The 56,752-nt window shown below is 43.3% G+C and carries 64 protein-coding genes and 1 pseudogene (1 of these 65 cut by a window edge); 50 read left to right on the top strand and 15 right to left on the bottom strand.

Features of this window, described 5'->3' with window-relative positions:
• From ACN0T8_RS09245 to ACN0T8_RS09095, 31 genes and pseudogenes are all read left to right on the top strand, one after another.
• On the top strand, positions 1-206 hold the 3' portion of the coding sequence (locus ACN0T8_RS09245) for a DUF2681 domain-containing protein (RefSeq protein WP_417880336.1). It extends 55 nt beyond the left edge of the window; 206 of the gene's 261 nt are visible here — the last part of the coding sequence; the start codon falls outside the window, past its left edge; its stop codon occupies positions 204-206.
• Positions 196-342: a hypothetical protein gene (locus tag ACN0T8_RS09240; RefSeq protein WP_417880335.1), complete on the top strand. Its 147-nt coding sequence runs from the start codon at positions 196-198 to the stop codon at positions 340-342. The genes ACN0T8_RS09245 and ACN0T8_RS09240 overlap by 11 nt, the downstream gene beginning before the upstream one ends.
• A complete protein-coding gene (locus ACN0T8_RS09235) occupies positions 339-566 on the top strand; it encodes a TraR/DksA C4-type zinc finger protein (RefSeq protein WP_417880334.1) in 228 nt (75 codons plus the stop codon). Before ACN0T8_RS09240 ends, ACN0T8_RS09235 begins: the two co-directional genes overlap by 4 nt.
• Positions 563-877: a DUF2730 family protein gene (locus ACN0T8_RS09230; RefSeq protein WP_417880333.1), complete on the top strand. Its 315-nt coding sequence runs from the start codon at positions 563-565 to the stop codon at positions 875-877. Before ACN0T8_RS09235 ends, ACN0T8_RS09230 begins: the two co-directional genes overlap by 4 nt.
• A gap of 2 nt (positions 878-879) precedes the next feature.
• Entirely contained in the window at positions 880-1,170 is a 291-nt protein-coding gene (locus ACN0T8_RS09225; protein ID WP_416920377.1) for an ArsR family transcriptional regulator, read from the top strand.
• Between the two features lie 8 nt (positions 1,171-1,178).
• Positions 1,179-1,349: a hypothetical protein gene (locus ACN0T8_RS09220; protein WP_417880332.1), complete on the top strand. Its 171-nt coding sequence runs from the start codon at positions 1,179-1,181 to the stop codon at positions 1,347-1,349.
• A 12-nt stretch (positions 1,350-1,361) separates the two neighbouring features.
• The gene (locus ACN0T8_RS09215) at positions 1,362-1,955 is read left to right on the top strand and encodes a DUF3486 family protein (protein ID WP_417880331.1); all 594 of its coding nucleotides are present in this window, start codon (positions 1,362-1,364) and stop codon (positions 1,953-1,955) included.
• Positions 1,956-1,957: 2 nt separating this feature from the next.
• Positions 1,958-3,565 (top strand): terminase large subunit domain-containing protein, encoded by a 1,608-nt coding sequence (locus ACN0T8_RS09210; RefSeq protein WP_417880330.1) that lies wholly within the window; start codon positions 1,958-1,960, stop codon positions 3,563-3,565.
• Positions 3,562-5,145, top strand: coding sequence for a DUF935 domain-containing protein (locus ACN0T8_RS09205; RefSeq protein ID WP_417880329.1), 1,584 nt, complete (start codon positions 3,562-3,564; stop codon positions 5,143-5,145). The genes ACN0T8_RS09210 and ACN0T8_RS09205 overlap by 4 nt, the downstream gene beginning before the upstream one ends.
• On the top strand, positions 5,138-5,929 hold the full coding sequence (locus ACN0T8_RS09200; protein WP_417880442.1) for a phage minor head protein: 792 nt from the start codon (positions 5,138-5,140) through the stop codon (positions 5,927-5,929). The genes ACN0T8_RS09205 and ACN0T8_RS09200 overlap by 8 nt, the downstream gene beginning before the upstream one ends.
• A 138-nt stretch (positions 5,930-6,067) precedes the next feature.
• Positions 6,068-6,724 carry a hypothetical protein gene (locus ACN0T8_RS09195; protein WP_417880328.1) on the top strand — a complete coding sequence of 219 codons (657 nt, stop codon included), beginning with the start codon at positions 6,068-6,070 and terminating at the stop codon, positions 6,722-6,724.
• A gap of 154 nt (positions 6,725-6,878) precedes the next feature.
• On the top strand, positions 6,879-7,847 hold the full coding sequence (locus ACN0T8_RS09190) for a phage protease (RefSeq protein WP_417880327.1): 969 nt from the start codon (positions 6,879-6,881) through the stop codon (positions 7,845-7,847).
• Positions 7,847-8,746 carry a Mu-like prophage major head subunit gpT family protein gene (locus ACN0T8_RS09185; RefSeq protein WP_417880326.1) on the top strand — a complete coding sequence of 300 codons (900 nt, stop codon included), beginning with the start codon at positions 7,847-7,849 and terminating at the stop codon, positions 8,744-8,746. Before ACN0T8_RS09190 ends, ACN0T8_RS09185 begins: the two co-directional genes overlap by 1 nt.
• Before the next feature lie 107 nt (positions 8,747-8,853).
• On the top strand, positions 8,854-9,483 hold the full coding sequence (locus ACN0T8_RS09180; protein ID WP_417880325.1) for a hypothetical protein: 630 nt from the start codon (positions 8,854-8,856) through the stop codon (positions 9,481-9,483).
• Between the two features lie 30 nt (positions 9,484-9,513).
• A complete protein-coding gene (locus tag ACN0T8_RS09175; protein ID WP_417880324.1) occupies positions 9,514-9,954 on the top strand; it encodes a gp436 family protein in 441 nt (146 codons plus the stop codon).
• The gene (locus ACN0T8_RS09170; RefSeq protein ID WP_417880323.1) at positions 9,954-10,496 is read left to right on the top strand and encodes a phage virion morphogenesis protein; all 543 of its coding nucleotides are present in this window, start codon (positions 9,954-9,956) and stop codon (positions 10,494-10,496) included. Before ACN0T8_RS09175 ends, ACN0T8_RS09170 begins: the two co-directional genes overlap by 1 nt.
• 13 nt (positions 10,497-10,509) lie before the next feature.
• Complete coding sequence (locus ACN0T8_RS09165) at positions 10,510-11,109, top strand: hypothetical protein (RefSeq protein ID WP_417880322.1); 600 nt, start codon at positions 10,510-10,512, stop codon at positions 11,107-11,109.
• A gap of 35 nt (positions 11,110-11,144) precedes the next feature.
• Positions 11,145-11,354: a DUF2635 domain-containing protein gene (locus ACN0T8_RS09160; RefSeq protein ID WP_417880321.1), complete on the top strand. Its 210-nt coding sequence runs from the start codon at positions 11,145-11,147 to the stop codon at positions 11,352-11,354.
• A gap of 2 nt (positions 11,355-11,356) precedes the next feature.
• Complete coding sequence (locus tag ACN0T8_RS09155) at positions 11,357-12,835, top strand: phage tail sheath subtilisin-like domain-containing protein (protein WP_417880320.1); 1,479 nt, start codon at positions 11,357-11,359, stop codon at positions 12,833-12,835.
• Between the two features lie 27 nt (positions 12,836-12,862).
• Complete coding sequence (locus ACN0T8_RS09150) at positions 12,863-13,213, top strand: phage tail tube protein (protein WP_417880319.1); 351 nt, start codon at positions 12,863-12,865, stop codon at positions 13,211-13,213.
• Positions 13,213-13,572 (top strand): phage tail assembly protein, encoded by a 360-nt coding sequence (locus tag ACN0T8_RS09145; RefSeq protein ID WP_417880318.1) that lies wholly within the window; start codon positions 13,213-13,215, stop codon positions 13,570-13,572. Before ACN0T8_RS09150 ends, ACN0T8_RS09145 begins: the two co-directional genes overlap by 1 nt.
• 215 nt (positions 13,573-13,787) lie before the next feature.
• A pseudogene (locus ACN0T8_RS09140) lies at positions 13,788-14,717 on the top strand (tape measure protein); the annotation flags it as partial.
• A 783-nt stretch (positions 14,718-15,500) separates the two neighbouring features.
• Positions 15,501-16,832: a DNA circularization protein gene (locus ACN0T8_RS09135; RefSeq protein WP_417880317.1), complete on the top strand. Its 1,332-nt coding sequence runs from the start codon at positions 15,501-15,503 to the stop codon at positions 16,830-16,832.
• Positions 16,825-17,895, top strand: a complete 1,071-nt coding sequence (locus ACN0T8_RS09130; protein ID WP_417880316.1) for a phage baseplate assembly protein — start codon at positions 16,825-16,827, stop codon at positions 17,893-17,895. The genes ACN0T8_RS09135 and ACN0T8_RS09130 overlap by 8 nt, the downstream gene beginning before the upstream one ends.
• The gene (locus ACN0T8_RS09125; protein WP_417880315.1) at positions 17,889-18,491 is read left to right on the top strand and encodes a phage baseplate assembly protein V; all 603 of its coding nucleotides are present in this window, start codon (positions 17,889-17,891) and stop codon (positions 18,489-18,491) included. Before ACN0T8_RS09130 ends, ACN0T8_RS09125 begins: the two co-directional genes overlap by 7 nt.
• A gap of 11 nt (positions 18,492-18,502) precedes the next feature.
• Positions 18,503-18,958 carry a phage GP46 family protein gene (locus tag ACN0T8_RS09120; RefSeq protein ID WP_417880314.1) on the top strand — a complete coding sequence of 152 codons (456 nt, stop codon included), beginning with the start codon at positions 18,503-18,505 and terminating at the stop codon, positions 18,956-18,958.
• A complete protein-coding gene (locus ACN0T8_RS09115; RefSeq protein WP_417880313.1) occupies positions 18,948-20,015 on the top strand; it encodes a baseplate J/gp47 family protein in 1,068 nt (355 codons plus the stop codon). Before ACN0T8_RS09120 ends, ACN0T8_RS09115 begins: the two co-directional genes overlap by 11 nt.
• Positions 20,000-20,596, top strand: coding sequence for a YmfQ family protein (locus ACN0T8_RS09110; protein ID WP_417880312.1), 597 nt, complete (start codon positions 20,000-20,002; stop codon positions 20,594-20,596). Before ACN0T8_RS09115 ends, ACN0T8_RS09110 begins: the two co-directional genes overlap by 16 nt.
• On the top strand, positions 20,596-21,393 hold the full coding sequence (locus ACN0T8_RS09105; RefSeq protein WP_417880311.1) for a hypothetical protein: 798 nt from the start codon (positions 20,596-20,598) through the stop codon (positions 21,391-21,393). The genes ACN0T8_RS09110 and ACN0T8_RS09105 overlap by 1 nt, the downstream gene beginning before the upstream one ends.
• Positions 21,390-22,073, top strand: coding sequence for a hypothetical protein (locus ACN0T8_RS09100; RefSeq protein ID WP_417880310.1), 684 nt, complete (start codon positions 21,390-21,392; stop codon positions 22,071-22,073). Before ACN0T8_RS09105 ends, ACN0T8_RS09100 begins: the two co-directional genes overlap by 4 nt.
• 201 nt (positions 22,074-22,274) lie before the next feature.
• Complete coding sequence (locus ACN0T8_RS09095) at positions 22,275-22,793, top strand: DUF1338 domain-containing protein (protein WP_417880309.1); 519 nt, start codon at positions 22,275-22,277, stop codon at positions 22,791-22,793.
• An 87-nt stretch (positions 22,794-22,880) separates the two neighbouring features.
• Here the strand turns inward: ACN0T8_RS09095 and spoT are convergent, their stop codons facing one another.
• From spoT to ACN0T8_RS09055, 8 genes are all read right to left on the bottom strand, one after another.
• Entirely contained in the window at positions 22,881-25,022 is a 2,142-nt protein-coding gene (gene spoT, locus ACN0T8_RS09090) for a bifunctional GTP diphosphokinase/guanosine-3',5'-bis pyrophosphate 3'-pyrophosphohydrolase (protein ID WP_417880308.1), read from the bottom strand.
• 25 nt (positions 25,023-25,047) lie between these two features.
• Positions 25,048-25,320: a DNA-directed RNA polymerase subunit omega gene (gene rpoZ / locus ACN0T8_RS09085; protein ID WP_027696467.1), complete on the bottom strand. Its 273-nt coding sequence runs from the start codon at positions 25,318-25,320 to the stop codon at positions 25,048-25,050.
• 121 nt (positions 25,321-25,441) lie between these two features.
• Positions 25,442-26,065, bottom strand: a complete 624-nt coding sequence (gene gmk / locus ACN0T8_RS09080) for a guanylate kinase (RefSeq protein ID WP_417880441.1) — start codon at positions 26,063-26,065, stop codon at positions 25,442-25,444.
• Between the two features lie 203 nt (positions 26,066-26,268).
• Entirely contained in the window at positions 26,269-27,624 is a 1,356-nt protein-coding gene (locus ACN0T8_RS09075) for a Na+/H+ antiporter NhaC family protein (RefSeq protein ID WP_417880307.1), read from the bottom strand.
• A 252-nt stretch (positions 27,625-27,876) separates the two neighbouring features.
• Positions 27,877-28,614, bottom strand: coding sequence for a DsbA family protein (locus ACN0T8_RS09070; RefSeq protein ID WP_417880306.1), 738 nt, complete (start codon positions 28,612-28,614; stop codon positions 27,877-27,879).
• A 49-nt stretch (positions 28,615-28,663) separates the two neighbouring features.
• A complete protein-coding gene (locus tag ACN0T8_RS09065; RefSeq protein WP_417880305.1) occupies positions 28,664-29,158 on the bottom strand; it encodes a protein disulfide oxidoreductase in 495 nt (164 codons plus the stop codon).
• Entirely contained in the window at positions 29,155-31,275 is a 2,121-nt protein-coding gene (locus ACN0T8_RS09060; protein ID WP_417880304.1) for a protein-disulfide reductase DsbD family protein, read from the bottom strand. The genes ACN0T8_RS09065 and ACN0T8_RS09060 overlap by 4 nt, the downstream gene beginning before the upstream one ends.
• Before the next feature lie 77 nt (positions 31,276-31,352).
• Positions 31,353-31,757 carry a hypothetical protein gene (locus ACN0T8_RS09055; protein WP_417880303.1) on the bottom strand — a complete coding sequence of 135 codons (405 nt, stop codon included), beginning with the start codon at positions 31,755-31,757 and terminating at the stop codon, positions 31,353-31,355.
• A 381-nt stretch (positions 31,758-32,138) separates the two neighbouring features.
• Here ACN0T8_RS09055 and ACN0T8_RS09050 point away from each other — a divergent pair, with 381 nt between their 5' ends.
• From ACN0T8_RS09050 to ACN0T8_RS09040, 3 genes are read left to right on the top strand one after another with little or no spacing between them, the layout of a single operon-like run.
• Positions 32,139-33,398 (top strand): DNA cytosine methyltransferase, encoded by a 1,260-nt coding sequence (locus tag ACN0T8_RS09050; protein WP_417880302.1) that lies wholly within the window; start codon positions 32,139-32,141, stop codon positions 33,396-33,398.
• Entirely contained in the window at positions 33,399-35,834 is a 2,436-nt protein-coding gene (locus tag ACN0T8_RS09045) for an ATP-binding protein (RefSeq protein WP_417880301.1), read from the top strand.
• Positions 35,831-36,727: a hypothetical protein gene (locus ACN0T8_RS09040; RefSeq protein ID WP_417880300.1), complete on the top strand. Its 897-nt coding sequence runs from the start codon at positions 35,831-35,833 to the stop codon at positions 36,725-36,727. The genes ACN0T8_RS09045 and ACN0T8_RS09040 overlap by 4 nt, the downstream gene beginning before the upstream one ends.
• Positions 36,728-36,836: 109 nt before the next feature.
• On the opposite strand, the gene ACN0T8_RS09035 is transcribed toward ACN0T8_RS09040, so the two are convergent.
• The gene (locus ACN0T8_RS09035) at positions 36,837-37,703 is read right to left on the bottom strand and encodes a YicC/YloC family endoribonuclease (RefSeq protein WP_417880299.1); all 867 of its coding nucleotides are present in this window, start codon (positions 37,701-37,703) and stop codon (positions 36,837-36,839) included.
• Between the two features lie 176 nt (positions 37,704-37,879).
• On the opposite strand from ACN0T8_RS09035, the gene rph reads away from it, so the two are divergent.
• The 3 genes from rph (at position 37,880) to ACN0T8_RS09020 (ending at position 40,835) form a co-directional block, all read left to right on the top strand.
• Positions 37,880-38,608 carry a ribonuclease PH gene (gene rph / locus ACN0T8_RS09030; protein ID WP_027696474.1) on the top strand — a complete coding sequence of 243 codons (729 nt, stop codon included), beginning with the start codon at positions 37,880-37,882 and terminating at the stop codon, positions 38,606-38,608.
• Positions 38,609-38,767: 159 nt separating this feature from the next.
• Positions 38,768-39,409 carry an orotate phosphoribosyltransferase gene (pyrE, locus tag ACN0T8_RS09025; protein WP_417880298.1) on the top strand — a complete coding sequence of 214 codons (642 nt, stop codon included), beginning with the start codon at positions 38,768-38,770 and terminating at the stop codon, positions 39,407-39,409.
• A gap of 220 nt (positions 39,410-39,629) precedes the next feature.
• Complete coding sequence (locus tag ACN0T8_RS09020; protein WP_417880297.1) at positions 39,630-40,835, top strand: aromatic amino acid transport family protein; 1,206 nt, start codon at positions 39,630-39,632, stop codon at positions 40,833-40,835.
• Positions 40,836-41,073: 238 nt separating this feature from the next.
• On the opposite strand, the gene crp is transcribed toward ACN0T8_RS09020, so the two are convergent.
• The 5 genes from crp to ACN0T8_RS08995 form a co-directional block, all read right to left on the bottom strand.
• A complete protein-coding gene (crp, locus tag ACN0T8_RS09015; RefSeq protein WP_017025416.1) occupies positions 41,074-41,706 on the bottom strand; it encodes a cAMP-activated global transcriptional regulator CRP in 633 nt (210 codons plus the stop codon).
• Positions 41,707-41,947: 241 nt separating this feature from the next.
• On the bottom strand, positions 41,948-42,817 hold the full coding sequence (locus ACN0T8_RS09010) for a phosphoribulokinase (RefSeq protein WP_417880296.1): 870 nt from the start codon (positions 42,815-42,817) through the stop codon (positions 41,948-41,950).
• 82 nt (positions 42,818-42,899) lie between these two features.
• Entirely contained in the window at positions 42,900-43,115 is a 216-nt protein-coding gene (locus ACN0T8_RS09005) for a YheU family protein (RefSeq protein ID WP_417880295.1), read from the bottom strand.
• Between the two features lie 11 nt (positions 43,116-43,126).
• The gene (locus ACN0T8_RS09000; RefSeq protein ID WP_417880294.1) at positions 43,127-43,588 is read right to left on the bottom strand and encodes a TIGR02444 family protein; all 462 of its coding nucleotides are present in this window, start codon (positions 43,586-43,588) and stop codon (positions 43,127-43,129) included.
• 273 nt (positions 43,589-43,861) lie between these two features.
• Positions 43,862-45,772: an ABC transporter ATP-binding protein gene (locus ACN0T8_RS08995; RefSeq protein WP_417880293.1), complete on the bottom strand. Its 1,911-nt coding sequence runs from the start codon at positions 45,770-45,772 to the stop codon at positions 43,862-43,864.
• Between the two features lie 457 nt (positions 45,773-46,229).
• Here ACN0T8_RS08995 and kefG point away from each other — a divergent pair, with 457 nt between their 5' ends.
• The 4 genes from kefG to slyD all read left to right on the top strand — a co-directional run bounded on the left by kefG (position 46,230) and on the right by slyD (position 49,604).
• Positions 46,230-46,823, top strand: a complete 594-nt coding sequence (gene kefG / locus ACN0T8_RS08990; RefSeq protein WP_417880292.1) for a glutathione-regulated potassium-efflux system ancillary protein KefG — start codon at positions 46,230-46,232, stop codon at positions 46,821-46,823.
• 14 nt (positions 46,824-46,837) lie between these two features.
• Positions 46,838-48,628 carry a glutathione-regulated potassium-efflux system protein KefB gene (gene kefB, locus ACN0T8_RS08985; RefSeq protein WP_417880291.1) on the top strand — a complete coding sequence of 597 codons (1,791 nt, stop codon included), beginning with the start codon at positions 46,838-46,840 and terminating at the stop codon, positions 48,626-48,628.
• A gap of 22 nt (positions 48,629-48,650) precedes the next feature.
• Positions 48,651-48,893 (top strand): YheV family putative zinc ribbon protein, encoded by a 243-nt coding sequence (locus tag ACN0T8_RS08980; RefSeq protein WP_417880440.1) that lies wholly within the window; start codon positions 48,651-48,653, stop codon positions 48,891-48,893.
• A 144-nt stretch (positions 48,894-49,037) separates the two neighbouring features.
• Entirely contained in the window at positions 49,038-49,604 is a 567-nt protein-coding gene (slyD, locus tag ACN0T8_RS08975; RefSeq protein WP_417880290.1) for a peptidylprolyl isomerase, read from the top strand.
• Between the two features lie 88 nt (positions 49,605-49,692).
• On the opposite strand, the gene ACN0T8_RS08970 is transcribed toward slyD, so the two are convergent.
• On the bottom strand, positions 49,693-49,923 hold the full coding sequence (locus ACN0T8_RS08970; protein WP_417880289.1) for a SlyX family protein: 231 nt from the start codon (positions 49,921-49,923) through the stop codon (positions 49,693-49,695).
• A gap of 348 nt (positions 49,924-50,271) precedes the next feature.
• Between ACN0T8_RS08970 and fkpA the strand changes: the two genes are divergently transcribed.
• The 9 genes from fkpA to ACN0T8_RS08925 form a co-directional block, all read left to right on the top strand.
• Positions 50,272-51,069, top strand: coding sequence for an FKBP-type peptidyl-prolyl cis-trans isomerase (fkpA, locus tag ACN0T8_RS08965; RefSeq protein WP_417880288.1), 798 nt, complete (start codon positions 50,272-50,274; stop codon positions 51,067-51,069).
• A gap of 246 nt (positions 51,070-51,315) precedes the next feature.
• Positions 51,316-51,996: a helix-turn-helix transcriptional regulator gene (locus ACN0T8_RS08960; protein ID WP_267135441.1), complete on the top strand. Its 681-nt coding sequence runs from the start codon at positions 51,316-51,318 to the stop codon at positions 51,994-51,996.
• Between the two features lie 29 nt (positions 51,997-52,025).
• Positions 52,026-52,412 carry a sulfurtransferase complex subunit TusD gene (gene tusD, locus ACN0T8_RS08955; protein WP_417880439.1) on the top strand — a complete coding sequence of 129 codons (387 nt, stop codon included), beginning with the start codon at positions 52,026-52,028 and terminating at the stop codon, positions 52,410-52,412.
• Entirely contained in the window at positions 52,412-52,765 is a 354-nt protein-coding gene (gene tusC, locus ACN0T8_RS08950; protein WP_417880287.1) for a sulfurtransferase complex subunit TusC, read from the top strand. Before tusD ends, tusC begins: the two co-directional genes overlap by 1 nt.
• Positions 52,766-52,779: 14 nt before the next feature.
• Positions 52,780-53,061: a sulfurtransferase complex subunit TusB gene (tusB, locus tag ACN0T8_RS08945; RefSeq protein WP_417880286.1), complete on the top strand. Its 282-nt coding sequence runs from the start codon at positions 52,780-52,782 to the stop codon at positions 53,059-53,061.
• A gap of 187 nt (positions 53,062-53,248) precedes the next feature.
• Positions 53,249-53,623: a 30S ribosomal protein S12 gene (gene rpsL, locus ACN0T8_RS08940; protein WP_004399892.1), complete on the top strand. Its 375-nt coding sequence runs from the start codon at positions 53,249-53,251 to the stop codon at positions 53,621-53,623.
• A 113-nt stretch (positions 53,624-53,736) separates the two neighbouring features.
• Entirely contained in the window at positions 53,737-54,207 is a 471-nt protein-coding gene (gene rpsG / locus ACN0T8_RS08935) for a 30S ribosomal protein S7 (protein WP_045957025.1), read from the top strand.
• Between the two features lie 166 nt (positions 54,208-54,373).
• Complete coding sequence (gene fusA, locus ACN0T8_RS08930; RefSeq protein ID WP_417880285.1) at positions 54,374-56,470, top strand: elongation factor G; 2,097 nt, start codon at positions 54,374-54,376, stop codon at positions 56,468-56,470.
• 150 nt (positions 56,471-56,620) lie between these two features.
• Positions 56,621-56,752 (top strand): GTP-binding protein (locus ACN0T8_RS08925; protein ID WP_252306283.1); only part of this gene is annotated, 132 nt, incomplete at its 3' end.

The following is a 56,752-nucleotide window of genomic DNA, read 5'->3' as shown; positions in this document are numbered from 1 at the left end:
TCCTGTTCTGGCTAATGAACTACTACAAAGCCAAATCGAAACGCATTGCGGGGCAGCTAGAGCAAGCGAACGTGATGAACGCACAACTGCAAACGGAGATAAAGCATGTGCAAATTAAGCAAAAAATTGAAGCTGATAATGCTCAGCTTAGCCCTAGTGAGCTTGATGAGCGGATGCGCCAAAAGGGTTATTTCCGTGACGAATAGCGGGTGCACCAGTTTCAAGATGATCTACCCAAGCGTGAAAGATACCGAAGGTACAAAGCGCCAAGTGAATGATTACAACGATATTTACAAAGCCGTTTGTGGTGATAGCACCAATCAAAAAGAGAGTGATGAATGACGGACATAATCGACCAAGCCGCCAAGTTAGAACAAAAGCACCGTGATGCTGCTATCGCCAGAGCGCGCCAAGTCGCTGAACGAACGCCGCAAACCTTTGATGGTGACACTATTGTGTGTGCCTGTTGTGGTATGCCGATTCCATTAAAACGATTGGCCCTTAACCCTCATGCGACTTTGTGTGTGGAATGTAAAAGTCAGCTAGAAGCACAGGAGAACCGATGAACGAGTTTCAAGCAGTGTTAGATATGTTGAATACCATTTGGCGTGTGATGGCTCCATTTGTGAGCGTGTTTATTGCGCTTGCTTTGCTCAGTTTACGCAAAGTGTTTGTGTCTCAAGTGCAGTTCGATGAACTGAAACTTAATCATCAAGAATTAAAAAACCACGTTAACAACTTACCGACCCAAAACGAAGTCAATCGCTTACGCCTTGAAATGGAAGTCACTCGTGGAGAAATCAAAGAACTACGGGCGGCATTAAAGCCGGTTGATCACCTAACCAAGCTGCTGCTTGAAAAAGAAATGAAGGAATAGTCATGAGCATGCATGAAGTTTTACAACAAGACCGCCGTCTTGTGATGTTGCGGGTGCTGAATGAGTCACCAGCGTACACAGCTAATGAATCGATTCTTGATTCCTCGCTCGATGCGTACGGTCATCGTATCAGTCGTGATCTTGTGTTGTCTGAAATGTACTGGCTGCAAGAACAAGGCTTAATCACTTGCAAGGATATGTCTGGCACATTAGTCGCCACAATTACCCAGCGTGGTGTTGATGTTGCCGAAGGCCAAGCACAGCACCCAGGTGTGAAGCGTCCGCGCCCATAGGAGTTTATATGTTTGAAATTCTTCTGATGATCTACTTCTTAGTCGCCTTGCGATGGACGGTTTATCGCTACTTTGAAGTACAAGAGCCGATTATTCGCCCTTGGTTAAAGTCGGTGTGGATGTACTTATGTCGCGGTTGGTATCGGTTGTTAGATCGCCTTGATCGTTTATTTCAGTAATGAGGCCCACTTATGACCCAAGCTAACAAAGCACATAAAAAGAACCGTCTCAGCAAAATAGACAAACTGCCGGAAGACATCAAGTCGCAACTCAACATGTTGCTGCGCGAAGGCCAAATGACGCAGGAAGAAATTCGCAGCCAGATTAATGAGCTGATTGAAAAGGAAGGCTTGCTGGCAGAAGAACGTGGCGATGACGAATACATCAAACGCAACGCCTTGAGTCGCTACAGCCAACAGTTTCACAAAGGCATGGAAAATTACAAACGCGCCCAAGAGATGACTAAGCAATGGGTGCAGCAGTTTGGTGAAATGCCCCAGACGGATATTTCTCGATCGTTAATTGAGATAGGCAAATCGCAAATCTTCGACTTTCAAATGGCCGCACTCGAAGCTGATAAAACTATCGACCCGAAAACCATGGGCCAAATGGCGTTGGCAATTAAGCGATTGCAAGAGGCCCAAACAGGCAGCGTGAAACTGGAAGCGGAAATTCGTAAGCAAGCCTTGGAAGATGCCGCCGAGAAAACAGAAGCCGTTGCCAAGAAAGCGGGCCTCACCTCTGACACGGTGAAAATGCTCAAATCTGAAATCTTGGGAATTTAATTATGGCTGAAACCGTTACCAAGCCAACCGTGAACAAACTGACTGAAGACATCCTTATCGAGTTTGATAAGGATGAGCTTTTACTTGGTTATCAGAAACGTTGGATCGCCGATGACTCCGTGCTCAAGATTGCCGAGAAGTCACGCCGAACAGGTCTGACTTTTGCCGAAGCGGCAGACTCTGCTATTAGCGCGGGTACGGCCAAAGGCGAAGGTGGCAACAATGTGTTTTATGTTGGCTCCAACAAAGAGATGGCGCGAGAGTTCATTGATGCCGTTGCGCTATGGGCCAAGATATTTGATAAAGCCGCTGGTGAAGTGCAAGAAGATGTCTTGAACGATGAAGACAAAGACATCTTAACCTTTGTGATCTACTTTGAATCCGGCTTTAAAGTTCAGGCGTTATCGAGTAACCCCTCTAACCTGCGTGGTATGCAAGGTACTGTTATCATTGATGAAGCAGCCTTCCATGAACGTTTAGCGGAAGTATTAAAAGCGGCGCTTGCTTTGACTATGTGGGGTTCGAAGGTTCGACTTATCTCTACCCACAACGGTGTCGAAAACCTATTCAACCAACTCATTCAAGACAGCCGCGCTGGCAAAAAGCGTTATTCCATCCATACCATCACGCTTGATGATGCGTGTCTTGAAGGTTTATATCAGCGTATTTGTCAGGTCACTAAACAAGAATGGTCGCCTGAAAAAGAAGAACAATGGAAAGCCAACTTACTCAAAGACACTGCCACTGAAGAAGACGCACTGGAAGAATATTACTGTGTGCCGAAATCTGGCGGCGGTGCTTATATCGCGCGTTCGCTGAGAGAGCGAGCGGCAAGGCTTGATGCACCAGTGTTGCGCTTTACTGGCTCCGATGCGTTTAACCAAGCTGGCGAAGGCGCACGCATGCGTGAAATGCAAGAATGGTTAGTCGAACATGTTGGCCCAGTATTAAAAACCTTGCCTAAGAACTTACGGCACGCACTTGGTGAAGACTTTGCCCGTAGTGGTGACTTAACCGTGTTTGCTCCTGTCATTATCAATGATGACACCAAGCGTAAAGTGCCGTTCCTGGTCGAGCTGAAAAACGTGCCATTCAAACAGCAAGAGCAAGCGCTGTATTACATTTGTGATCGCCTGCCTCGTCGTGATGGCATCTTCCTCGATGCGCGTGGTAACGGCCAGTACCTAGCCGAGCAAGCGCACTACAAATATGGTGAAGAAGTGGTTGAAGTCATGCTGTCTACCGCTTATTACCGTGAAAACATGCCGAAGTTTAAAGCTGCTTTTGAAGACGATGAACTGGAGCTGCCAAAGCATGAAGATGTGATCACCGACCTTGGGCAAATTCAAATGATTCGCGGTGTGCCTGGCATTGATGATTCACGCACTAAAGGCAGCGATGGCAACAAGCGTCACGGCGATAGCGCGATTGCTATTTTCTTGGGCTTCCTAGCGTCTAAAGCCGATTTAACTCGCTATGAATTGCACACCATTTCCCCTAAAGGCGATGAGACTCACCGCCGATTCTTTGGCAGTGCTGAAGAAAACAACCGACACGATGACGCATTCGGTGAACGCACCGACCTGCGTGGTAAAGGAATTCGATTATGATTTTAGATGCAAATGGCAAACCGTTTAAAGTTGAGCAAGAAGTGCTGTCTGAAGACATTGCTCGTGCTTATACCACCAGTGTGCGAAACCCTCGCCCGAGCAGTGTCGCCAGTACCTTAACCCCGCAACGTCTAGGAACGTTAATGCGCGCAGTGGTCGATGGCACTGACCTTGAAGCCTTCATGACGCTAGCCGAAGAAATGGAAGAGCGCGACTTGCATTATGCCGCCCAGCTGCGCACCCGTAAGCTGGCAGTGGCGGCATTGCCTCCGACCGTGGAAGCGGCCAGTGAAGACAAAAGCGATGTAGAGTTAGCAGAAAAAGTCCGTGACTTGCTCAATGACGATCAAGTCCCTGAATTATTCTTTGACCTTCTTGATGGCTTAGGAAAAGGCTTATCGGTCGTGCAAATCTTATGGAACACCAATGCGACACCATGGAAACCTAAAGACTACAAATGGGTTGATCCTCGTTATTTGCGTGCCGACCAAGACACACTTGAAAGCATTTTGCTCATTAGTAATGACTACCCAAGTGGCGCACCGTTAGAGCCGTATAAGTTTATTGTGCACACGCCTCGATCTAAATCCGGCAGTGTATGGCGCAATGGATTGGCACGCTTGGTGGCCGTGATGTACATGCTGAAATCGTTCACGGTTCGCGATTGGTGGGCTTTTGCGGAAGTGTTTGGCATTCCGGTGCGTGTGGGTAAGTACGGCCCGAACGCCAGTACAGATGACATCACCACGCTAGTGAATGCGGTTAGCCGAATTGCCAGTGATGCGGGCGCAGTTATTCCTGAGTCGATGAAACTAGAGCTGATTGAAACGGCTAAAGGCAACGGTGGCAACACTCTATTTGAAAACATGGCACGCTGGTGTGATGAGCAAACCAGTAAGGCGGTACTCGGCCAAACCATGACCGCCGATGATGGCAGCTCGCAATCGCAAGCGAACGTACACAATGAAGTGCGGATGGATATTGCCAAATGGGATGCGCGCCAATTGGAAGCCTGCATCAATGAGTACCTAGTTAAGCCTTACATCATTTTGAATTGGGGCGTACAAACTCGTTACCCGAAAGTACGCATTAAAGTACCAGAGCCAGAAGACTTGAAGATGCTGGTTGATAGCATCACGCCATTGATTGATCGTGGCATGAAAGTCTCAGCCTCTAGCATGCGTGAAAAGTTTGGTTTAACGGAACCGGATGAAGAAGACGAACTGCTGCAAGCTGAAACACTCATTGCCATGAGCGCAACGCCAGCGTTAAACCGTAGCCAGTCCGAAGGTGCAGTTGAGTTAGGCCGTAATAAGCAACGTGTTTCGATTAACCGTGTGACACAAACTTCTGACCAAATCATTGATGAACTCACCGATGAGGCGATGGACGATTGGGAAGAAGTCGCGGAAGACTTCATGAACCCGATCATGCAACTGGCCGATAGCGTAGACAGCTATGATGAGTTCTTGGCTAAGCTGCCAGAACTGCAAGACCAATTAGGTGCAGAGAACTTTGTCGAGCAAATGGCGAAGTACATGTTTGAAACACGCGCACTAGGAGACGTTCGTGATGCCTAGTGATTCAGCCAAGTATGATTTCGTGCCGACGGATGTGCTCAACTGGTTTAAGAAGAAAGGCATTGAGCCAAGCTTTGACTACAAGGATGTGTGGAAGCAAGAGCACACCAATGCCTTCACTGTAGCTAAGATGCTCAATGCGGATTTGTTGGTGGATGTGAAAACCTTGGTGGAAGATGCGATTGAACAAGGCCAAACCTTCGCCCAGTTCCGCGACATCTTAAAGCCTCTGTTGGTGAAATCCGGTTGGTGGGGAATTCAAGAAATGGATGACCCGCTCACCAAAGAAACCAAAACCGTCCAGCTTGGTAGCGAAGGTCGAATCAAAACCATCTACCGGACGAACATGCGTACTGCACGCGCAGCTGGTCAGTGGGAACGCATCGAGCGCACTAAGCGAGCCATGCCGTACTTGTTGTATCAGCTTGGTCCTTCTATTGAACACCGTGTTGATCATGTGAAGTGGAAAGATTTGCTGTTACCTGTGGACGATGAATGGTGGCAACAACACATGCCGCCCAATGGTTGGGGCTGCAAGTGTTGGATTCGCCAGGTGTCGAAATATGAATATGGCAAGCTGACTGAAAGCGACAAAGTTTCAACCACTGCGCCACAAGGCAAAACCAAGCAATGGGTAAACAAGCGCACGGGTGAAGTGGAAACCCTGCCGGAAGGTATTGAACCAGGATGGAACTACAACCCTGGTGCACGTGAACAAGCCATGAAAGCCGACTTAAATAAAAAAGAGGCTCGAATGCGTGAGACGTATTCTAAGCCGCTTTAGGTTGATATGGGCTACAAAGTTACTAATGAAATTGTTTAAACAAATCTGAGGCGATTTAAACGGGGTTTAAACATGGTTATAAGTGTTTGTTAGCGGTAGAATTTCGTTTTCACAGAATTAACGAATGAAGGCGAAGTTATGTTATCGAGCGTTTATGTAAAGGAAGTACCGGAAATTACACTTGTCACGTCTACGGATTGGATTGCTATTGGTAGTATGCTCGTCACTGTGATCATTGTTGTATTGGCTGCCTGGTTTCAAGTTCATCAAGCTAAGAAGTTAGCTGAACAGATGGAAAAGCAGCTAAAGGCGGAGCAAGATTTAAGGCGCAGGCAGTTTATCGCACAAAGTCGTAGAGAATGGATAGAAAATTTAAGACAGGAATCATCGAGTTTTCTATCGCAAGTAGATAAAACTCGTGGGGTTATATCTTTTGTATATATACCGGAAATTAATAATGCAATTAAAAGTAAACCTACCGATAGGAATATTGATCTGAATAATGTCGCCCACAAACTAGCAGAAGAATTACAAGGGTTGATTCGCTTTAAAATTAATGTGCAATTATTGGTGAATTGTGATGAAGCTGATGCAAGTAGTTTACTTAAAAGCATGAATGCAATCATAATGGGATATCAAAAATGTTTAATTGAGTTTAAAAAATCAATTGATAATAACCAAAAACTAGATACTAACTCGTTGAACAATGTCGATGACCACAAGAAAGTGATTGTGGATATGATAAAAATCATATTAAAAAAAGAGTGGAATCGCGTAAAAAGTCTGGATGGTTAATTTTTCTTAAGCATCCATTTTTACCATTAAATTAAAGCAACCGACGTTAATCCGCGTCGGTTGCTTTTTTTTTGCATGCTTACTTCACACAAGATGTTTCATACCAACCCAGCACAAGGAGGTTGTTATGTGATCTTCAATTTTGGAGTGAGTAATGAACCCAGCCTTAACTGCATTATGTTTTTCCTTACAGCCTACCTCAGTTGCAGAAAACGCAACGGAACAAGGTGTTTGGCTACCGATGATCCCTGCTGGAACATTTGCAGGTGTCGATAGCCGTTCCTGGACAAACAACAACCCAGAGCAAGTCATTGCCCGCTTTACGCAAAAGCGCCCATTCGATATTGAACACTCAACCCATATCAAAGCCCCGAAAGGTGAACCTGCTCCTGCGTACGGTTGGATTACCAAAGCCGAAAACCGTAACGGTGAAATCTGGGGCTTTATCGAGTGGAACGATGATGGCGCACAGCTGATTGATGAGAAGAAATACGCTTTCTACTCGCCTTCTTTTACGTACGACAAGAGCGGCCAAGTGCTGGCGCTTGTGAGTGCGGCTTTAACCAATGACCCCAACCTTGATGTTCCTGCATTAAACCAACGAATGGAGAACGCCAATATGCCGTTGCCAAAAATCGTTTTGGATGCGCTTGGCCTTGCCGAAGATGCAACACCAGAACAAGCCGAAGTGGCTATCAACTCTCTTAAACAAGAGAAAGATGTCGCCCTAAACCGTGCTCAGACCGTGGACTTAAACAAGTTCGTACCAAAAGAAACCTACGACGTTGCGCTTAACCGTGCATCAAGCGCAGAAGATAAGCTGGCTCAAATCCATAACCAAGAGATCGAATCCTTGGTGGATGATGCGATTGAAGCAGGCAAAGTCGCGCCAGCCAATAAAGACATGTATGTGTCGCTGTGTCGTTCTGAAGGTGGCATGGAGCAATTTAAGAGCTTTGTTGCTACAGCCCCAGCAGTAGTGGAAAGCCAAGAAAAACAAAAGCCAGCAGTGGCGACAAACAGCAAGCTGAATGATGTTGAACTGGCGATGTGTCGCAAGATGGGTGTCTCTGAAGAAGAGTACCTAGCGGCTAAAGCTGAAACGAATAAAGGAGCGAAATAATGGCGACTGAAGCACAAGTACTTGAAGCCCTTCAAGTCAATATGTCTGCGGCGTTTACCCGTGGTTTACAAGCGGCAAAACCGCAATGGCCGATGGTAGCGACGAAAGTACCTAGCTCGGGTGCGGCAAACTTTTACGGTTGGCTAAAAGACTTACCAGGCATTAAAGAATGGGTTGGTGATCGCCAGCTGGCTGACATGGGTCGTCATGGCTATTCAATTGAAAACAAAACATGGGAAAGCTCGATCTCTGTTTCTCGTGAAGATGTCGATGATGACCAAATCGGTCACTACTCGGTTATCGCACAGAACTATGGTGATCAAGTTGCCATCTTCCCTGATGAGTTGTCTTACGGCTTATTAGTCGCTGGTTTCACAACACTTTGTTATGACGGCCAGAACTACTTTGATACCGACCACCCAATTGAATCAGATCCAGCAACGACGTTCTCGAATGTGATTGGTGACCCAACCACAGACACTGGCGAACCGTGGTTCTTGATTGATGATACCAAGGTGCTGAAGCCTATCGTGTACCAAGATCGTCGTCCGTTCGTGTTTAAGAACATGCAGCCAAATGAAGAATATACCTGGTTCAATAACAAATACGCCGCTGGTGTAGATGGCCGTTGTAACGTGGGCTTCTCATTCCCTCAGTTGGCGATTGGTTCTAAAGGCGTGTTGGATGAAGACACTTATGCCGCAGCCAAAGAGCTATTAGGCACCATGAAGAAAGCCGATGGCACACCAATTGGTACTCGCGCAACCAAGATTGTGGTTGGTCCGAAAAACGAATCGGCAGCGAAAAAACTATTGGCTCGCATGTTGGTAGAAGGTGGTGACTCCAACATCTACTACAACGATGTAGAGATTGTTGTGAGCCCTTACATCACGGCTTAGTTCTTAAAACGTAAACGCCTATCAGGTGCAAACTGATAACGGGCTGGCGGTATTCAGTTACCGCCACGTTTAAAGCCACTTTAACCTCGATTTAAAAGGAGTTCACCGTGAGTGGAACCGCTAAAACAGGTACATCAACTGCGAAACAGACGGCAGCAGCGAAGGCTAAAGAAGCAGCTGCAAAAGCTGATGAGCAGACAGCGAATGCCAACAGCCCCGAGCAATCTACCACTGGAACTACTGAGCAACCAGTGGAACAAGCTCAGTCCGCTGACCAAGCGCAAGCCGAACAGGAAGCGTTAACCCAAACAGAATCAAATTCAGAGAAACCTGAACAGGTGGAGAAGGATAAGCCGGAGCAAGAAGCGTTGAAGGCAGATTCTGATATTCAACAAAAGGAACAAGACGATGTTTCGAAACAAGCAAAAGATGATGAGCCACTTCTCAGCACTGATGGTGTTCCTGTTGGTGTGCTTGGTGCCCTTAAAGTTCGCTCTGTCTCAGATGCTGGCTTTTGGCGCAGCGGCGTTAAATTTCACCGCCTACAAGAAACACTGGTGCTTGTGGTGGATGGAGAGCCGCTGGAATTCCGCCAGCCTGCGGAAATGGACTCGAAAAACTTTTCACCTGAGTTTGTGGTGTTCATGTCTACTGAAAAGGCAAAGCGCGTCCACGATGAGCCTCGCTTAGTGGTGGAGACTGTCGAACTTAAAGATGTAATCGACATTCAAGACTAGCCATTAACAGACAAGAGCTAAGGAAAACCGATGGCAATCTACGCAACAAAACAAGACTTAATGGATCGCGATGAGCAAATGCTTTGGAATTTTGCCATTGATCGCAATACCGACGAGTTAAATGACACATGGATTAACCAAGCCCTAGAGCAAGCCGATGAAGAGATCGATTCTTTTCTGGCGCGTCGCTTTGAGCTTCCGTTACCGACTGTGCCAGGCATGTTGAATAAGATTGCCATCACCATTGCTTTCTACTGGCTGGCTGACCGTGACCAGCAAGCCACCAACTTGTTGGAAGAACGCTACAAGATGCAGCTGCAAACCCTGCGTGACATTGCTGACGGTAAGCGCGAGCTCGGTTTGCCAACCTTGGATGACAACAACCCAACCGAAGGCAGCGTGGGCAAAGTAGAACTGGTGCAAGAAGGCGAGCGCCTGTTTACCCGCAACAAACTTAGAGGCGTCTTGTAATGGGTATCTCGGTTCAAGTCACCGGAACGGAGGAACTGAGACGCTATGAAGAGCTGCTTCAGCGCTTGGCGGATCCATCTCATAAGTCTGAGTTACTTGAATCTCTCGGCAGTGTTGTTGAGAGCCAGACCCGCAGACGAATTGCTGATGAAAAAGAATCCCCTAGTGGTGTGTCTTGGCCTGACTGGTCAGCCGATTACGCCAAAACACGCCATGGAAATCAGTCCTTGTTACAAGCTGATGGCGGATTGCTCGATTCCATTCAGTACATCGTACAAAAAAACCAAGTACGAATCGGCTCGCCGCTTGCCTATGCCGCCGTACACCAAGATGGATTTTCGGGTGCAGTGCAAGTATCGGCCCACAATCGGCTAATTACTCAAGCCTTTGGCAAAGCACTGAAACACCCTGTGTGGCAATCGGTAAGTAGCTTTAGCCGCCAAATGGAAATTCCACAGCGCGAGTTTTTAGGGCTAAGCAGTGAAAACCAAAAAGAAATTTATCAAGTCCTTGGTGACTTCTGGCAGGAGCTAATGTCGTGATGGAGACAGTGAAATGAGTAGACCCGATTTTAGTATTCAAGGCTCCACCGTTTGGGCAGTGCAAGAAATTGTGAAGTACCTGAAACCCAAACTTGAGGGTTCAGAACGTCAGATTGACAAGATACAAACCGTAGAACGCCACATTGGCCGCTTTGATAAACCGGAAGATGTAAAGCGTTGGCTAAGTAACCGTGATGGTAGCGTGCGTATTACAGCATTACGTGTCACCGAATATGAAAACACCGCAGGCAGTTTGTCTGGCAAGGTCAATTTTGTGGCCTATATATTCACCACTGACCAATACGGCTATGAAAAAGACCAACGTTGCGAAGTGATCGCAGGTCAATTAGTGCAAGCCATTATGCAATTTGGTGCTTTGCCTACAGCCAATGGTGGCGTGGAATCGGTTCGCAGTGACAACTTATACAGCGGCAGCATAGACGAACTGGGCATTGCCATTTGGTCTGTCACCTGGTCGCAGTGGTGGCAACTTGATGTACCGCTAGACCCTGAAACCTTAGACGATTTCATCACCTTTGGCCTTAAAGGCGATATGGGTGACGGTAGCCCACCGATTGAAGGTGAAGTCACGCTTCCACAAGATGACTCTTAACCCCGAACACGTATTACAACCGAAAGGAAACCACCATGAAGATCCATGTGAAACCAAATAAAGCGAGCGTCAAGGTGCGTAAACCTGACGGTAAGTACCTAGCCGAGCAAGGCGAAGAAGTCACAAAGTCTGCTTTTTGGGTGCGTCGCATTAACGATGGCGACGTTGTTGCTAGTGAGCCAACCCCAACCACAAAACCAAAGAAAGCCGCTGCTGTAGAAGCTGCTGCTAAGAAAGGAGAATAACCATGGCATTGGGTAATATTCCAAACGATATTTATACGCCTTTAGTGTTTATCGATATTGATAACTCAGAAGCACTTTCTGGCACGCCAGCCTTGGTGCAAAAGATTTTGGTGATTGGTCAGCAGTTACCAACAGCGCTATCTACTCCGTTAAAGATCACTCGCATCGGTACGAGTGAAAGTGAAGCTGATGCGCTGTATGGCAAAGGTTCGATGCTTTCTATCATGTTGCAGCGTCTACGCAAGGCCAACAGCTACACTGATGTTTATGCGCTGAACGTAGCAGACTTTGGTGGTACTGCTGCTAAGGGTGAAATTACCGTTACTGCTAGCACAGCTAAGGCTGGGGTGATTGGGTTGCTGATTGCTGGTACGTCGGTTCAAGTGACCGTTAAAGAAGGTGACGCTGCGAGCGCGATCACCACCGCCATTATCAATGCGGTCAATGAAAATACCTCATTACCTGTGACAGCGGCATTGAAAGATGCTGAAACCACTGTAGTTGAATTAACCTGTAAATGGACGGGCCAAACCAGTAACGACATTGATTTACGCCACAGCTATTACGATGGCGAAACGTTACCAACTGGTGTGACGATTGTGTTCACGGAGTTTTCTGGTGGTGCTGGCACTCCTGATATGAGTGAAGTGATCGCCGCTATTCCTGACGAATGGTACAACCATATTGCGATGCCATTTAATGACACCCAAAGCATGAACGCGCTGCGTGATGAACTGGTGTCTCGCTATGGCCCACTCAAGATGATTGAAGGGATTGCTTATACCGCGTTCCGTGGCACGTTTGCGGAAACGGGCTCTTATGGCGATGGCCGCAATGATTACTTGTTCACCTGTATGGGCACCAATAGCTCACCACATGCACCATGGGAATGGGCCGCATCTTACTGTGGTATTGCCGCATATCAATTGGGTATTGACCCAGCTCGCCCACTGCAAACCTTAGTGTTGCCGGGCATTCTACCGCCTGCGAAAGAAAGTGTCTGGGACCAAACCGAGCGCAACTTACTGCTGCATGATGGTATTGCCACTTATACCCGTACAGCAGGTGGTGAATGTGCTATTGAGCGTGAAGTCACTATGTACAACGTCAACACCTATGGCGACCCAGACCCAAGTTACTTGGACATTACCACGCCAGCCACGTTGGGCTACTTGCGTTACTCGCTACGAGTGATGGTGACCAACCGTTACCCTCGCCACAAATTAGCCGGTGATGACGTACTACCAAAACTTAACCCTGGTCAGCCAGTGGTGACGCCTAAGCTGATGCGCAATGCCATTTTGGAACTGGCCGATACCGATTGGGTACCAAATGGTTTAGTGGAAGACTTCGATGGCTTCAAAGAAACGTTAAGCGTTTACCGTGATGACAGCGATGTGAACCGCTTGAACTGTGTGTTTAAACCAGACCTTGTGAATCAGTTGCGTGTGTTTGCCGCATTGATGCAATACAAGCTGTAACCTCGATTAATCAAAAGGAGAACGCAAATGCGAATTCTTGGTGAAGTCACCGTACGTAATAACGGTGAACAATTAAAAACAAAAAAAGGTTCAACACTGAATCCGGGTGGATATACCAATACTTCCCATATTGGCCCTGGTCGCGTTTGGGGTAAGTCTCGTGAGTATACCGCCCCTACTATGCAAGTAACGATTGCCGCGGCAGAAGATGTGGATGTAATGGACATTAACGCAATGGAAGCGGCTACCCTTACATGGGAAGGTGATAACGGCATCGATTACATGATGACAGGCTGTGCACCGCAAGCCCCATTCCAGCTATCAGACTCTGGTGAAATCACCGGCACATTTGAAGGCGAAAAAGTGGAGCGTGTGTAATGGCGATCATGACGTTTGAATTAACGCATGGCTACAAAGCGGGTGAAACCACCCACCTTGAAGTTGGATTGCGTGAGCTAACACCTAAAGATGTATTCGATGCCCAAATGGCTGCTGAAAAAGTGGGAATCGTTAACGATAGACCATACGCCTATACGTCTGATGCCCATATGGGAATGGAGCTTTTAGCAAGGCAAGTCGAATATATTGGAGAAATTAAAGGGCCTCTTTCAGTAAAAGAGTTGTTAAAACTTGAAACTGAAGATTTTGCTTTAATCCAATCTAAAGCTAGCGAACTTGATCAGCTTCTTCTTCCTCAAGAGATTATGGAGGGTGTCGAAGAACGGGGGCGATCTTAAATCACTGGCTAAAGAATTAGAGCCGATGTTGATCCACGTTGGCTCTACTTACCCTGTCAGTGATTGTTATTACCTTCCTATCCGCCGCCTTACAGCTTTATTTACTCGATTAAGAGAACTACAGGAACCACTCCATGGCTAATCGTCTTGTTACTGACATCATTCTTAACTTATCTGGCAACCTTGCTCAAAAAGGCAAGCAGTATGGGCAGAGTATGACGAAGCTCGGATCACAAAGTAAGGCTGCATTTAGCATGATAAATAATTCAGCTAAAGTCGCTAGCCAAGGAATAGACCGATACGGTAACAGAATGATTATTGGTGCAGGTGCTATTGGTTTTGCGTTTGAACGTACGTTTGTAAAAACTGCTGCGGAGTTTGAGCGTTACCAAACCATGCTTAATAAATTGCAAGGTAGTGAGCAAGGTGGTGCTCAAGCAATGCAATGGATTCAAGACTTCACCATGAACACCCCATACGCAGTGAATCAAGTTACTCAGTCTTTTGTAAAGCTTAAAGCCTTTGGTTTAGACCCTATGGATGGAACGATGCAAGCCATTGCTGATCAAGCTGCCATGCTAGGTGGTACAGCAGAAAGCGTGGATGGAATTGCTTTAGCCCTCGGACAAGCATGGACGAAAGGAAAACTACAAGGTGAAGAAGCATTGCAGCTTCTAGAGCGCGGTGTTCCTGTTTGGGATTACTTGGTTGAAGCCAGTAAAAAAGCTGGTCAAAACAATGGATTTGGCTATACCGCTGTACAACTTCAAGATATGGCAAGTAAAGGCCAGTTAACCCGCGAAGCGATTAAAGCCCTAATAGATATGATGGGGCAAAAGTCTCAAGGTGCAGCAAGAAAGCAAATGGATACTTGGAACGGTATGGTTTCAAATATGGGCGACACATGGACAGTGTTTCAAAAAGATGTCATGGATAGTGGTGCATTTGAGGCACTAAAAGACCAGTTAAAAGACTTCATGGATGAACTTGATGAAATGAAACAAAACGGAGACTACGACAAACTGGTTGAGGATGTCGGCGAAGGTCTTGTAACGGCTTTTGAAGCTGGTACGGAAACTTTAAAGGCCATGAAAGAAGTTGGTCAAGAAATGCTACCAATTTTAAAGGCAGTTGGTGAAGGAGCCAAAGCCATTAGTGATGCCGTTGGCGGCTATGGCAATGTGGCTAAAATTCTTGCGTCCGTTTATGCAGTGAATAAAGCCATTAGAATCGGCTCTCCAATTCTAAAAGGTGGTGCGACCATTGCAGGTTCTGTTTTAAAAAAAGGCGGTAAAGGTGCAAATATTGCCAATAATATCGCAAACCTAGGTGCAACCCCTGTTTATGTTGTCAATATGCCAATGAACGGACTTGGTGGAGGGCCTGATATAGGTGGCGGTGGCGGAAATAAGCCTACAACAACGCCTAAAAAAGCTGGTTGGAAAGCTCGTGCACTCTCCGGTGTTAATTCCGCGAAGTATTTAGCTAGTGATGCAGTTAGGTTTGCGACCACAGCCTTACCTATTGCTTATATGGCCATTGAGACGCCTAAACAAGCTCCCTTGTTTGATGTTCGTAGAAAATCAGAAGTTGATACTAGCCAGTTACCAGAGAACTTTCCTGTGTCAGCAGGGCTTCTTGATGTTTTTGATGATCTAAAACGTTGGTTATCTAATGAAGAAGAGCCAACGAAAAAGCCTCAAAGCGCAAGCGTTGCTGATGCAATTAAAAACTTTAATAGTGCTTATACAAAAGATACTGCTTCCCCTTGGATGTTAGCAGGCCAACAGTACAGTGGTGGCGGCAATCTCAGAGTCGATATTGGTGTGACTGATGAGCGTATCACGACTAAGACGAGTGGCAGCTTCCCTGGCTTAACCGTTAACCCAGATTCAGGCATCAATTAACCCACCATAAAGGAGCTTTAAATGGCATTTGAAGAACGTTTAACCGCCTCTTTTCGTGGTGTTGAATTCTTACTTGAAGGCGCAGATGGTGAAAGTGGCCGCCGCGCCATTCCTCATGCTTACCCTAAAAAGGAAAGTGGCTGGGCGGAAGACAACGGTAAGGTGCTGCAATCAGAAAAAATCACTGGTCGCGTTCTTGGCGATGATTACGTCACCCAATTGCAAAATATACTCGATGCACTGAATCAGCCAGGACCAGGCGAACTCATTCACCCTTGGTTTGGCGTGCGACAAGTTCAAGTTGGTAAAGTGAGCCATAAGCTACTTATCAATAAAGACCGAACCGCGAGCATTAGCTTTGAAGTGCTTGAGGTGGGCGAAAACCTTTTTCCTTCGGCTCAATCAGACACAGCTAGCGACTTACAAGATAAAGCCGAACAATCTCAAGATGCTGCTAACTCTACCTTTGCCTCTGCTTTTGATGTCGATAATGTGGAAGGTATTGGCGGCATGGTGGATCAGTTTTTAGATGATTTAGACGAGTTCACTCGAAACTTACCTTCACTACCAAGCGAGCTGCGTGAATGGACGAACCGACTTATTCGCGCCAAAGACTCGATTGGTAACTTGCTGGCTTATCCTGGCGACTTGGCGGTTGAAACAATGGGCTTATTAGAAGATGTGAAGTCTGTAGTCACTGACCCTATTCGCGCCCTCGATGTTTATACCCAAGTGCAAAACCGTTGGGATGGTATGCGTGCAGAGTTGGCCGTAACTGGCGGTTTAAGTAGTGGTATTTCGAGTTCGAACGGTATCGCTAGTTCTGTGCCATTTATGGCTAACTCAGAAAAGAAAGCGGCGATTACCCAAAACAGTGAAGTGTATAAACAGCTGATTTTAAACTCTGCGGCCATTTCTAAAGCGGCAGCGTTGGGTGCTTCAGATTTTAACCAGGATACTGAAGCGGATGACAATGTAATTGCCTCGTTAACGGGCGCTGAACGTACGGCCATTTTGACTGGTCCGCAATTGAAAGCCATGGGAAATGGTGTGGCAAGTGAACTGGCGGTGTTTTCAGAGCAAGCGGTAGAGCGTGGTGATTCCGACTTGTGGCGTTCTTTGCGCGCATTGCGCCAGTCTGTGTTGTCTGACACTCGTGCTCGCGCAGAGCAGCTACCACAACTTTCTGTTTATACCCCGAATCAAACCATGCCTGTGTCTTATGTTGCTTGGGCTCAAACAGGTGATACGGAAAACCGCCAGTCGATTATTCGCCGCAATGGGCTTTCACATCCTGCCTTTGTTACTCCGTCTCAATCGGTTGAGATTATTGGGGATAATAGCAATGGATAAAGTCACCTTAAAAGTCGATGGCAAGGTTTATGAAGGTTGGACAAAGGTGCAAGTCACTCGTGCGCTAGATGCGATGGCAGGCAGTTTTGAGCTCTCGCTTACAAGTAAATGGATGAACAATAAATACCAAGCCGTAAGCGCACCGATTCAACAAGGTGAAGCTTGTGTTGTTGAGATTGGTGGTGAGCGTGTGATCACCGGTTACATTGATGACTGGATCCCAAGTTACGATGATGAACAAATCACTATTTCAGTCAGTGGCCGCGCTAAAACCGCTGACCTTGTTGATTGCTCTGTGGTGCATTCTAGCGGCCAATTCAACAACCAGACGTTAACGCAAATTGCTAGAACGGTGTGTAAGCCGTTTGGCATTGATGTGGTTGTGAATACGGATGTAGGCGCAGCATTCCAACGTGTGCAACTTGAGCAAGGTGAAACCGCCCATGAACTGCTTGCTCGTTTAGCAAAACAGCGTGGTGTTCTACTGACTTCTGACACGTTTGGTAACTTGGTGATCACTCGTACTAGCAAAGAAAAAGCAGGCACCGCTTTAATTCTCGGCCAGAACGTTCTTGCCGCACGTGGGCGTTTTTCTTGGCGTGATCGCTTTAGTCAGTTCACAGTGAAATCCACTGGCCCAAGTTTCGGTGAAAAATGGGACGGTGCTGGCTTGTCCTCCGTTGGTGGAATAAAAGCGGAAATCACGGATGAGGAAATCACTCGTTATCGACCAATGATCATCATCAATGAAGAAATCGCTACTGCTGATGGTGCGAGTAAGCGCGGTCAGTGGGAACGCCAGCGCAGCATTGCACGTTCGAACAGTGCGGAATACACAGTAACAGGTTGGCGCATTCCTGATACGGGCAAGTTGTGGAACTTTAACCAATTGATTCAAGTAACAGACCAAATATTTGGTATTGATAAAGAGCTACTGATCAAGGCGGTGATGTTTAGCGAAGATGAGTCTGGTCGGCTATCTGTGATCAGTGTCGTTCCTAAAGAAGCAATGGACATTCCAGCTCAAGCGGAAAAGAAAACAAAGGTGGCTGCAAAATGGTAACAGAGCGCTATATTCAAAAACTGCTTGCCCCGATTCGTCGCAAGATCATGGGCAGTATTGGCCGTGCGTTGGTGACAGGTGTTATCGAGGATTTACAACGTCAAAACATCCAGGTGCAAATACATGCGGATGAGTCTGCCGATAACATTGAGCGCTTTCAAAACTATGGCATGAGTTCAAACCCGCCAAAGAATTCAGAAGCGGTATTGGTAGCGCTTGGCGGTGATTTAGCTAACTTGGTTGCCGTGGCCGTGGAAGATAAAAATTGTCGCCCAAAAGGTGAAAGTGGCGATGTTTTTTTATACCATCAAGAAGGTCACAACATCCGCCTCACCAAAGACGGCAAGCTAATCATCACAGCAACTGAGGTGATTTATAACGCCGCTCATTCTTTCACTATCATCTCACCAGAAACATTAATTCAAGGCCCTTTGCATGTGACGGATGGTATCTCGACAGATTTAGGCATTTTTGCTTCTGGCGGTATTACGTCAGCCAGTGTGGTTAGCGGTAGCGACTTAACGGCTGGCGGTTTTTCATATCTTGGTCACTATCACAAAGCAGGAAGCTCGAACACGACACCGCCTATTGGCTAAAGGTTTTTATGATGAACATCGCACAAGGTATGGTTCAGTTATCCAACGTTATCATTGAAGGTGATGTGGACAGCACGATATCAAACCTTGTGCTGATTTCTTTGTTTACCGATGCTCGTGCTAATTCCTCTGACAATATTCCTGATGGTACAACCGATTTACGTGGTTGGCCGGGAGATACTTTTTCAGATAAACCTTGGGGTTCTAAGCTCTGGCTACTCTACCGTGCCAAACTGACCACTGATGTGCGTAACCGTGCGGTGAAATATGCCGAAGATGCACTGGCGTGGATGCTGGTCGATGATGGCAATGGCCGCATGGCTCGCAAAGTCTCTGTGACGGGTTCTATTCCTCGCTTTCAAACCCTTGCGTTAACCATTGTGATTTCAAAGCCAGATGGGAAGGAAATTACCTTAACTGTGTCTCGTGCTTGGTCTGCCACTCAGGAGTTTATCTATGCCGTTTAACGTTCCTACTCTTCGCCAACTGATTGAGACTGGCAAGCTTGATATTGAGACATCACTTGACCAGGTATTGCCTAAGTTTGGTATTGAGCTTGCACTAAATAGTGCGGTCAGTGGTTCGTTGCGTGATGTATACGATTACCAGTCTTGGATTGTTCGCCAAATTATTCCGACCTCTGAATCTGAAGACCAAACCATTATTGATACTGCACGAACTGAAGGCGTGATCCAGAAGCTTGCCACGGCAGCAACTGGCCCTGTCACGTTAATTGGTGATGTGCCTGTGCCACTGGATACGCAATTAATCCACAGCGATGGCCGCTTATATACCGTGGTGCTTTCTAACGCGCCTGTTGATGGTGAAGTGTTGGTAACAGTTGAGGCCAACGAGCCAGGCGCAGACGGCAATATTGATGATGGTGAAACATTAACGCTCGTTTCTACTGTGCCAGGCATTCAACCAAACGGCACAACGGGCGAAATTTCTGGCGGTGCAGATTTAGAACCTGTAAACGAGGTGCTTGAGCGTTTGTTATTCCGTAAGCGCAACCCTCCAATGGGCGGCGCTGTGCATGATTATGTGGCGTGGTGCCGTGAAGTGGCTGGCGTGACTCGTGCTTGGGCGTATGATCGTTACCAAGGTGGTTCAACGGTTGGTTATGCGTTTGTGTTTGATAGCCGTGAAGACATCATTCCGAATAGTACAGATATTGCCACTATGGATGCGTATATCTACCGTCACACTGACCCTGCAACTGGCGCAGATGTTGGGCGTCCTGCGGGCATAGAACCTATCAATATCAATCTTCAATTGTTAACAACTGACTTAGGCATTGGCTTAACACCTGACTCTGCCGAGCTTCGACAATCGGTTCAAACCAGTTTGGATTCTTACTTCAAAACGCTATCACCTGGTCAAACCTTGCTACTTAGCGCCGTTCGTACGGCTATCGGCGGCACTGAAGGTGTGACGGATTATACGCTTGATCTCAATGCTGATGTGCCAGCTGCCGCAAACCAGTTACATGATTTAGGGGTGATCACATGGGCCATAGCGTAGCCGAGTGGACAAACTCGCTTGTTCTGCAAATGCCTCGTGGTTTGATTTGGAACTACGAGCCAAACAGCACGCTATATAAGTATGTTGCAGGCTATGCACCACGCCTTGAAGCAGCAGAAACGAATGCTGACTTACTGCTTGATGAAATGCGCCCAGAAACGTGCTTTCAAACACTACCCGAATGGGAAACCTATTTAGGCTTGCCCGAGTGTAATGTGAGTAACCAAGGCTTTGAATCACGCCGTGCAGCTGTTGTTGAAAAGTACCACCGTAAAGGCGGTTTACAGGCGTGGAACATTGAAAAGCTAGCCGCAGATTTGGGCTTTGACATTGAAGTGCAAGAAATTTTCCCACACCACTGCTTACGTGGTTGTACATATCCACTTTATGAAGAGCGTTATCGTCACGTTCTTCGCATTAATGTTTATGGCATCACCCAAGCGTATGCCACCTGTTTAGATAACTGTTTAACCCCATTGGTATTACAAACCGCTGCCATTCTTGAATGTACGTTAAACACCATCAAGCTAGGCGGTAAATACTACGAATTTGTTTACTACTATGATGAGGAGAGCGTTTAATGCATCCGTTAAATAACAGCTCACAAGTCACGGAAGCGCCAGCCACCAAACCCCGAATTGGTACGCCTGGTTACTTCTCTGAATCCAACGACAGCGGCGCACCAAGCTACCCAGGTGCAGACTGGTTTAACGCCAATATTAAAGAGTTCATGAATGCGCTCAGTGCGTCTGGTGTGGATTTTGACCCGGATAGGTTTGATCATTTGGCGCTTGCAATTGGCGCAGGTGGTAAAGCTGCAATGCTAGATGTGCTAACAGGCCTCCGCTTCCACGAATCCATCCACGGATTCGAACGCACACAAATAGCCTTAAAAGGTGATGGCGCAGAAGTGTTACGCGCAGATTTTCCAAAGCTCTGGGCAATCGCAGAATCAACAGCCGTAGACCAAGCTTTAATTGATGCCAACCCAACTCAATACGCAGCTAACTACGGTACGGGGGACGGTGCAACCACATTCACACTACCTAACTACGGCTTGATGCCTTGGGAAGCAGCAGCGGGTATGTATGGGGCGGCTGGTACGACAATAGAAGATCAAATACAGGAATTAAAAGGAGAATTTTGGGATGTTGCAGCTCAAGATAGTACATTTCCAATCCAAGGATCTGGGGTTTTTAAACGTCGAAATGATGGTTTTAACAACGCAATGAGAGCGCCGTCATCGTCTGTTAATGTTGATAGTAGTAATGATGGTTTGACTTTTGACGCATCACTTATCGCAAGAACAGGCACATATACCCGCCCAAAAACAAATTTTTATGAAGTTTGGATTATTCATGGAGAGTACGCAGCATGAAACTAGCACAATATCATTTCGAAACAGGTGAATATCTACGTACAGTTGATGCTGTAAAAAACATCAAGTCAAAAGAGTTCATGATCCCACCGTATCACACACCAGATTTGCCTGTTGTCGAGCTTGAAGAAAATGAATACCACGTATTTCTAGGCAGCAATGGCACTACACCGCGTGATTACAGTGATGGTACTTGGCAAGTAAAAGAACGCTTCGTGAAAGTCACCGCTTACAACAAGCAAACAAAGCAGCCGAAAGAGTTTGAAGATAAAACCTTAGTCGATGACGAATACACCTTGATTGAACCAAAGCCACTTCAAAAATGGGAAGGTGAACAATGGGTACAAGATGATGAAGCCGTTGCAGAGTATAACGGCAGCAACGGCAAAGTGATTCGTGACACTGCAATCAGCTCAAACTTGAACGCGTTAAGTGCTCAGTGGGATGTTGTATCTGATGCAGCAGACATTCGCCGTGTGATCAACGATGCAGAAACCATTAACGCCCAAGAAACCGACACCACTCAATTCCGACTTGCGGATAATAGTTGGCGCGATACTTCACTAGCAGAATTGCGTGAAGTCTTGCGTGTATTCATTGCTCGCAAGCGTGATATTTGGGATCAGTTCGCGCAATGGGATGCAACCGACAAACTCGAACCGTTTAGTCCTGAGTATTAGAAGTGATAACTTTAAAGGAAATGTGACATATCACTCAAAACACTGTGACGTGACAATTTCAAAATCGATTTAATCTATCTTCAAAGCAACTTTAAATACAGCTATAAAAATAAACAAACCCTAGTATTATGAACAATACTTACCGTGTTCACTTTACTAGGGTTTGTGTGTTCACATTTCGCGACGCGCTACAATCCTAAAGTGTTTATTAGCGAATTATGTTTAGAACAATGTTCTGACACGCTTAAGCAAATCGTCAATAAACTGCTTCATGACTTACCAAGTCAATATAGTGACGATGCGCGATTCTTATCTCAAGGGCGCCCTTGGCGCATCAACAAAGAGGATTATCAAACTCTAGCGCAAGAAAGTGAGTACGCCGCTTGGGTTGCTGCCCATGGCTTTGGGGCGAACCACTTTACGGTGAGCGTTAATCATCTAGCGGGTTTTCTCGACCTTGAACAAGTGAATGATTTCTTAGTGTGGCATAACTTTGAAATGAATCATGCTGGTGGCGATATTAAAGGCAGTAAAGAGGTAGGCTTACAGCAGTCTTCTACTTTAGCGGATAAAGTCAAAGTAGAGTTTACCGATGGAGAGTTGGAGATCCCTGGTGGATTTTATGAATTTGCTAAGCGCTTTGAAAAAGAAGATGGAGAGTTGTATCAAGGCTTTGTTACTGCTTCGGCAGATAAGATTTTTGAAAGCACCAATATGTAGCATATAAGTATGTAGAATATAAGGTTATATACTCGTTTCCCGTTACTCGAAAAATTAAACTTTTTCGAGTAACGGAAAAAGTTATCTTTAGTTACGCGCTCTACGAACTCTTAATGCATGAGGCATCACACGGATTCGTCGCATAATTTCTGCAAGGTGTACACGGTCTTTAGCGGTCAATAATAGCGTGATAGTATATAAGCGGCCATCACGTTCTTCAGTGGTAATACCATGAATATTTGAACCAGTAGAAGACACTACATTAGTCAAATCAGCCAGTGCGCCTTGGCGGTTTTGCATGTCGACTTTTAACTCTGTAATGAACTCTTGTTCGAAATCTTTTGACCACTCAACCGCCATGTAACGTTCTGGTTCTTTTTGATAGCCGCGAACATTCGGACAAGTTTCACGGTGAATTACTAAGCCACGACCCGGTGAAACATGCGCAATAATGTGATCATCTGGAATCGGGTGACAGCATTTTGCATAAGTCAGTAAAATACCTTCTGCGCCACGAATTGGGAGTTTCTTTTTCTTCGAGTGACTTGTTGAATTTGCTTCATCTTCAGAAATAGGTAGTTCAGTTAACTCATCAGCATCACCGAGTAAACGGCGTGCAATCACGATACTCATCAGCTCACCCAAACCAATTGCTGCCAGTAACTCATCGAGAGTTTTCAGTTTGAGATCGGAAAGTACGTGAGTAATGTTCCCTTCGCTAATATCACTGAGAGACAGATCGCCTAGTGCGTGATTTAATAAGCGACGACCTAGTGCCAGCGATTCATCACGACGCATTGTCTTTAATACTTGACGTATCTTAGTGCGAGCACGAGAAGTCACCACATAGTTGAGCCATGCTGCATTCGGGCGAGCACCCGGAGCACTAATGATTTCAATGGTTTGGCCATTTTTCAAGGCTTTACTAAGCGGGTACGGATTACGATCAACACGAGCACCCACGCAGGTATTACCTACATCAGTATGTACTGCATAAGCAAAATCTACCGCGGTTGCGCCTGCTGGTAATTCAATGATACGGCCTTTTGGCGTAAACACGAAAATTTCATCAGGGAAGAGATCTGACTTGACGTTTTCTATAAATTCAAATGAGTTGCCAGCACTTTGTTGTAATTCAAGCAGGCTTTGCATCCAACGCTGCGCTTTAATTTGTGCGGTAGTGCCGGAGCTATCTCCATTGGCTTTGTATGACCAGTGTGCCGCGACACCTTTGTCAGCCATTTGATCCATATCTTCGGTACGGATCTGTACTTCAACTGGTACACCGTGTGGGCCGACCATTGAAGTATGTAAAGATTGATAGCCATTCGCTTTTGGTACCGCAATGTAGTCTTTCATGCGGCCTGGACGCGGCTTATACAGGTTGTGAACTTGACCTAATACTCGGTAGCAAGTGTCTGCGGTATCAACAATCACGCGGAAAGCATAGATATCCATAATGGTATGGAAACGTTGCTCTTTAGTGCGCATTTTATTGTAGATTGAGTAGAGGTTTTTTTCTCGTCCAAGTACGCGAACTTGCAAACCTGCTTCTTGTAAGCGGCCTTCTATTTCACTGTGAATACGTTGGATCATCTCTTTACGATTGCCGCGGGCAGCCTTAACCACTTCACGCAATACACGGTAGCGATTAGGGTATAGGGCTTCAAAACCGAGCTCTTCAAGTTCAGTCTTTATATTGTGAATACCTAAGCGATGGGCAAGGGGAGAGAAGATTTCAACTGTCTCGCGTGCAATACGACGACGTTTATCTGGGCGTAATGCACCAAGGGTACGCATATTGTGGGTGCGGTCAGCCAGCTTAATTAAGATTACGCGAATGTCTTGCACCATGGCTAAGATCATTTTACGGAAGTTTTCAGCTTGAGCTTCTTTGCGATCGCGGAATTTGAGTTTATCGAGCTTAGAAACACCATCGACCAATTCAGCCACGGTTTCACCAAATTGAGCAGCAAGCTCTTCCTTAGTGACCTCGGTATCTTCTATTACATCATGTAATAACGCTGCCATTAAGGTTTCGTTATCAAGGTGCATTTCTGCCAGAATACGGGCAACCGCAACGGGATGAATGATGTAAGGTTCGCCGCTTGAACGACTTTGACCTTCATGAGCTTCTTTTGCGACCAAAAAGGCTTCACGCAGAGTCTCAATTTGAGACTCTGGTAAATATTCTTGGGCAACGGCCTTTAAACTTTCAAATAAGTACAATTGTTATACGCCCAGAATAGAGAGATTAACGGTGATGAACGATACTGCTTACTGCTGCTAATTCTGCCGCGTCTTGCTCTTGTTGTTCTTGACGCTCACGTGCGTCTAGTACTTCTTTAGTGATCAAGCCTTCTTCGATTTCGCGTAGTGCGATAACGGTAGTCTTATCATTTTCTTCAGGAACCAATGCATCTTTGTTGCCAGTTTGCATTTGACGAGCGCGGCGAGCCGCAATTAGGACTAGGTCGAAACGGTTACCGACTTTTTCAACAGCGTCTTGGACAGTTACGCGTGCCATGGTGACTCCAATTAGTAAATTTTATTTAGAATGACGGGAAATTATACAGCCTTACTGCTAGAGATTCTAGCAATAAGATAGCTGGGTAATTATTTGTGTGTTTTAATAAAAAAACTCTCGATTATTCAGCTAGTAAGGCTTGTAACATGCCGTTATATTTAACGGCTTGCTTGTCTTGTTTTAGACGCTCTGCACGAATGATGGCTTTAAAGTCCATTAATGCAGCGTCAAAGTCATCATTGATGATCAGATAATCATATTCATCATAATGAGAAATTTCAGATTTTGCTTTGCTCATGCGACCAGCGATCACTTCTTCGCTGTCTTGACCACGAGTATTTAAACGGCGCTCTAATTCACCATTTGATGGCGGCAAAATAAAGATACCTTTGGCATGTGGCATTTGAGTGCGAATTTGACGCGCGCCTTGCCAATCGATATCTAAGAAAATATCGATGCCTTTGTTTAGGTTTTCTTCAATCCACACACGAGAAGTGCCGTAATAATTACCAAACACTTCAGCATGCTCGAGGAATACGCCTTGTTCCATTAACTCAACAAAGTGTTGCTTTTCAACAAAGTGATAATGAACGCCATCTTCTTCACCAGGACGTTTTTCACGTGTGGTATGTGAAATAGAGACTTTCATTGCGTAGTTAGGATTTCTTTCTAACATTGCAGAGATGAGGCTAGATTTACCCGCACCACTCGGTGCAGAAACAATATAAAGGGTACCTTTACCGATCATTATTCATTCACTTTTGTTGAGGTTTATCGTTATCATTTTAGTCAACTCAGCACTTTAGCCAAAGCATTAAAAACAATAAGGATAAAAAAGGGGAGCGAAGAGTAGCATAAGGGATAGGGAATTTGAATCAGTAAGCGCCTGCTTTGCAGATAAAATTAAAGCCACGAGGGGATGGCTTTAACTAGTATGCTAGAGACGTTTTAAGCGTGGCGATTATTCACAAATACCGCAAGAATCGCGCAAGCGGCCAAAATAAAACAGTAGAAAGAGTTTGAAATAATTTCTAGCGGTGATAATTGAAATACCGAGCCGAGTAATAATACCTGTGCGCCATAAGGTAAAATACCTTGCGTGATACAAGAGAAAATATCCAACAAGCTTGCAGAACGTTTGGCGCTTACGCCATTTTGTTCTGATAATTCACGCGCGACACTGCCAGAAACGATGATGGCTACTGTATTATTCGCAGTACAGAAGTTGGTGAGAGACACTAAAATGGCAACGCCGAGTTCGCTAGCTCTGGAATTGGCTTTAGCAGAATGTTTTGCGCCGAACTGATGAATAATTCGATTTACTAGTTGCGTTACAAAGGCTAAACCACCTTGCTGACGCATTAGCTCACTTAGGCCACCAATTAGCATCGATAATAAGAAGATTTCTTGCATGTTACCAAAGCCAGCATAGATATCTTTACCGAGCTGACCGAAAGCGTAACCTGGTACGGAATATAAGCTCACACCACCAGCTAAAATAATCCCTAAACTTAACACAACAAAGACGTTCAGACCTGAAATCGCTAAAACCAAAATAGTGATATAAGGTAGGATTTTCAGCCATTCAATATCACCGGTTGTTGGTGTTTGAGTGGCGGTGCTGCTGAAAGCAAAAATGATAATGGTGATTAACGCAGCTGGAATGGCGGTTTTGATATTTTCACGAAATTTATCTTTCATCTCACAACCTTGTGAGCGAGTTGCTGCAATGGTGGTATCAGAGATGATTGATAAGTTATCACCAAACATCGCGCCACTTAATACCACACCAGCAGTTAGTGGAATGCTCATGCCTGCAGATTGCGCGATGCCAACTGCCACTGGCGCAACGGCAGCAATAGTGCCCATCGATGTACCCATTGCAGTGGCAATAAAGGCAGATATTAAAAAGATACCAGGTAAGATCATGCTGGTTGGAAGTAAAGATAAACCAAAGTTAACGGTTGCATCCACCCCACCAGAGGCTTTAGCAACAGCCGCAAAAGCGCCAGCAAGCAAGTAGATCATGCACATGGCAATGATGTCTTGATGGCCGACACCATTAAAAAATTGTTCGATCGCTTTATTGATTTTTTCTTTGCTTAATAGAATCGCCACGACAATAGCAGGCAAAGTCGCAATTGGAGCTGGTAGTTGATAAAACGCAAAATCAACGCCTTGGATGGTTAAGTAGGTACCGACGCCAATAAATAATGTCAAGAATACACCGAGTGGTAATAAAGCCAATGCGGACGATGTAGGACGATGAGATGGAGCTGGTTTTGATGATTCAGGAGCAGACATAACACACCAGTATTAATAAAGAGCGATTAATGAAGATCGAAAACAAAATAGGCCGCGCAGAGTAAAGCTTGTACATTGAGGTGTCAACGTCTAGATGTCTAAATGTCCATGGTAAGTGCTTTGAATCGAGATTGAAGTAGGAAGCCAAAACCAAAAAGGCGACAAGGTAGCCGCCTTGATTTTACGAAGAGTGGGCTTTACGAAGAATGAACTCTACGAGTAATGGACTCTTCTCGTTATCCGCAACTGAGGTTATTTAGCCAATTGCGCTTGGATGATCGGCTCTAGTTTTTCAATCGGTAAATATCCCGGAATCACTTCATCGCCAATTAACATTGCAGGCGTGCCTTGTAAGCCAAGTTGAGCAAACAGTTGATAGTTCTTGGTTACTTGTTGTTGAGTTTTCTCAATCTCTTCTAATTGCTCACGAGTATCAGTTTTCTTCGCTACTTTAAGTAGTGATGCAGGGTTGTGACTACCTGGTTTTTTGACTAATAACTCGCTGACTTCGGCAAACTTATTTGGTTTATTTTGCCAAATGTTTAATGCATAAGTCGCTGAGCTTTGATCACTATTGATTTCTTTTAATGGTACTAAAATATCTACAATTTTGAGCTCTGGATACTTCTCGGATAATTGTTGTAATACCGGCGTGAGTTTTTTACACCAAGGGCAGCTGTAGTCGGTAAAAAACGCAATCGTCAGTTTTGGATTTTTCGCACCATAAGACGGTTGGTCCGGGTTGTTGTAGATATAGTTATTGTGCTGTTTTAATACCGCATCAAATTGGTTTTGTTGATGGACATATTGTTGCAAGCTTTTGTGCAACCCATCAATGATCTTAGGATTGTCACGCAGCATTTGATTGATCTCATTAATTTTCTGCTCGGTTTCTTGTGGCAGTGTTGCCGCTTGTAGTGTAGTCGTTGATAAGCTTATCATGAGTAGGCTAACCCAAATTAAAGCGCGTTGTTTGATTGTTGTTTTCATCATATATCCTAAAAAGAGTTTTTAAATAACTGGCTAGAAAGCGATTGGCTTAACTCATCCAAAGACGAGCAAGTAAACCGATTGGCGAGGTAAAGCCGGTGGTGATGTGTTTGATTTCACCATTGCGCACGATAAAAATTGTCGGCGTAACATTGACTCCCCATTGCTGGCCGATTTGGCTACGTGGATCATTAATGTTGGCAAAGCCCAATTTCTTATATTCAAAGTAGCGTTGCAGCTTGTGAGATTCACCGGATGACAAGGAGATGCCGACAGTAGGGTAGTAATCACTTACCCAGTTAACACTTGGCGTGACAAACTGACACACCGAACACCAGCTAGCCCAGAAATACACCACCACTGGCTGTTCCTGACTTAATGCCTCAATATCGATCCATTGTTGATTAATATCTTGCGCCTTGAGGTTGAAACTGGCTTGCGTTGGTACCGATTGACTACGCCACAGATCGACCGCAACGGATACCAGAACCAGCAATATTAGGTACTTGAATACACCAATGAGTTTTGATTTTATCGATTTCATTGAATCCCTCCCGATGCCTTTTCGATGGCTTGCATAACATCATTACTGGAGTAGATCACCGGCAGTGCAATTCCTTGTGACGCTTGTGGGCCATAGACAATATTGAACGGTACACCAAAGCGATTATACGATTGTAAGTATTCACTTACTTGTGGGTTAGGTACTGTCCAATCACCTTGCATACGTACAATCTTGTCTTGTTGCAATACGTCATAAACCGGTTGTTGCAATAGCACACCGATCTTGTTGGCTTTACAGGTTATGCACCAATCCGCCGTCACATCGACAAATACGATATTACCTGCTGCAACTTGTTGCTGGATCACCTGAGTATCTAGTGGCTGCCAGCTTAACTCGGCCGGTAATGGGGAGCGCCAATAATCCGCGGTCAGACTAGCGATGAAAAAAATCACAGATGAGGCAATCAAGGCGATACAACTGGTGATCGCCACCGCGCGTCCGCCAAATGCCTGAACGCTACGCCAAATCAGAACCACTAACCCGAAAGCACTGATTGCCCATAACAGCCCAGTCGATAAATGGGAAGAGAGTAAGCTAATCAGCCACACACAAGTCGCCAGCATCATCAGACCAAAAATGATTTTAAGGCGATTCATCCATTTACCCGGTTTTGGTAGTTTCAAGGCAAGCGAAGGACGCAGCGCCACCAGTAACCAAGGCATTGCCATGCCGATACCTAAACCAGTAAATATCAGAAATAAAGTCGCCCAAGAAGCGCCAAGTGCAAATGCCACTGCGGTACCAAGAAACGGCGCAGAGCAAGGCGTGGCGAGTAAAGTGGCAAACATGCCTTGAATAAAGTGACCCGAGTGTTTATTACTCCCCTTAGTGGCCATCCAAGTACTCACCGATGAAGGTAAACGCAATTCAAATAAGCCCAGCATATTGGCGCCAAAAATTGCTGTCACTAATACCATCAAGCCTAGAAAGCCTGCGCTTTGAAATTGAATCCCCCAACCAATCGATTGACCGGACCATTTGAGGACCGCCAAGCTGACGGCAATTAACCAAAATGAGCTGATAATGCCTGCTGCTGAGGCTAAAAATTGCATCCGTACTTGTGATTTTTGTTGGCGTTCAGTGCTTAAAACTGAGGTAAGTTTCATGCCTAGCACTGGCAGTACACACGGCATCACATTAAGAATTAAGCCACCCAGTAAAGCAAATGCAAACATGGTTAATAGTGACGAGCTGCTACTTGCCTCGCTGACACTACCGTCGGTTAAAGCAATAGTTTGTTCGGTAATAAATTGTTTATCGACAACCGTAACTTGTATCGATTCACCACTTAAATCCGGCTCGCCTAGCCAGTTAGACACATCAAACCAAGCGGTTAACTGGTTGCCATCAATTGAAAGCCTAGGATGAGAAAAGCTGCTGTCGGCGACATTTTCTGCCTTTCCATCAATAAACAAATCCGGTTGCTGCCAACCTTGTTGACTGGTGAGGGTGACTTGTAGCTTATTACTTGTCGTATCCCACTTGGCTTGCGCATTGGCCAACATTGAGGAAGCTTGCGGCACTAAACTCATCGCCTGAGCATAACGACGCATCGCATCCGCATCCGCTTTTAAGTCAGAAGGAGTAAAATCAAGTTCTAACGGATAGTCGGTGATCACACACACGGTTGAGCAAGATGATAAACTTAAATTGGCCTTAAAGTTGACTGGCTGGTGTTGATCTTCGATTTTGATTGAAAGTGGAAACACGACATCATGCTTATAGCCTAAGGTTTCAATGCCTAAAACATCGAAGCGCTGCGGATAAGGCCACTGCCAATCTACATTATTAATGTTACTAGAATCTTGCCAGTCAAGTTCCGGTGATACGCCACCTTCGCCCGGAGAGCGCCAATAAGTTTTCCACTCATCGTCGAGTTTGACTTCAATAAAACCGGCCGCGTTATTGTTGGCATCAACCTGCCCGGTTAACACAAATTGCACCTCAACCGGAGGATGTTGTTCGGCCTTTATCCAGCCCGTTGTTAGCGGCGCGGCGGTGACATAACTGCTGAATAATACGAATAGCGATAACCCCCCCAAACTTAATTTGGCAAGCTTAGGTTGAAGGCGTGTGAATACAGTAAAAAGTTGCATTGGTATTCCTAAAATGAAAATAACAAAACCGGCTCTCTTAATAAAAGAGAGTGATGACGAGAGTTAGTCGTTATTACTTATTCTTGGAAAGTACAAAGCTCTAAGTGACGTCGCCGTTTGGGAACGGGAGGTTTATGAAATATTCGATAGGCAGTGAGGCTAAACCACAGGAATGCCACAATCATTAAGCTCGGCAGTAGGCTAGTAATCACCACATTATCGAGTTGATGAAAATGAAATTGCAGCAACTTTTCTGATAAATGGCATTCACTCGAGCTATCCGGTTTAGCCTTATTCTCAATGCTATTATCAGAAAATGAAATTAAATTTGGAGCAATACTACTCGATTGATCCGCCGACACTGAGCAAGCCGCCGACAACACATTCATGTTTTTCATCAGGCATACTAAAACCACCCACAGCACAAGAATCAGCACCCAGTGAGTTGAATTAGCAGTACGAAGATGATGCAGTGTTTTCAAACCATACCTTTGTGAATGATGTTAGTTAGCCACTAAGAAGACAGATGATGATGCTTTGAGTTTCAATCGGCATCTGTTTGATTGTAACTAGGTGTGAATATTTGGAATGTGGGTAACAAAAAACTCAACAAAGAGGGGGAGGGGGGAGATTGATTTAGTCTTATACCACTATTCAAGATTCTGAATGAACTGAAAATCTATAACTTATTTATTGTAATGAATTTTTGTTTTCATATTTTAGCTTGTGTCATCAATTTAGTTTGGCTAACTATTTTTAATGTTAGCTCACAAACTGCGAACCTTTTAGTCCTGGTCTTTTGCCAGAATTACTTTAAAATAATACTATCTATATGCAATTAAAATTTAAGAGTATTTTTGTCAATGTCGGACAAGTTGAATCAATGTAAACAAGGTACTTATATAGACCTTTTTTCAGGGTGCGGCGGATTTTCGCTAGGTCTTGGTAATGCAGGTTGGGAGGGGCTATTTGCTGTAGAAAAAGATTCAATGGCATTTTCTACTTTTAAGCATAATTTGATTGATGGGGCTCATGCTCATTTTAACTGGCCAACTTGGTTACCAAAACAAGAAACTACAATTCAAGATCTTCTTGAAAATCACCTAGAACAACTATCGGCTCTGAAAGGTCAAGTTGATCTAATTGCAGGGGGACCTCCCTGTCAGGGCTTTTCCTTGGCTGGTAGAAGAAATGCAAAAGATCCTCGTAACAAGTTGTCCGACGAATATATTAAGATGGTAGAGATAGTCTCACCTAAGTATTTGTTGCTAGAAAACGTTCGAGGGTTTAACGCGTCCTTCAAGCCAGCAGAAGGTAAGAAGGCTAGAAAACCGCATTCTATGATTGTAAAAGCCAAATTAGAAAAGCTTGGCTACAAAGTTTTTACAGACTTTTTATGTAGTGCGGATTTTGGTGTTCCTCAGAAAAGAACTCGATTCATCATGATTGGCATAAAAAAAGAGTTGGTGGCGGAAAACTTTAAAAACCCATTCGAAATTTTAGCCAGCACAAAAAGAGATTTTTTGATTGATAAAAAGCTCCCATTAAGTCATGTAAAGGTTAGTGATGCTATCGGTGATCTTCTAGTAAGTGAAAATGGACTTGCTTATCATTCTGGGAATGAAGTTAGTGGCTTTAAAGAAATTAACTACACTCAGCCTAAGAAGCAATCAAAGTACCTTCGAGTTATAAGAAAGAATGGAGGTAAAAATAAACCCAATAGTCTTCGTCTAGCTCGCCATAAAGATACAACTATAGAGAAATTCACTAGAATCCAGCAGATCTGCAAACCGGGTGTGAGTTTGAGTGACGCTATGCGTCTAGAGATAGGTACGAAGAAACAAGCTATAACAGTACTCAATGCTAATGAGCCTTCTAAGACACTAACTACGTTACCTGATGACTTACTGCACTACTCTGAACCAAGAATACTTACTGTAAGAGAGATGGCTAGAATCCAATCGTTTCCTGATGATTTCGATATTTTAGGTAAGTACACGACTGGTGGGGAAAGAAGGACTCAAGAATGCCCTCGCTACACGCAAGTAGGAAACGCAGTACCTCCCTTATTAGCTGAAGCCCTTGGGGTTATGCTCAAAAGCTTATTCATGAAGGAAAATTAATTGAAATTTCAAGTTAGCACTGGTCTAAAAAGCATTATTGGTAAAGATCTTATAACGGATGATTTTGTTGCTATTTTTGAGCTTGTAAAAAACTCATTTGATGCTTACGCCGACAATGTTGAAATTACTTTTTTAGAAGATGAAATCATCATTTCTGATAATGGTAAGGGAATGTCTTATGATGATCTAGTAAATAAATGGCTCTTTGTAGCCTATTCAGCTAAGGCTGACGATTCAGAAGATGTGTCTCTTTCAAAAGATTATCGAGCTAACTTGAGAGCAAAACGTGCCCACTATGCAGGAAATAAAGGGGTGGGTAGGTTTTCGTGTGATAGGTTAGGTCGTGATTTAGTTATTCAAACCAAGTCTGATAAATGTGAAAAGGTACATCAAATTGCTCTTAGTTGGGATGATTTTGAATTAAATCAAAAAGATAAATTTGATTCAGTAAATGTTGCTTACTGCGAAGCTAACGATTTCGACTGTCCAGATGACTCAAGACTTAAAGTGAAAAATTCGGGCACCGTTTTAGTACTCAAACACTTGAGGGATAAAGATAGTTGGTCAAGATATAAACTAATAAGGTTGAAGTCTGCACTAGCTAAGTTAATTGATCCATTTGGAATGAAGAATGATTTTGACGTCATAATATCAGCACCAAGTGAGTTAGATAAAGATAAAGAGAACCTTTCTAAGGAATCAAAAAATAGTGTTGATTCTGATTCTCCTTACATTGATGTGGTTAATGGTAAAGTTAGGAACCTTGTATTTGATAAAATATCAGAAAAAACTACTAGAATTAAAGTTAACATATCTAAAGATGATAATGGTATAGAAACAACTTTAATTGACCGTGGTGAGTTAGTTTACAAGATAAGAGAAAAAAATAACTATAATTTACTTTATAAAGCTGACGTTAATATTGAAATATATTATATGAATACAGCTGCTAAAAATAACTTCACTAGAACAATGGGTATACCAAGTGTTCAATTTGGTTCAATATTCTTATTTAATAATGGATTTAGAGTGTTTCCAATTGGTGAACCTAACGATGACACATTAGGGCTAAACTCAAGAAAAACACAAGGTTATGGTCGATATCTTGGTACTCGTGAGATTCTTGGTATTATAGACGTTATAGGTGATTCAACTAAATTTAAAGAAGCAAGTAGTCGAGACAAAGGGTTTGTAGTAACGGCATCATCACAACAGCTATTTAAGTTCTTTTATGATCATGCTTTAAAAAGACTAGAAGCATATGTTTCTAAAGTTTCATGGCCAGATAAACTGGATGCAGAGTCTGATAATTTATCAAGAATATTAACTGATCAAGGTAAATCTAGAGTTGTTAAAGTTATATCTAAGTTGGCTACATCCAAAGATGTTGAAGTCATAGATTATAGTGAACGATTAGTTGATATAGTTAGTATACGAAACAATAACTTTTCTGAAGTGATAAATGATTTACAGCAGTTTGTTTCTAAATCTGGAAGCGAATCTCTTCAAGAAAGAATAGAAATAGCCTTAAACCAGTATCGCGAACTTAAAGAAGCTGAGAGACAATCGAGAGAAGAAGCTGAACTCGAAAGAAAGCTAAGATTAGAAGCAGAAGAAGAAGCTAGCAAAGAAAGAGAAGCCAAGTTAGTTGAGCTAGAAAAGAATAAGGAACTACAAAAAAGTCTAGACGACAGTACTGAGAAACTAGAAATTGTTGAAGAAGCGTTACAGGAAGAGAAAAAACGCTCATTATTTTTGAAAAAGGCATCCTCACTAGATATAGAGACTGTACGCAACTTCCATCATCAAATTGGAATATATTCGTCGAGTATAAATCATTTAATTCAATTGAAGTTAGACAGCTTAAGATCTGGTAAGGATATGTCGACGCAAGAGATTAGCCAAATACTTGAATCGATAAGTTTCAAGAATCAGCAGATTCTCACGGTTTCAAGAATTGCTACCGTCGCAGATTATAGACTTAGTGCGGAAGAAATTGATGAAGACTTAGTGTTTTTTGCAAGAGAATACCTTGAGGAAGTAGTAAGTAAATATTCACCTGATATAGATGTTGAATGGATTAGTGATGGTCACGAATGGGATATGACATTTATGCCTTTGGAAGTGATGTTAGTTGTTGATAACTTAGTTCACAATGCATCAAAGCCAAATACAGGGTGTACTAAAATAACATTTTCATCTTCCGTAACTGATAAAAAAAGAATGAAAGTCGAAGTTTATGATGATGGTTTTGGATTTGCGCCACACTTAAAACTTGATATCGAGAGTATATTTGATATGGGCGTAACAACAACTGATGGTTCAGGTCTCGGCCTCTATCATGTAAAGCAAGTGATTAATGAAATGGGTGGCAGCATTGAAGCCGATCCTACATATGAAAATGGTGCTAAGTTTATAATTAGGTTTGCAAAATGAAGTTAGAATATAATGTTCTGTGGTTTGATGATAGACCAAAAAATGTTTCATCTGCACAAGAACACATCAAACTAAAGCTAGCAAGAATGGGCTTCGATTTAAAATTAGATTGTAGGCAAGATGTTGGTAACGAAGATACTATAAAAAATATCTTTAAAAAGAAAGATTATGATTTGCTAGTTGTAGATTATAAACTCAAAGAAGAAGATAGAGATGGCAGTGATCTTATTAAAATAATTAGACGTTATTGTACTGCGACTGACATAGTTTTTTATAGTAGTGAAACGCCTGCTACGCTTCGAAGTAAAATTAGTGTTGATGGGGTGTATTGTTATAATAGGAATGATTTGCCAGCCAATCTTACATATATAATTGATTCTAGGTTACGTAAGGTTCTTGATTTAAATCAAATGAGAGGTCTGTATCTTGCCGCTGTTGCTGATTTTGACCACCTCATTGACGATTTATTTCATAGGTTGGTCGGTAAAGTCGACCAAGGAAAGTATATTGACGAAATATTAAGTACAACTTGCTCTTTTCATGAGAAGTCACTAGAGAAAATTAAAAGTCTAGGAGACGATAAAGAGATTAATCAATATACAAGCTTACTTAGTAGTCAACCTAAGATTCAAGTTCTCGTTAAAATTTTGAATGAAATAGATGATGAAAGGCTTTACCCTTACATTAATTCACTGTCTGATTACCCGAATGCAATCTTAGTTCCTAGAAATCAATTAGCTCATGCTATGGAAAAAAGCTGCACTCAGGGTAAGTATGTTTTAAAAAACAGTAAGAAAGAAACTGAGTTCAATTTTGATGACTTCTTGAATCTCAGGCACAAAATATTGGATTATCGAGATACTCTTTCTAGAATTGACATGTATACTCGTTAATTATAGTAGTCGGTAATCCTCCCATTTTTAACAGTAGTTAAAAATGGGAGGATTACCCTAACTATCTGTTCTTTAAGTTACCTAGTTCTTTGTGGGTGAGTTTGATTCCCTACTCAATATTCTGGATCTGCTCTCTCATCTGCTCAATCAAGACTTTCAGCTCAACACCCGAAGCCGTCACATCAGTGCTAATCGATTTAGAAGCTAACGTATTCGCTTCACGGTTGAATTCTTGCATCATGAAATCCAGTTTACGGCCACAAGCGCCGCCTTTTTCCATAATGTTGTTGGCTTCTTTGACGTGAGAGTCTAGGCGATCGAGCTCTTCGGCGACATCTGATTTTTGCGCCAGTAAGATAAGCTCTTGTTCTACGCGTGAACTGTCTAGTTCGATCTTGGCTTCTTCAAATTTATTCAATAGGCGATCACGTTGCCATTGTAGGATCTCTGGCATGCGCGCACGTACTTTGGCGGCTTCTGCGGTGATCGCTTCAAGGCGTTGGTCGATCAGTGCTTTCATGTTGGCACCTTCACGGCCACGCGCTTCGATGAAATCAGACGTCGCGTCTTCGAATGCTTCAAGTAATTCTTTTTGAATCGCATCCATATCTTGCTCTGGTGCTTCCATTACGCCCGGCCAGTTCATTACTTGGAATGGGTTAATGCGAGAGTCTTCACCAGTTAGAGACATGACTTGGTTTGCCGCTTGAATCACTTGCTTAGCAAGATCTTCATTGATGTTGAGAGCACTTTGCGCTTTGGTATTGGCTTCAAAACGTAGGTGGCATTCTACTTTACCGCGGGCTAAACGCTTACGGAAACGCTCGCGTAGGATTGGCTCTAAACCACGAAATTGTTCTGGTAGGCGGAAGTAAGTTTCTAAGTAACGTTGGTTGACACTGCGGATTTCCCACACTGCGTTGCCCCAATCAGATTTGATTTCTTTACGGGCATAGGCGGTCATGCTGTAGATCATTGGAGATTACCTAATCTAAATTGTGTGATAATTTTTCTGTGGTGAATATTATCACAGTCTAGGACAAGGTGGTTTGTTTAATCCAAGCGGTTCTATTAATCGTCGTTAAGATCGCTTTTTGACAGCAAGATCGTTATAATCTCGCCCCAATTCTATCGCTAATCAGGTATTTCTTTATGTCTTCAACTTTACGCCCAAATGATCGCGCAGCTGATCAAGTTCGTCCGATTAAAATGACTCGTAACTATACGGCTTATGCTGAAGGTTCAGTATTGGTTGAGTTTGGTAACACCAAAGTATTATGTAATGCCAGTGTTGAAGAAAAAGTACCAGGTTGGTTAAAAGGTCGTGGCAAAGGTTGGGTAACCGCGGAATATGGTATGTTGCCACGTGCAACCCATACTCGTAACCGTCGTGAAGCCGCAAGCGGTAAACAAGGTGGCCGTACTATGGAGATCCAACGTTTAATCGCGCGTAGCTTACGTGCGGTTGTGGATTTGGATGTATTAGGCGAAATGATGATCACGGTTGATTGTGACGTGATTCAAGCCGATGGTGGTACACGTACTGCTTCTATCTCGGGTGCAAGTGTTGCTCTGGCTGATGCAATCCAATCACTCGTTGCTTCAGGTAAATTGAAGAAGAACCCGATGAAGTGTCATGTTGCCGCGGTTTCAGTGGGTATTTTAGGTGAACACGCCTTATGTGATTTAGAGTATGTGGAAGATTCTGCTGCCGATACCGATATGAACGTGGTAATGACCGAAGAAGGTAAGATGATTGAAGTTCAGGGCACGGCAGAGGGCGAAGCGTTCTCCCGCCAAGAATTGAATCAATTATTAGATTTAGCCGAGAAAGGCATTAACGATATTATCGCAGTCCAGAAAGCCACTCTGGCGGAATAAATAATAATACGTGACTCGGAAAAAAACGTAACTCGTTTCTTGGAAAAGCTCATCGTTTAATGGATATCTTCTTTTTCGAGTAACGAGAAGCAAAGCGCTCTAGCTACGATGTTCCGAAATCAAAAAACTATATCACCAACACGATAGTCGAGATATTTTATGAAAGTATATCAACGTGAATTTATTGAGTTTGCCCTTGAGAAACAAGTTCTTAAATTTGGCGAATTCACATTAAAGTCTGGCCGTACGAGTCCGTATTTCTTTAATGCAGGTTTGTTTAATACTGGACGTGATCTTGCGCGCCTAGGTCGTTTTTATTCCGCAGCTTTAGCGGATTCTGGTATTGAGTTTGATGTGCTATTTGGCCCTGCTTACAAAGGCATTCCAATTGCGACAACAACAGCGGTTGCACTTGCTGATCATCACGATATTGATACGCCATATTGCTTTAACCGTAAAGAAGCCAAAGATCATGGTGAAGGCGGCAACTTAGTGGGCAATCCATTAGAAGGTCGTATTATGCTGGTGGACGATGTGATCACAGCCGGTACCGCAATTCGTGAGTCAATGGAAATCATTAAAGCGAATGGCGCCGATCTTGCAGGTGTATTGGTTGCGATTGATCGTCAAGAAAAAGGCAAAGGTGAGTTATCGGCGATTCAAGAAGTCGAGCGTGATTTTGGCTGCGCGGTGATTTCGATCATCAGCCTAGGTGATCTAGTGACCTATCTTGAAGAGCAAGGGAATAACGAAGCGCAACTTGAATCGGTAAAAGCTTATCGCGCGCAATACGGTATCTAATTTTTCTTGATACTTTATATTGAAGTGAACCCAGAGTGAGTGATTGCTCTGGGTTTATTTTTATTTACACTGTGTAATTATATTTTTACACCATAATAAAAGCCCGTTTTGAGTCAATATTGTCGAATGTTTAATCGATATTTTGAACTCTCACCTCGATTTACTTCTGATAAGTGGTAATGTGTCAGCTTATTCTTCCAATAAATAAAAGAAAAAGCAGATGAGCAGTTCAAAGATTCTAGGCAGTACTTTGATTATTGCTGGCACTACGATTGGTGCTGGTATGTTGGCATTACCTATTGCTTCCGCAGGGTTAGGCTTCAGCACTTCTTTAACCATCATGATTAGTATGTGGGCGTTAATGGCCTATACCGCTTTGTTAATGTTGGAGCTACATCAACACGCAGATTATGACGCTACATTACATACCTTAGCTAAGCAGTTTCTTGGTGAAAAAGGGAAATGGATCGCGACGTTTGCTATGCTTTTCTTATTTTATGCACTATGTGCAGCCTACATCGCCGGTGGTGGTGGTCAGTTTAATGCAAAACTGCATAACTGGTTTTCTATTGATGTGTCGAATGGTATCGGCACGCTTATTTTCACTATTATCATTGCCGCAATTGTGACGTTTGGTACTCAGTCGGTAGATCGAGTCAACCGCGTGCTATTCACCTGTAAATTGATTGCAATGGCGGTCATGCTGTTTTTCTTAACGCCCAATATTCAAGCGGTACATCTTCTTAATATGCCATTGGAAAAAGGTTTGATTGTGGCGGCATTGCCCGTGATTTTTACCTCTTTTGGTTTCCACGGCAGTATTCCAGCAGTAGTGCGTTATTTAAACCTTGATATGAAAGCTTTGAAGAAGGTCATGATTTTCGGCTCTTTACTGCCGCTAGTGGTCTACATCTTATGGCAACTGGCCACGCTCGGTGTGGTTGATCAAGCGACATTATCTCAAGCGGGAGATGTGACAGCCTTAGTCGGTACGTTATCGAAAGTAATTCATAGCTCGGCTATTTCACAAGTGGTTTCAGTATTTGCTGATTTAGCATTAATCACCTCTTTTTTAGGTGTGAGCTTAGGATTATTTGAATTCTTAGGTGACAGCTTAAATAAAAATAAAAGCAAAGGCGGACGTGTTGGTATCGCGCTAGTGACCTTTATTCCACCACTATGCTTTGCGTTATTTTACCCGCAAGGTTTTATCATGGCTCTTGGTTATGCCGCAATTGCATTGGCGATATTGGCTATCTTACTCCCTGTCGCAATGGTGATGCGTTCTCGTACACTCAATCAAGATAAACAAGCCTTCACCGTCTCTGGCGGTACGCCAGCTCTCATGCTAACGCTAGCAGCAGGTGTGGTGATTATTGTGGTACAAATGATGATTAGTCTTGGAGTATTGCCGGCGATAGGGTAAGCGCTCTTTCGATACTCGTGTTTAGGGCGCTGCGCTTCTCGAAGCTAGGAAAAACAAAAGCTTGGCTTCGGTTGCTTACCACGACACGTTACTAATCTTTTCGCTGTTATCTTTTTCGAGCTACAAGCAGCGAAGCGCCCGAGCAACGTTCTTAAATTACAAATACTAAAAAAGCCACTGAACTTACCATTCAGTGGCTTTTAATTTTTCTTACTCTACTAAACGCGGATATTAAATCTTAACGCGTTCCGTAGACTACGATAGTTTTACCGTGAGCAGAAATCAGGTTTTGCTCTTCTAGCATCTTCAAGATGCGACCAACGGTTTCACGTGAACAGCCAACAATCTGACCGATCTCTTGACGAGTGATCTTGATTTGCATACCGTCTGGGTGCGTCATTGCATCTGGTTGTTTTGCTAGATTAAGTAGCGTTTGAGCGATACGACCAGTTACGTCTAGGAATGCTAAGTCACCCACTTTTTGGCTAGTGATTTGTAGACGTTTTGCCATTTGGGCAGAAAGGCGCATCAGAATGTCTGGGTTAACTTGGATTAATTGACGGAATTTTTTAAATGAGATTTCCGCAACTTCACAAGGAGATTTTGCACGAACCCAAGCGGTACGTTCTTGGTCTTCTTCAAAAAGACCTAATTCACCAATGAAGTCACCTTGGTTCAAGTAAGACAAGATCATCTCTTTGCCTTCTTCATCCTTGATTAATACTGCCACAGACCCTTTAACAATGTAATACAGTGTTTCTGCTTTCTCACCAGCGTGAATCAAAGTACTTTTTGATGGGTACTTATGGATATGACAGTGAGATAGAAACCACTCTAATGTTGGATCTGTTTGAGGTTTACCTAGAACCATAATTTGTTACTTCCTCTACAAGGCTTGCTCAGTTTTGAGTCATTCATCCTGAGACCGGCTAAACTGGTCAAATAGAATAGGTGTTAAATGTTATTGCTGCAAGTTGTGTTGCATTAGTGTTTTTATAGTACCTCTTTCTAGATCGGATTTCTTGACTTTGAGCGGCTAACTATGGGGTTTTTCATCATTAAATTGTGTTCAAGGTCACAGACTAGTCACTAAGTGTGTTCTGAGTAACACTTTAGGCGATTTTACCTGTTTCGATTAGTTGATGAAGCAGTGGTTGAATGATTAATTCCATTGCAAAACTCATCTTGCCACCAGGTACTACGAGGGTGTTGTGACGCGACATGAAAGAGCCTTCAATCATTGATAGTAGATATGGAAAGTCGACGTTTTTAATTCCACGCAAGCGGATCACTACAAAACTCTCATCCAAACTCGGTATGCCTTTGGCATTAAGTGGATTAGAAGTATCGACGGTAGGGACGCGCTGAAAGTTGATGTGAGTACGGGAGAATTGCGGCGTGATATAATTTAAGTAGTCATCCATTGAGCGAACAATAGAGTCCATCACGGCTTCTCGTGAATGGCCGCGGTCACGAGTATCTCGGACGAATTTTTGGATCCATTCAAGGTTTACAATCGGTACCATGCCAATCAAAAAGTCCACATGCTTAGAGACATTGATATCGCCATCGACTACACCACCATGTAATCCTTCATAAAACAATACATCAGTATTTTCTGGTAGGTCTTGCCATGGAGTAAAGGTGCCGGGCATTTGGTTATAAGGGACGGCTTCATCAAAACTATGCAAGTAACGACGAATTTTGCCGCTGCCATTTTTTCCATATTGATTAAAGAATTCAGACAAAGCGGGGAAGTCATTGGCTTCCGGGCCAAAGTAACTGATGTGTTTACCTTGTTCTTTGGCTTTGCGGATTGCAACGTCCATTTCGGGGCGAGTGTAGCGATGGAAGCTATCGCCTTCTACCCAAGACGCTTTAATGTTCATCATATTAAACATTTTTCGGAAGGTTTCTGAAGTGGTGGTGGTACCCGCACCTGAAGAACCCGTTACCGCAATAATGGGATGTTTTGCCGACATGATAATCCTTTCTTTCGACTTATATTTTGAATGACAGTGTAGAGGAATGACTGGCAAGAATAAATAGGGGGATGTACTGAGCTTAATTCAATTCATTGATCGGTTTTATATCAACGCTTTCATGCAGCTCTGAAAAAACAATCACTACACTGCTAGATTTTAGTTGTCCTTTGACTTGTTTTATCTTGGTTTTAAGCGAGGTTTCTTGCATACCGTAATCGGTGCCTTCACGTAAGATAAATTCTTTTATGAGATTATCTAAAGTGTCGGGATCGATGTCTTGCCATGGAATAATCATTGATGTGGCCTTTATTTTTCAGTGTTATAAAAAACTTGAGATAACCGTTGAGCCCCAATTTTTTCACAATAGATATGGGTCATTGGTTGACCTGTTCTTGGGGTTAAATCAAGCAGGTTAATACAATGCACCAAATCCGCTTGTTGCTGACGCTCTAATTGTAATTCAAATTGTAGTGATTCACGGTAAAGCGTATCCGGTAAATGAGGTTTCACTTTTCGTCGGTAATCACGAAATTGTTGTAATAAGTTTTCGGTTCGCTCAATAGCGCCATCTAATTGTAGCCATTGTTCTTCCGTTAAGCTTAATTGGTGCTCATCCAGCCATTTTAATAACAAGATTAGGTTGACCTTCCCTTTATACCTATTTTGTAAGATTAGACAGGCTTCTTTAATTGCCCGCACACCATAATGCTGCAAACTAAATTGCCATAAGCGTTCGAAGGTTAAAGGTAGAGGTCTATATTGGCTCATTGTTGATAATATCCAAGTAACTTCAAGGTGCGAATTTCAGCAAGCATAAAACAAGCTTTAGGCAAGGCAGATTGAATATGATCATAATCTATCTCTATTTAATTTAACGCCGCGTAAGGCTTGTTTTAACTTGCCCTTTGGGAGCTTTATTCAAACCTCTTCTTTTTATAAGAGATAGGCCGCGTCAGATTGGTTTGAAAGGTGTTTACATTCTTTCGCCAACCTTCCTTGTCTAAAGGTTTGGATGATAGCTCTGAATTCTGCACCTTGAAGTCACTTGGGTATAAGGCATTCCAGTTCTTCTTGTAGTGCCATCCATTCCATTTCAACCTCTTCTAATTGAGATTTACTATTGGCTTGTAGCGTTAATACTTGGGTAAGTTTAGCTTTGTTTTCATCTTGGTAGAGTGACACATCGCCAAGTTGTTGTTCAGCATCGGCTAATTGCTCGCCTAGTTTGTCCATTTTCGCTTCGAGTTGTGTCAGTTTTTTGCGAATTGGTGCAGTTTGTTTACGTAATTCAGCGTCTAGACGTTTTTGTTCTTTACGTGCTGCGGCGCTATTTTGACTAGGCTCTGAGTTTGTTTCTGGCAGTGCATCTTTTTTATCTTGTTTTTGTTGTTCAGTTAACCATTTGTAGTAATCCGCTAAGTCGCCGTCAAAAGGCGCCACTTGTTTGGCATCGACAAGGTATAAATCGTCGGTGGTAGCGCGCAGTAAGTAACGGTCGTGGCTGACAATCACCATTGCCCCTTCAAAGGTTTGCAGTGCCATGGTTAAGGCTTGACGCATATCTAGGTCAAGGTGGTTAGTTGGTTCATCGAGCAATAGTAAGTTCGGCTTTTGCCATACAACTAAGGCTAGAACGAGGCGAGCTTTTTCGCCACCAGAGAATGGCGCGACTTTATCGAGAGCTTTATCTCCGACAAAACCAAAGCTACCTAGGTAGTCGCGTAATTGTTGCTCGGTATGATTTGGCGCAATTTGCATCATGTGTTGCAACGGTGTCTCTTCAGGATGCAGAGTTTCTAATTGATGCTGAGCGAAGTAGCCGATTTTCACCCCTTGCGAATAGGTTAAATCTCCGCTTTGTGGCTTGAGTTCGCCAGACAGCAATTTAATTAAGGTTGATTTACCCGCACCATTACGACCGAGTAAACCAATGCGACTGCCGGGAACTAGGTTTAAGCGAATGTGTTCTAATATTAAGTTATCGCCATAGCCAGCAGAGACTTGGTCCATCATCATAATAGGGTTGGGGAGTGCAGCTGGCTCTCTAAACTCAAAGCTAAATGGGTTATCAAACTGCGCCGGTAAGACTTTTTCCATTTTCTCTAAGGCTTTAATTCGGCTTTGTGCCTGACGAGCTTTAGAGGCTTTATAGCGGAAGCGGTCAATATAGCTTTGCATGTGCGACATTTGCTTTTGCTGTTTGGCATACATGGCTTGTTGCTGCATTAACTTTTGTGCACGTTGGGTTTCAAATGATGAGTAGTTGCCGGTGTATTCGTTGAGCAATTGGTTTTCGACATGAATGATGCGCCCCACGATAGGGTCGAGGAAATCACGGTCGTGCGAAATTAAAATTAATGTACCAGGGTAGTTCTGTAGCCATTTTTCAAGCCAAAGTACTGCATCGAGATCTAAGTGGTTGGTTGGCTCATCGAGTAGTAATAAATCAGAGCGACACAATAGAGCTTGGGCGAGGTTTAAACGCATACGCCAACCACCAGAGAACTGGGTGAGGTTCCATTGCATTTGCTCTTGGCTAAAGCCTAAACCGTTTAATAGTTCTGCGGCGCGAGATTTAATAGTGTAGCCACCAACAGTTTCTAACTTGCCGTGTAATTCCGCGACTAGGGTGCCATTATCGGCTTGTTCTGCCGCGGTAAGATCTTGCTCTAATTGACGATATTCACGGTCGCCATCAATCACATACTCTAAAGCGGCGCGTTCTAATGCTGGTGTTTCTTGAGCAACCCAAGCGAGTTCCCAGTGGGCTGGCATTTGGAAATTACCGGCATCAATTGATAATTCATTTTTCAGTAAGGCGAATAGCGTGGATTTACCACAACCATTTTTTCCGACTAGGCCAACTTTATCACCCGGGTGAATCGTCGCTGAAGCTTGTTCTAAAAGTGGTTTACCACCACGCAGCAATTGAATATCTGAAAATGTAATCATAGGAGTCTTATTTGAGGCATGAAAAATGAGAAAGAATGAAAAATGCAGCGGCTTGAATATTAGGCGCTTCAAGGATATACCCAAGTAACTTCAAGGTGCAAGTTTCAGCAAGAATAAAACAAGCTTTAGGCAAGGCAAATTGAACATGATCATAGTGATTCTATCTCTGTTCATTAACGCCGTTTAAAACTTGTCCTTCGGGAGCTTCATCCAAATCTTTATTCTGCGTCAGATTGGTTTGAAAGGTGCTTACATTCCTTCGTCAATTTTCTTTGCCTAAAGGTTTGGATGATAGCTCTGAATTCTGCACCTTGAAGTTACTTGGGTATAAATATCGATTATTATACGATTTGCGATATGATGATTAACAATCTTTGTTACAAAGATCTTAGGTTGTGGAAAGTGACAAAAGCGTGCACTTTTTAGTGTTCATATTCAGGAATGTCAGGGAGTAAGGATGTCAGACATAAGCCAACATACTACTACATCTATTAAAAATGACGATCAGATTCTACAACCTCGCGTATTGGTCATTTATGCGCATCCCGATCCCGATAACTCGGTTGCCAATCAAATGTTATTAAAAGCAGCGCAAAATTTACCTCATGTGACGGTGCACGATTTGTATGCCCATTATCCTGATTTTTTTATTGATGTTGCTGCTGAGCACAAATTATTGCTCGAACATGATGTGATTGTCTTTCAGTTCCCCTTGTTTATGTATTCCTGTCCAGCTTTGATGAAAGAGTGGATGGATACGGTACTCGGAAAAGGTTTTGCATTCGGCAAAGGTCGCGCACTTAAAGATAAATACTGGCGGAGTGTGGTGACGACGGGGGGGTCTAAAGACGCTTTCTCAGCTCATGGTTATAATCAATATCCTTTGGAACAAATTTTGCAGCCTTTTGAGTTGACTGCCAAATTATGTCAGATGCATTGGATTGAGCCCTTAGTGTTATATTGGGCAAGGAATGTAGAACAAGCGGTACGTATTGAACATGCACAGGCTTATCGCTCTTGGTTGTTGCATCCACTTGAAAGTAGTCAGTAGTACAAGGAAGGATTATGGCATCAACAATTGATTTTTTAGAAAGTGGCGTCGTGTTTCTGGCCGCTGCTGTGGTCGCTGTCCCTTTAGCGCAACGTTTAGGTTTAGGGTCGGTATTGGGGTATTTGTTGGCGGGTATTGTTATTGGTCCGTGGGGACTAGGCTTGATTAGTGACGTGGATAGCGTGATGCACTTTTCCGAACTTGGAGTGGTGTTATTGCTGTTTCTGATTGGTTTAGAGTTAAACCCCAAAAAACTTTGGCAAATGCGCATGCCTATCTTAGGTTTAGGTGGAGCACAAGTAGTCGTGACAACTCTAGTGATTTCCATGATCGCTAATGCTTTTGGTGTTAGTTGGCAAAATAGTGTAGTGATAGGCATGGGGTTAGCGCTTTCTTCAACCGCAATCGCATTAAGGGTTATTGAAGAACAAGGACTAGCGGGTACTGAAACTGGACAATCTGGTTTTTCCGTTTTGCTTTTTCAAGATATCGCGGTCATTCCAATGCTGGCGGTATTACCATTATTAGCTGGTAATGCTGGTGGTGACTGGTTAGATGCGGTTTGGATGATTGGTGGGGGCGTTGGCTTATTAGTTGGTGGCCATTATTTGCTACGACCGATCTTCCGTTATGTGGTGATGAGCCGAGTTCGTGAGTTATTTACCGTAGCAGCCTTGTTATTGGTGATTGGTATTTCCGTGATCATGCAACAGCTTGGTTTATCTATGGCATTAGGCACATTTTTAGCTGGCGTGTTATTGGCAGAAAGTGAATATCGTCATGAATTAGAGATTGCTATTGAACCCTTTAAAGGACTGCTGCTTGGCTTGTTCTTTATGTCGGTGGGTATGGCAGTCAACCTTGAGTTGCTAACGCTTTATCCAATTAAAATTTTGGCTGCAGTCGTGGTGCTGGTGAGTATTAAAGGTTTTATTCTTTACTTACTTGCTCGCCTTATGGGCACACGGGCAAAAGCACGCAGTCGCATGGCGGCAATATTAAGCCAGGGTGGAGAGTTTGCTTTCGTCTTGTTTACTGCCGCAAAAGGTCATGGCTTACTCGGTGCTGAAGTGAGCTCTTTCCTGTTAGTGGTGGTGAGCTTGTCTATGATGACCACGCCCTTGATATTACTTGCTCAGCAAAAATGGTTTGACCGCACAATTAACGTTAGCGATAACATGCAATCGGATGTGGTCGATGAAGGGTCGAAAGTCATCATTGCGGGCTTCGGGCGTTTTGGCCAAGTTGTAGGGCGTTTGTTGTATGCCAATAAGATCCGAGTCACGGTATTAGAAAGTGATGCCAGCCAAATTCAACTTTTACGTAAATTTGGCTACAAAGTGTATTACGGTGACGCCACGCAGCTTGATTTGTTACGGGCCGCTGGTGCTGAAAAAGCGAAAGCCATCGCCATTTGTACCGATTCGCCGGATGAAGTGCTAAAGATCGCTGAACTGTGTAAACAGCATTTTCCGCATTTAAAAATTCTCGCCCGTGCACGTAGTCGGGTAGAAGCTTATCAATTGATGAATATTGGTGTGACATTATTTTCGCGTGAGACTTTCTTAGGGGCTCTTGATTTAGGACGACAAGTGTTAAATCAATTGGGCATGCACCCTTATCAAGCCAAGCGTGCAGAAGCACATTTTAGAAAACTCGACACCACTATGTTAAAAGAACTGATGTCTTTGCATATAGAAGATAAAGATATGGGAATTAGAGCTAAAGAAGCGCGCAAAGAGTTGGAAGAGGTTTTTGACCGAGAGATGGAAAGAGATCGTCAGACTCAACAGCATTGGGACTAGCTCAACTCAGTTATGAAATAGGATATATATGAAAACCAAGAAGAGATTTATTGCTGGTGCTAACTGTCCAAACTGTAAACAAAGCGATAGTTTACGAGTATGGGAAGAAAATCAAATTGAAGTGGTTGAGTGTGTTGAATGTGATTATGTTGAACAAAAAACACCACAAGTGATAGAAACCAGTTCAGCTAACACTAGTTCCAATTCACCTAGCTTCAGTTTGTCTAGTTCAGAACAATTAATCGGTATTTTTAAGCCAGAATGATGATTGCTAACCGCAAGATATTCGTCAGGTTTGTAAAATAATCCTTGATTAGCGATTGAAATCTGTCTGGCTTATCCCCATTATCTTGCACATAGAGATTAAGTGCTCACACATTCTCACGCTTAATCTGAATTTGGAGCGAATATGAAAATTGAAAAGAACGTTGTTGTTAGCTTGGCATACCAAGTAAAAGTAGAAGATGGTGTGGTAGTAGACCAATCAACGGTTGAAGCGCCACTAGACTATCTACACGGTCACAACAACCTAATTACAGGTCTAGAAAAAGAGCTAGAAGGTAAAGTTGCCGGTGATAAATTCTCTGCAACTATTGCTCCAGAAGATGCTTACGGTGAGCACAACGAAGGTCTGGTTCAACGTGTTCCAGCTAACGTATTTCACGGTGTAGATGAAATTGAGGTTGGCATGCGTTTCTTAGCGGATACCGACCAAGGTCAGATCCCAGTAGAAATCACAGAAGTTGATGGTGATGAAGTTGTAGTTGATGGTAACCACATGCTTGCAGGGCAAACATTAACGTTTGATGTTGAAGTTGTTGCGGTACGTGAAGCAACGGAAGAAGAAGTGGCTCATGGTCATGTACATCAAGTGGGTGGTCATCACCACGATCATGATGGCGACTGCTGTGGCCATGATCATGAAGAGAAAAAAGAAGGTTGTGATGGAAATGGCGGCTGTGGCTGCTCTCACTAATCTTTAAAAAAACGCCAACGTCTAATGTTGGCGTTTTTGATTATAGAAAGCCATTTTTTATAGAAACAAAGAAAAACAACAATGTGAATTAGTAATGAGGCGGCGGTGTTTCTTCCGATACATCAGCTAAATTTGAAGCATCCAAGTTTTTGACTTTTCCGACGACAAATTTCATTTGATCTTGCATGCGAGTAATCAACAATTGCTGTTGGCTCAAAGCATCGTTAAGTTCATGGATGGTTTGTTCTTGAAAAGCGACCTGACACTCTAGATCATCAATTCGTTGTTTTAATTCGTTTTCAAGATTATCTGAATGCATTTTATTCACTGTTAAGTTATTAAATCGATGGTACTCAAATTATATCTGAAAGATGCCACATTGTAGATCATTGATTGAGTCGTAGTGTTGCATAAATAATGTCACTTAAGTCGTGTTTTATTGAAACACAAAGTAATAAGCGGATTATTTTTATGGATTAAGGCGGAACTTTGCTAAAAAAATACAGTCAGTTAACAATAGCTTAAATTAAGTACGTGATAGTGTTAACGTAGATTAATGGCATCTAGAGTGACTAGATATAGAGCTTGAACTTGAACGTTCTAACACATTGATAGAGTAAATTTTTATACATCATAACGATGGTTTTCCATCATGCTGGAGAAGTTAATGAAACCGATTTTAAAAGTATCCTTGCTTGCAGCCACTGTTCTACTTGCAGTTGGCTGTCAGAAAGAAGAATCAAAAGAGGCACAAACAACCGCAAAAGCTGAGCAGGCACAATCAGCAGCTGCATCAACATTATACAAAACTGATGATGAGAAGGCGGCATACGCAATTGGTGTTTCTTTTGCTAACTATCTAAATACTAGCATTGAGAAACCAGCAGAAATCGGTATTAACTTAGATAAAGATATCGTATTAAAAGGTATCGAAGACGTATTTGCTAAAAAAGCAGGTATGACAGAAGAAGAAACACACCAAGCACTACAAGATCTAGATAAGCGTGTTTCTGAAAAGATGCAAGCTCAAGCCGCTGAGAAATCTGCTGCAGCGAAAAAAGCAGGTGATGAATTCCGTGCAGAGTTCGCAAAAGAAGATGGGGTGAAGAAGACTGAATCAGGCATTCTTTACAAAGTTGAAAAAGAAGGCGAAGGCATTTCACCAAAAGCAACTGATACTGTAGTAGTGAACTACGAAGGTACTTTAGTTGATGGCACTAAGTTTGACAGCTCATACGATCGTAAAGAGCCTGCAACTTTCCCACTTAATCGCGTTATTCCAGGTTGGACTGAATCCGTGCAACTAATGAAAGTGGGTTCTAAATATAAAGTTGTGATCCCGCCAGAGCTTGCTTATGGCGAACAAGACACACCAACCATTCCTGCTAACTCAACATTAGTATTTGAAATTGAGTTAATGTCAGTGAAATCAGAGGAATCACCAAAGGCTCCTGCTGCAAATTAATTGAACTAGATAGTTTAATTGAGGCTCATCAATATGATGGGCCTTTTGTGTTTTGAGCGCTTGAAAATACACCCCATAATTTGTTCTAAATCATCATATTTAAGTTAGAGCCGTGCCTCTTTCAAATTTTCTGATAAACTTACGTTAATTTGTTTAATTGTTCGACCGTTTTAATAACGATTTTCTATCGGAGTAGAGGTGAGTGTGAGTCAGTCTGAAGTTGTACATTCGGAAGCATTGTTAGAAATGGAATCTGTTCATGTTATGCCCTTCACAGAGCACGATAAGATAATTTTGCATTCTTATGAAGCGGTAGTCGATGGTCTTGCTAGTTTGATCGGTAATTATTGTGAAATCGTGTTGCACTCCTTAGAGGACTTGAATACCTCGGCAGTAAAAATTGCCAATGGTGAAAATACCGGTCGTCAAGTTGGGTCTCCGATTACGGATTTAGCGTTAAAGATGTTAAAAGATATTGAAGGTTCGCAGCGTAACTTTTCTCGTTCTTACTTTACCCGCGCCAAAGGCGGTGTATTGATGAAGTCGATTACCATTGCGATCCGTAATGGTGAGCAACGTGTGATTGGGTTACTGTGTATCAATATCAATTTAGATGCACCTTTCTCGCAAGTCTTACACGCTTTTATGCCTACCGCGGAAGCAGAAGAAGCAGCTTCGTCGGTTAACTTTGCTAGTGATGTTGAAGAGCTAGTGGATCAAACGGTTGAGCGCACTATAGAAGAAATTAATGCTGATAAGTCAGTATCAAACAATACCAAAAACCGCCAAATCGTTATGGATCTTTATGATAAAGGGATCTTCGATATCAAAGATGCGATCAATCGGGTAGCTGACCGTTTAAATATTTCGAAACACACCGTTTATCTCTATATTCGCCAGCGCAAAATTGAGGACGGCGAAAAGTGAGTCAAAGCTTACCCTCGCCAGAAAAAGTGCTGACTTATAGTTTGTTGGTAAATGGCTCGGTTTATGGTAGTCAATCTGCACTCAATGCTTATCAGTTTGCTTGCGCTTTGATTGAAAGAGGTCATCAGTTAGTCAGCGTGTTTTTCTATCAAGATGGGGTTCATAATGCTTCTAGCTTGGCTGTACCTGCGAATGATGAATTTGATCTAGCTAAAGCTTGGCAGCAATTGAGTGAACAACATAAAGTCCGTTTAGAGTCTTGTGTTGCAGCCTCATTACGTCGTGGCATTCTAGATAGTAATGAAGCCAAAACGCATGGGCGAGGTAGTAGCAATGTAGCCCAAGGATTTGAATTGACTGGACTAGGTGGACTTGCTGGAGCCATGTTAGTACAAGATAGAGTGGTACAGTTTTAATGCGATTAGGTTTTGTATTTCGTTCTCACCCTCATACGAGCGCAAAAGGTAGAGAAGGGCTGGATGCATTGTTAGCAACTTCAGCTTACTGTGAAGATATTGATGTGTTTTTTATTGGTGCAGGGGTGACTCAGTTGTTTCCAGCGCAACAGCCGGCAAACATTTTGTCTAGAGATTATATTTCAGCCTTTAAATTGTTGGATTTATACGAGATTGATAACATTTATATATGCCAATCATCATTAAATGATTATCAAATAAATTCAAACGATTTGATGATTGAAAATAGTGCATTAAGCCAAGCTGAAATGGTAGAAAAACTCCAACAATGCCAAAAAATCCTGACATTTTAATAGGGCAGATAGACATGCTACATATTATTAAGAGCCAATCAGGACTAGCTGATGCGATCAACGTGATCCAACCTGATGATGCAATATTACTCATTGAAGATGCTGTTTATGCTCTTTTTCGTCAATCAAGCCTATTAACTGGATTGAAAGATCAAAAAGATCGTTGCTGGGTGTTACAAGAGGATCTTGGGGCACGTGGTTTGGTTGGTTTAGCAAGTGTTAGTGCTCAGTTAACTGATTTTAAAGGCTTTGTTTATCTTACTGAACAACACTCTCAATCAATAACTTGGGATTAATCTCAGCATAATTGATACTTTTCTTATTGCTAGAGAAAAAAACTCGACAGCACGATTGTATATTTCTTGACACATCCCCCCTTGATGAATAAAATTTCGCGTCCTTATTTCTCGCTGCATGCAAATGTTGCTTGGAAGTAGGATTAGATTTTTCACAAGCTTATTTTCGTAAATCAGGAGCTATTTAATGGCAACTATTAACCAGTTGGTACGCAAGCCACGTGCAAAGCAAGTTGTTAAAAGCAACGTGCCTGCGCTAGAAGCGTGTCCACAAAAACGTGGTGTATGTACTCGCGTATATACTACTACTCCTAAGAAACCGAACTCAGCATTACGTAAAGTATGTCGTGTTCGTTTAACTAACGGCTTTGAAGTTACTTCATACATCGGCGGTGAAGGTCATAACCTTCAAGAGCACTCAGTTGTTCTTATCCGTGGTGGTCGTGTTAAAGATTTACCAGGTGTGCGTTACCACACCGTTCGCGGCGCTCTTGACTGTGCTGGCGTAAACGACCGTAAACAAGGTCGTTCTAAGTATGGTGTTAAACGTCCTAAGTCTTAATAGCTTTCTGTTTTGACAGAAAAGCGTTAAGTAAGGCCAAACACTAAAATTATATAATTTTGATGAAACTGAAAAGTTTTGGATAACCTGAAGAAGACAACGGAGAAACATCCATGCCACGTCGTCGCGTAATAGGCCAGCGTAAGATCCTTCCAGATCCTAAATTCAAATCTGAATTGCTGGCGAAATTTGTAAACATCCTTATGGTTGATGGTAAGAAATCAACTGCTGAAAAAATTGTTTACACTGCACTAGATACTATGGCTGAGAAATCTGGTAAAGATCACTTAGCTGTATTTGAAGAAGCTCTTGAAAATGTTCGTCCAGCGGTAGAAGTTAAATCTCGCCGTGTGGGTGGTTCAACTTACCAAGTACCTGTAGAAGTTCGTCCGGTTCGCCGTAACGCTCTTGCTATGCGTTGGTTAGTTGAAGCTGCGCGTAAGCGTGGTGAAAAATCTATGGCACAACGTCTTGCAGCAGAAATGCTAGACGCGTCAGAAAACAAAGGTACTGCTGTTAAGAAACGTGAAGACGTTCACCGTATGGCAGACGCGAACAAAGCGTTCGCACATTACCGCTGGTAATGTCTTTTTAGTACTGCAAGGTTCCTTGCAGTACTTCTTTAGTTCCTATGCTTATGCTAGGAACTATTGCTATATCTAGAGCAAGTAAATATTAATAAAGCAGTGCTTTTAACCAATAAAGTAGATATAGCAATAGTCCCTAAGTCTCTAATAAGAGGATTCAATCGTGGCTCGTAAAACTCCTATAGAGCACTACCGTAATATCGGTATTGTTGCTCACGTAGATGCAGGAAAGACAACCACAAGCGAACGTATTTTGTTCTATACCGGACTTTCTCACAAAATCGGTGAAGTTCACGATGGTGCTGCAACCATGGACTGGATGGAACAAGAACAAGAGCGCGGCATTACAATCACTTCAGCAGCTACTACGACGTTTTGGCGTGGTATGGAAGCTCAGTTTTCAGATCACCGTATTAATATTATCGACACTCCTGGACACGTTGACTTTACCATCGAAGTAGAGCGTTCTCTACGTGTACTTGATGGTGCGGTTGTTGTGTTCTGTGGCTCATCAGGTGTCGAACCCCAATCTGAGACTGTATGGCGTCAAGCGGACAAATATCACGTACCTCGCTTAGTATTTGTTAATAAAATGGACCGCACAGGCGCAGATTTCCTACGCGTAGTTGAACAGATCAAAGATCGTCTAGGTGCAACGCCAGTTCCTATTCAATTGAATATTGGTACGGAAGAAAACTTCCAAGGTGTTGTTGATCTTATTAAGATGAAAGCAATCAACTGGAATGATGCTGACCAAGGCATGACTTTCACGTACGAAGATATTCCGGCAGAGATGCAAGAAATGGCCGAAGAATATCGTACAGAGCTTGTTGAAGCAGCAGCAGAAGCAAATGAAGAGCTAATGGATAAGTATCTTGAAGAAGGTGAATTGACAGAAGCTGAAATCAAACAAGGTCTTCGTACTCGTACCCTTAATAATGAAATTGTATTAGCGACTTGCGGTAGTGCATTTAAAAATAAAGGTGTACAAGCTGTTTTAGATGCAGTTATTGACTTCCTTCCTTCTCCAATTGATGTTCCTGCAATTAAAGGTATCGATGAAAACGAGAATGAAGCAGAGCGCCACGCAGACGACAATGAACCGTTTTCAGCACTAGCATTTAAGGTTGCAACAGACCCATTTGTCGGTACTTTAACTTTCATCCGTGTTTATTCTGGGATTGTTGAAAGCGGTAAAACGGCTTACAACTCTGTGAAGAAACAACGTGAACGCTTAGGTCGCATTGTCCAAATGCACTCAAATAAGCGTGAAGAAGTGAAAGAAGTACGAGCTGGTGATATTGCGGCCATCATTGGTCTTAAAGATGTGACGACAGGTGAAACACTGTGCGACCAGAACCATAAAATTGTTCTTGAACGTATGGAGTTTCCAGATCCCGTTATTCAGATCGTTGTAGAGCCAAGCTCTCAAGCAGATCAAGATAAGATGACTATTGCTCTTGGTAAACTAGCAGCGGAAGACCCATCATTTCGCGTTGATATGGATGTGGAAACTGGTCAGACTCTGATTTCAGGTATGGGCGAACTGCACTTAGATATCATTGTTGACCGTATGAAGCGTGAATTTAACGTGAATTGCAACGTTGGTAATCCACAAGTCGCTTATCGTGAAACAATTCGTGGTACGGCGAAAGCGGAAGGTAAATTTATCCGTGAGTACGGTGGTAAGGGGCAATACGGTCACGTATGGCTGAAGCTTGAACCATCAGAAGCTGGCGAAGGCTTTGTTTTCGTAGATGAAATTGCCAATGGTGTTGTGCCGAAAGAGTTCATCACTTCAATCGCGAAAGGGGTTGAAGAGCAGATGAATAATGGTGTACTTGCTGGCTATCCTGTTTTGGATGTCAAAGCGACACTATTTGATGGTTCGTACCATGAAACAGATTCAAGTGAGATGGCGTTTACAATCGCTGCCTCGATGGCTTTCAAAACGGGTGCACTTGAAGCGCAACCTGTTCTGCTTGAGCCTATGATGAAAGTTGAAGTAACTACTCCAGAAGACTGGATGGGTGACGTTGTTGGCGATATTAACCGTCGTCGAGGCATCATCGAAGGTATGGACGAGGGGACAGCTGGCCTGAAGATAATTCGTGCACAAGTTCCGTTGTCCGTCATGTTCGGTTACGCAACTGATTTACGTTCTGCGACACAAGGTCGTGCTTCTTACTCCATGGAGTTTAGTGAGTACGCTGAAGTGCCTAACAATGTTGCAAAAGCAATCATTGCAGAACGCGGTTAAGGTTGATTTGGGGATGAGTTTAATCACTGATCGCCTTATTAAACAATGAATCTATTGCGTTGATGAAAATTGACGCATAAAATAGCAAATTCTGGCGCGTTTTGACGCAAACTTTGTCAAAGCGAATCATAACTAGGAAGGAACACGATTGTGTCTAAAGAAAAATTTGAACGTACGAAACCGCACGTAAACGTTGGTACTATCGGCCACGTTGACCACGGTAAAACAACTCTTACTGCTGCTATCTGTACTACACTTGCAAAAGTGTACGGCGGTGTAGCT

Source organism: Vibrio sp. (assembly GCF_048266485.1).
In the GTDB taxonomy this organism is placed as follows: Bacteria; Pseudomonadota; Gammaproteobacteria; order Enterobacterales; family Vibrionaceae; genus Vibrio.
The sequence above is the reverse complement of the archived record's forward strand: the minus strand, read 5'-3'. Positions and strand labels throughout refer to the sequence as shown.

Coding starts and splice junctions, on each gene's coding strand:
- ACN0T8_RS09130 (WP_417880316.1), top strand. CDS start 16,825: ATGGATAAAGTCACCTTAAAAGTCGATGGCAAGGTTTATGAAGGTTGG.
- ACN0T8_RS09200 (WP_417880442.1), top strand. CDS start 5,138: ATGCCTAGTGATTCAGCCAAGTATGATTTCGTGCCGACGGATGTGCTC.
- ACN0T8_RS09020 (WP_417880297.1), top strand. CDS start 39,630: ATGAGCAGTTCAAAGATTCTAGGCAGTACTTTGATTATTGCTGGCACT.
- ACN0T8_RS09040 (WP_417880300.1), top strand. CDS start 35,831: ATGAAGTTAGAATATAATGTTCTGTGGTTTGATGATAGACCAAAAAAT.
- kefB (WP_417880291.1), top strand. CDS start 46,838: ATGGCATCAACAATTGATTTTTTAGAAAGTGGCGTCGTGTTTCTGGCC.
- ACN0T8_RS09195 (WP_417880328.1), top strand. CDS start 6,068: ATGTTATCGAGCGTTTATGTAAAGGAAGTACCGGAAATTACACTTGTC.
- ACN0T8_RS08960 (WP_267135441.1), top strand. CDS start 51,316: ATGGAATCTGTTCATGTTATGCCCTTCACAGAGCACGATAAGATAATT.
- ACN0T8_RS08995 (WP_417880293.1), bottom strand. CDS start 45,772: ATGATTACATTTTCAGATATTCAATTGCTGCGTGGTGGTAAACCACTT.
- ACN0T8_RS09230 (WP_417880333.1), top strand. CDS start 563: ATGAACGAGTTTCAAGCAGTGTTAGATATGTTGAATACCATTTGGCGT.
- ACN0T8_RS09000 (WP_417880294.1), bottom strand. CDS start 43,588: ATGAGCCAATATAGACCTCTACCTTTAACCTTCGAACGCTTATGGCAA.
- tusC (WP_417880287.1), top strand. CDS start 52,412: ATGCGATTAGGTTTTGTATTTCGTTCTCACCCTCATACGAGCGCAAAA.
- crp (WP_017025416.1), bottom strand. CDS start 41,706: ATGGTTCTAGGTAAACCTCAAACAGATCCAACATTAGAGTGGTTTCTA.
- ACN0T8_RS09165 (WP_417880322.1), top strand. CDS start 10,510: ATGAGTAGACCCGATTTTAGTATTCAAGGCTCCACCGTTTGGGCAGTG.
- ACN0T8_RS09205 (WP_417880329.1), top strand. CDS start 3,562: ATGATTTTAGATGCAAATGGCAAACCGTTTAAAGTTGAGCAAGAAGTG.
- ACN0T8_RS09235 (WP_417880334.1), top strand. CDS start 339: ATGACGGACATAATCGACCAAGCCGCCAAGTTAGAACAAAAGCACCGT.
- ACN0T8_RS09110 (WP_417880312.1), top strand. CDS start 20,000: ATGGGCCATAGCGTAGCCGAGTGGACAAACTCGCTTGTTCTGCAAATG.
- ACN0T8_RS09160 (WP_417880321.1), top strand. CDS start 11,145: ATGAAGATCCATGTGAAACCAAATAAAGCGAGCGTCAAGGTGCGTAAA.
- ACN0T8_RS09115 (WP_417880313.1), top strand. CDS start 18,948: ATGCCGTTTAACGTTCCTACTCTTCGCCAACTGATTGAGACTGGCAAG.
- ACN0T8_RS09150 (WP_417880319.1), top strand. CDS start 12,863: ATGCGAATTCTTGGTGAAGTCACCGTACGTAATAACGGTGAACAATTA.
- ACN0T8_RS09175 (WP_417880324.1), top strand. CDS start 9,514: ATGGCAATCTACGCAACAAAACAAGACTTAATGGATCGCGATGAGCAA.
- ACN0T8_RS09070 (WP_417880306.1), bottom strand. CDS start 28,614: ATGAAAACAACAATCAAACAACGCGCTTTAATTTGGGTTAGCCTACTC.
- ACN0T8_RS09125 (WP_417880315.1), top strand. CDS start 17,889: ATGGTAACAGAGCGCTATATTCAAAAACTGCTTGCCCCGATTCGTCGC.
- slyD (WP_417880290.1), top strand. CDS start 49,038: ATGAAAATTGAAAAGAACGTTGTTGTTAGCTTGGCATACCAAGTAAAA.
- ACN0T8_RS09210 (WP_417880330.1), top strand. CDS start 1,958: ATGGCTGAAACCGTTACCAAGCCAACCGTGAACAAACTGACTGAAGAC.
- tusB (WP_417880286.1), top strand. CDS start 52,780: ATGCTACATATTATTAAGAGCCAATCAGGACTAGCTGATGCGATCAAC.
- rpsG (WP_045957025.1), top strand. CDS start 53,737: ATGCCACGTCGTCGCGTAATAGGCCAGCGTAAGATCCTTCCAGATCCT.
- ACN0T8_RS08970 (WP_417880289.1), bottom strand. CDS start 49,923: ATGCATTCAGATAATCTTGAAAACGAATTAAAACAACGAATTGATGAT.
- ACN0T8_RS09100 (WP_417880310.1), top strand. CDS start 21,390: ATGAAACTAGCACAATATCATTTCGAAACAGGTGAATATCTACGTACA.
- ACN0T8_RS09135 (WP_417880317.1), top strand. CDS start 15,501: ATGGCATTTGAAGAACGTTTAACCGCCTCTTTTCGTGGTGTTGAATTC.
- ACN0T8_RS09215 (WP_417880331.1), top strand. CDS start 1,362: ATGACCCAAGCTAACAAAGCACATAAAAAGAACCGTCTCAGCAAAATA.
- pyrE (WP_417880298.1), top strand. CDS start 38,768: ATGAAAGTATATCAACGTGAATTTATTGAGTTTGCCCTTGAGAAACAA.
- ACN0T8_RS09225 (WP_416920377.1), top strand. CDS start 880: ATGAGCATGCATGAAGTTTTACAACAAGACCGCCGTCTTGTGATGTTG.
- ACN0T8_RS09120 (WP_417880314.1), top strand. CDS start 18,503: ATGAACATCGCACAAGGTATGGTTCAGTTATCCAACGTTATCATTGAA.
- ACN0T8_RS09050 (WP_417880302.1), top strand. CDS start 32,139: ATGTCGGACAAGTTGAATCAATGTAAACAAGGTACTTATATAGACCTT.
- ACN0T8_RS09185 (WP_417880326.1), top strand. CDS start 7,847: ATGGCGACTGAAGCACAAGTACTTGAAGCCCTTCAAGTCAATATGTCT.
- ACN0T8_RS09155 (WP_417880320.1), top strand. CDS start 11,357: ATGGCATTGGGTAATATTCCAAACGATATTTATACGCCTTTAGTGTTT.
- ACN0T8_RS09105 (WP_417880311.1), top strand. CDS start 20,596: ATGCATCCGTTAAATAACAGCTCACAAGTCACGGAAGCGCCAGCCACC.
- ACN0T8_RS09170 (WP_417880323.1), top strand. CDS start 9,954: ATGGGTATCTCGGTTCAAGTCACCGGAACGGAGGAACTGAGACGCTAT.
- ACN0T8_RS09065 (WP_417880305.1), bottom strand. CDS start 29,158: ATGAAATCGATAAAATCAAAACTCATTGGTGTATTCAAGTACCTAATA.
- rpsL (WP_004399892.1), top strand. CDS start 53,249: ATGGCAACTATTAACCAGTTGGTACGCAAGCCACGTGCAAAGCAAGTT.
- ACN0T8_RS09075 (WP_417880307.1), bottom strand. CDS start 27,624: ATGTCTGCTCCTGAATCATCAAAACCAGCTCCATCTCATCGTCCTACA.
- rph (WP_027696474.1), top strand. CDS start 37,880: ATGTCTTCAACTTTACGCCCAAATGATCGCGCAGCTGATCAAGTTCGT.
- ACN0T8_RS09190 (WP_417880327.1), top strand. CDS start 6,879: ATGAACCCAGCCTTAACTGCATTATGTTTTTCCTTACAGCCTACCTCA.
- ACN0T8_RS09060 (WP_417880304.1), bottom strand. CDS start 31,275: ATGCAACTTTTTACTGTATTCACACGCCTTCAACCTAAGCTTGCCAAA.
- kefG (WP_417880292.1), top strand. CDS start 46,230: ATGTCAGACATAAGCCAACATACTACTACATCTATTAAAAATGACGAT.
- ACN0T8_RS09145 (WP_417880318.1), top strand. CDS start 13,213: ATGGCGATCATGACGTTTGAATTAACGCATGGCTACAAAGCGGGTGAA.
- ACN0T8_RS09220 (WP_417880332.1), top strand. CDS start 1,179: ATGTTTGAAATTCTTCTGATGATCTACTTCTTAGTCGCCTTGCGATGG.
- fkpA (WP_417880288.1), top strand. CDS start 50,272: ATGAAACCGATTTTAAAAGTATCCTTGCTTGCAGCCACTGTTCTACTT.
- ACN0T8_RS09010 (WP_417880296.1), bottom strand. CDS start 42,817: ATGTCGGCAAAACATCCCATTATTGCGGTAACGGGTTCTTCAGGTGCG.
- rpoZ (WP_027696467.1), bottom strand. CDS start 25,320: ATGGCACGCGTAACTGTCCAAGACGCTGTTGAAAAAGTCGGTAACCGT.
- ACN0T8_RS09005 (WP_417880295.1), bottom strand. CDS start 43,115: ATGATTATTCCATGGCAAGACATCGATCCCGACACTTTAGATAATCTC.
- ACN0T8_RS09035 (WP_417880299.1), bottom strand. CDS start 37,703: ATGATCTACAGCATGACCGCCTATGCCCGTAAAGAAATCAAATCTGAT.